Genomic DNA, 57,068 nt, shown 5'->3' with positions numbered 1-57,068 from the left:
TGCGCGGCTCGGTATCGATCGCGCACAGCGAGCCGACGCTGTACCCTTCCGGGGTCTCCAGCGGAGCGCCGATGTAGGCACGGATGAAGGGTGGCGTCTGAACCAGGGGGTTGGCCGCGAAGCGAGGGTCGAGCCGCGCGTCCGGGATAACCAGGGGCGCCCGCTGCTGGATGGTGTGCGCGCAGAAGGCCACGTCCCGTGACGTCTCGCTGGCGTCGAGCCCCTGGATCGACTTGAACCACTGGCGGTCCAGGTCGATCAGGGAAACGGCGGCGATCGGCACCCGCAGGACGCTCTTCACGAGGGCCGTGATCTTGTCGAACGGCGCTTCGCGCCCGGTGTCGACGATCTGATAGCGGTGCAGCGCGGCGAGCCGCGCCTGCTCATCGGTCAGCTTGCAGTCCGGCATTCCTGGTCGCCCCCGCCAAGGGTGATGATGGTGTCGACGAGCTCGGCCTCCCAGGAGTCCATCGCGGCCCGGATCACGCGGCGGACCTCCGCCTCGGGCAGGCCGGACCGTATCAGGTTCGCGGCCAGCTCAATCATGTGGCGATGATGTCGCTCGAACTGCTCGGCGAGCAGGGCTGGCACCTCCGCCCGCGCCGGTGCGCTGGCGACCGTCTCTACGATCTGTTCCGCTTTCGAGGCGACCATCCGGGGGCTCCCGTTCGAACCGACGAGAGCCTGCCCGCACAGCCTTTAATCAACGGTAAAAAAGCTCACGAATACCGGACTCGCGGAGCGCAACGGTCAATCCAGGTCGAGCCGGTCGCGCGTGCGCTCGATTGTGGCGTTGTGGTCGGTGGTCTTGAGGTACGCGCTCGACGGCTTGCGCCCCTCCTTCTGCAGCACGAACGCGAACCGCTTGGCGATCGCTTCCGCCGCGCGGCCCACGGGGTCGCTGTCGTGGTCGCCGGAGAGCTCGTGGTACGCCTCGTAGAAGGCGTGGTCGTGGATGTGGCTCTCGGTGTCGGCGCTGTCGTGCAGGTACTCGTGGAGCAGCGTCAGCGCCAGCTGGTAGGCGCCGGCGTACCCGCGCTTCATCTGCTGGGCGACGTAAGTCCGGTCGAAGGCGATGAAGCTGCTGCCGTCGGTCCAGGCGAGCGCCGTCTCGGAAACGCCAAGAACCAGCTTGCGCATGCCGCTGTGCGCGACCAGCGGGCTGCGGCTCACGGCACTCGCGATGTAGTGGTTGCTGTAGGTCAGCGTCTCCAGCATCAGCTTCTCGGTCGGCTTGAGCTCGCGCGCCTTCAGAAGGACGTGATTGTCGCTGATGACATCGGAGAGCGAGTCCCGCGAGACCACGGGGATTTGCGCGTACCCCCTGGAGAAATAACCATGCCCCCAGGCCCGATCCATGGCCGCGCCGAGGCGCTCGAGCAGTTCCCTCCCGTTGGCGGCGTCGAAGCGTTCCAGGGTCTCCTGCGAGATCGCAAGGCATAGCCCGCGTTGCTGGGCCGTCTCGGCCAGCTGGTCGCCGCGCGGGGCGATCACGACCTGGCTGCCGAAGCGCCCGGGCGAGCCGCTGTTGAACTGGTTGAGAACCGAGATCTTGTGTTGTCGGCCGGCGACGTCCGTGATCAGCTTGAGCTCGGGAAGGGTTTTCCGGTCGAACTCGCCGGCAACCGCCTGGTCGGCGAGGTTCTGACGCTCCGCGTCGGTCAGGCGGGCCTTGGTGGCGTTCTGCTGGTTGGCGTGGGCCTGCAGATGCTTGGCGATCCGCCGGAACACCGGGCAGGAACGCTGCACGTCGTTGCGGGCGAAGTTCACGTCCAGGCGCTTGCGCGAGACCACGACGCCGCCGACGCCGTAGGTGTGCGCGGGCATCCGCGTGACCAGGACGCCGAGGTTGTAGACGTCGAGGGTGGCCCGGCTTGAGGCGATCCGGATATAGGCGTCCTCGTCGACGATGTCCCAGCTCGCGGTGGCGGGGTCGGTCGAGAGGATCTTGCCGTTGACGATCACCGGGATCGACACCCAGGCCGCCATGTCCTTGAACTCCCTGAGCGTGCGGTCGAGGTCGCTCGGCAGCAGCGGCTCGTAGAGCTCGACCTCGATCTGGCAGCCCGCAACCGCGTGCTTGGCGTCGACCACGTGGAGGTCGTAGTCGAGCCCGCGGTTCTTGACGTCCACCTCCATGCGGAAGACGTTGCTGGCCCACTTGTTCCGGCCAAAGCTCATCAGCTGGCCGCGGCCCATCCGGTATCGGCCCCACACGGCATCACCCTCTTCATGCGGGGTGCCGAACGTCTCGAAGTGCGCGGTGATCTCGGCCTCGTTCTGGAATCCCCGGCCGTCGTCGCGGATCGAGAAGCGGTCGGCGTCGATCTCGATCTCGCACCTGGTGGCGCCCGCATCGCCCGAGTTCATCACGGCCTCGAGCAGGGCCTTGGAGATCGATCCGGCCTGCTTGCGGATGACGTCCATCAGGAGGTTCGGGTGCATGCCGAAGGTGCGGGTTTCCTGCCGGGGCTGGGTCATTCGGTGATTCCATGAAATGGGCGTCGGGCGGTCGCCCGGGCGCGGCGCGCGGTGACCGCGCCTCGGGGGGGGCCTTCACGAGAGTGTTCCAACGCGGGCGCGCCCAGGATCAGTGCTCGGGCGCGGCGTCCTGGTTGAGTTCGGCCAGATCGCGGCTGGTCAGGAAGCGCCGACACTGAACGCTCGGGGCGTGCGGGTACCCGGTGACGCGGATCGCCCGTCTGAGGGCGGCCTCCTGCGCGTGGGTGATCTCCTTGAAAACGAGCTCGCTGCCGTCGATCCGGGGGCTGCCGGCGTGCTTCAGGATCGATCCCTGGTTGCGGATCGCCTGCTTGAGCGTGTCATAGGCGGGACCGCGCTCGATCTTGAGGGTGAAGGTGGTGCGCACGCGGGTTTCGTACGCCTCGTTCAGCAGCCAGTGCTGCGACTCCTCCGGGTAGCCCAGGGCGGTCATCAGGGTTCGGAAGCGATTGAGCAACGAGCGCGCGTCCTCCTTGCCGAGGAGCCCGTAGAGCATGGCCTCGGTCATGAAGGGCGCATGCGCGTCTTCGGCGTCGGCATCACTGATGTGAAGGTTCTCGGGCCAGAACGGCATCGGCTTGTCCTGGCAGGTGAAGAAGGCGATATCCATCGCGGCGGCGACGGCGGCCTTGTGGTCGAGCGATCTGGCGGCCATGCGGTTTCCTTTCGTGCCGGGCGCGACGCAGGCGTTGGTCGTGACGGGAAAATGGGACCGGAACCAGAACCCGGTCCGGCTGGGGTATTGCGTAAGGAGATCAAAAAAGCCGTATTTCCAGTCACATCCACGGAATTTTCTTCAAACCCGCTCAGTCGAAGGAAGGACCAAGGCAAATCTTGCAGCAAGTGTGTTCAGGAGGGTTTCGGCACGCTTGGGATATTTGCATCGCGGGAGCTGGTGTCGTATCTTTGAACGCTAAGTCCAGGTCTATAGGGAGCTTGCCGTGAACAAATATGGGCAGGAGTATTCCGGTCCGGTGACCCAGGGGCACACCAAGGCCGATACAGCTGCGGTGATCCTCGATCCGGTGGCCTATTCCTCGAAGCTGTGTGAGGCACTTCAACTGCTCGCGCAGGAGTTCCACGAGGGACGGACCCCTATCGCGGATGAGGCTGCCGAGCGCGAGAAGGTCAACGCCTTGCTCGATGACCTGGCGCGCGACCCGCGCGAGAATTAGCCGGTTGAGTGGAGTGGATGGTGGGGGCGGGCCGGCGACAAGGGTCGGGATCGAAGCGGCGACAGCGCTACCGCGATCTCGTTGAAGGGATCCGCCGGCGTTCAAATGTCGCGGCTCATGAGTTTTGCTGGAGCTCAGACCGAGATGTCTTCTGGGCTGAGCTTCGATTCCTCGTTGGTGAGTTGCTGGATGGGCGCACCGTTGCCCGCACGCTTCACAGGCAGCGCGAAACCTACGGTCCCTGGCGCGCCGCGTACGACCTCAAGACGCGGCTCACCCGGGATAAACCACCAGACCCCGACAGCCTGCAGGTCGTGAACATCCCCGGCCTTCCAGCAGGCCTGGAGGTTAGGCGGGACTGGGAGTGGCCGTTCGCTGCCTATCTCCTGGTCGTGCGACGGGAAAAGATCGTGCACGGGATGATGGTGGCGAAGATGACGGAAGATATCCGTCAGAGTGTGCTCGATGCGGTGCGTGAGCGCGTCCTCCAGCCGAAAGGCGCGGAGACGGATCGAGATTCCGAGCTCGATCAATCGCCGTCATAGCGAGGGCATGACGGTGAGTGGAGGCGATCCGATCGCGCGTCGGCGATACCTGGGACTCTTCTCAGTCGTGACCGTTGCAGGGATGGCCGGAGTCGTTTTGGCCGCGAGCTGGCCAGGCGGATGGGTGCACGGAGGAAGGGGTGGTGCTCTGGGGGTGATCATCGCACTCGGGGCGATCTGGATGAAACCGAAGTTCCATCTCGCCCTGCTTGAAGATCTGCGGGAGCATGAGGAGGAAATGCTCGGTTCGGCGAGTAATGGCGCACCCCAGAAGCTTGGCGAACCAATGGACGCAACGCGGCTGACTCGCTGGATACGCGCGCTCGAGTCCTCGATCCATGTAGGCGCGGAATCAGAACAGCAGGCGATCGCATGGCTGGCGGGCGCCACCAGCGTTGGAACGGCGTTCTGGGGTTTTGGGGATGTTCTGGCGCTATGGCTGCGAGAGGCTCTGATCCATTGGGAGCTTGTCGCCGCGCCGGTCGGTGCGTGTTAGACGCTCCCTGAGGCAAGTGGGGGGGGGGGTGTGACCATTCGCCGGTTCTGTGACTAACGACCGGCGCCGCGCGACAGATCGAACACCTGGCCATCCCGAAGGACGGGCAAGTCAATGTGGTCGCCCGCCGCCAGGGCCTCTTCGGAGAGGTGCGTGAGCGCTAGCGACCGGGCCGGGAGCTGGTCGCGTCGTACCACCAGCGTCTTGTAATCCAGGTGACCGGGGCAGGCCTGTGCATAGCCGTGGCACTCGACGATCATCAGGTCGGCGCCATCGGCGAGCCGCGGCAGCGTGTCGGTCCACTCGGTATCGCCCGAGTAGGCAAGGACGACGCCTTCGGCCTCGGCGCGCAGCCCGTAGGCCTCGATACCGTGCACGACAGGCTCGGCGCGCAAGGTGAACCCTGCTGAATGATGCGGATCGCCCGACTGCCAGCTGCTGTATCGGAGCGGGAAGTTCCAGTCCTGCCGCAGGTTGGAGTAAAGCAGCTCAACCAGGCGCGGCAGCGTGTGCGGCAGGTCGCTCGGACCGATCAGGTCGAGCTGACGGGTCCGGCCTGCCACGTATTGCTGGTGCAGCAGGAAGTAGGGCAGGCCACCTATGTGGTCGCCGTGCAGGTGCGTGATCGCGATCGCGTCGATCGCCTCGGGATCGCAGCCATAGGCCGCCATCGCCGCGAGGGTGTTGGCCCCGCAATCCAGCAGGATCTCCCCGCCGCGGCTCTTGAGGTGAAAGCTGGTCTGATTGCGGCCGCCGCTACCGAAGGCGTCACCACATCCAAGAACGGTCAGCTGCATCCCTTCACTCTCCCTGGTCGGGCGATGTCCTGCGCGGCGGCCAACCGGCCGGTTGCCGGCGGTCCCATAGCTTGAACGTGGGGGCGGCTCCGCGAACGGGATGGGTGATTTGCCCCCGCACGCGTGCGGCCCGTCACACGTGCTTGGCCGGACCCGACCCTGAACAGGGGAGTCTATACGCTCCGGCGTTGACGGAAGGTTGCCAGCCCGGAAGGCCGGTCACGCCGATCGCGAGGCGTCGAGCACGCCGGGGCCAGGATGATGGGCGAGCATGCGCTCGGCCCACTTGCGGCCGGCAGGAACCGAGCCGACAAGAGCCCAGATCGCACGTCGCCCGGCGTGGACCTCCGCGCGGTAGCGTGGCTGAGGGAAGGCCCGGTTTACCGGAACCTCGCCTTGGGGGCGTCGGGAGACGATGGCGATTGCATTCCCGCCGGTGCCGGCGGGCACGAGAACCCAGTGCCCGGGCGAGTGGCGCTGCCAGGTGTATTGGTGTGGAGCGGTCATCGGCTCCTCCAGCTCATACGATCAGGCACCGAGGCCCGGGTCACTGATCAGCGCGGCCCAGCCATCCTCGTCGAGGACCCGCACGCCGGCTGCCCGGGCCTTCGTCAGTTTCGATCCGGCATCGGCGCCCGCCACGAGGTAGTCGGTCTCGGCGGAAACCGAACCGGAGACTTTCATCCCCAGGGTCTCCGCCTGGCTCTTGGCCTCCGCGCGCGAGATCGACAGGGACCCCGTGAAAACGACCGTTTTGCCCGCAAGCGCTCCGCCGGAGGCCGGCGCCTTGGCGTCGGCGACCGTGAGCTCCCGCTGCAGGGCGTCCAGGGTGTCGCGGTTCTGCGGCTCGGCGAAGAAGTCGAGGATGTCCTGGGCCATCGCCGGGCCGACCCCGTCAATCGAGAGCAGGTCCTCGCGGGCGGCTTTCTGGTCGGACTCGAGCGCGGTGCGCATCGCTGTCAGGTTGCCGTAGTGCTGGGCCAGAAGTTTGGCTGTGCTGGCGCCGACCTGCGGGATTCCGAGGGCGTTGACGAACCGCTCCAGCGGCACCGTGCGCCGGGCCTCTATGGCCTCGATCAGCTTCTCGGCGGAGCGCTCGCCCCAGCCCTGCCAGCTGGCGATCGCGGGCTCCTCGTCCCACAGCCGAAAGATGTCGGCGGGTGTTCGCACCAGGCCGCGGTCGATCAGTTCGACAAGGTTCTTCTGACCCAGGCCGTCGATATCCAGGCACTCGCGCGACACGAAATGCTTCAGGCGCTCCTTCATCTGCGCGGGGCAGATCAGGCCGCCGGTGCAGCGGGTCACGGCCATATCCGCTTCGCGGACCGCCGAACTGCCGCACTCGGGGCAGGTGTCGGGCATCGCCCATGGCGCGGACTCGGCTGGGCGCTTCTCTCTTACCACCTCGACCACCTGCGGGATCACGTCACCGGCGCGCTGGATGACGACGGTGTCGCCCTCGCGGATGTCCTTGCGCGCGATCTCGTCGGCGTTGTGCAGGGTCGCCCGGGACACCACGACCCCGCCCACGGTGACCGGCTCCAGGTGCGCGACGGGCGTGAGGGCGCCGGTGCGGCCGACCTGGATGGCGATCCTCTCCAGCCGCGTGGTCGCGCGCTCGGCGGGGAATTTGTGCGCGGCCGCCCAGCGCGGCGCGCGGGAGACGAAGCCCAGGCGCTTCTGCAGCGCGAGATCGTTGACCTTGTAGACGATGCCGTCGATGTCGAAGTCGAGGTCGGCGCGCTGCTCCTGGATCTCCGCGTAGTAGGCCAGGAGGTCCTGGACGCCGTAGCACAGGCGCGACGGGTGGGTCGGGATGAAGCCCCAGCGGGTCAAGTTCGCGCGGGCCGTTTGGATCGTGTTCCCGATCGCCTCGCTGCAGTCACCCCAGCCGTAGGCGAAGAAGGCGAGCGGGCGCGCGGCGGTGACGCCGGGCTCCAGCTGGCGCAGCGAGCCGGCGGCGGCGTTACGCGGGTTGGCGAAGGTTTTGCGGCCCGCGGCCTCCTGGGCTGCGTTCAGCTTCCGGAAGGCGCTGCGGGCCATGTAGACCTCGCCGCGCACCTCAAGGGCCTGCGGCCAGCCCGTGCCGCTGAGCTTTTGCGGTACGTCCGCGACGTGGCGGATGTTCGCCGTGACGTCCTCGCCGACCGTGCCATCCCCGCGGGTTGCGGCCTGGACGAGATAGCCGTCCTCGTAGCGCAGCGAGCAGCTCAGGCCGTCGATCTTGGGCTCGGCGAAGAACTCGATCGCAGCCGCCTCGTCGAGCGCGAGGAAGCGCCGGATGCGCCGCAGGAGCTCCTCGACCTCAGCGTCCTCGAAGCAGTTCTCAAGGGAGAGCATCGGCTGGGCATGGGTTACCTGCTGGAAACCGTCCGCCGGCGTGAAGCCGACGCGCCGCTCGGGGCTGTCCGCGCGCACCAGATGCGGGTAGGCCTGTTCCAGTTCGAGGTTGCGCCGGCGCAGGGCATCGTAGGCGGCATCCGAGATCTCGGGCGCGTCCAGCTGGTGGTACAGGAGGTCATGGTGCGCGATCTCGGCCGCCAGACGGGCGAGCTCGCGGCGGGCGTCGGACTCGTCAGGTGCGACGGGGGTCGGGGTATCGGACACAGCTTACTCCTCGGGCATCGCGACCAAAGCGCGCTCTCGCCCAGGAAATGGGGTCAGGCAGCACGGCCGGCCGGACGGCCTGGCGTGACGGGATGATGTTGACGTCGGAGGCGGCCGTGCGGCCGGAGTAGGCCGTCGGCCGGCTCAGGCCGCGCGGTCTTCTTCCCGGCGTGCTCGGGTACGCAAGGGGATCCAGCAGACCGCCGTCGTGCCCTGGTCTCGGACACTTTCGAGCCGGATGTCGCCGTCGTGCAGACGGGCGATTTCGCGGGCGATCGCAAGACCGAGGCCGACGCCCTCGGGATGGGCCTCGTGCCGTGCGCCCACCTGGACGAACGGCTCGACAGCCTCGCGGCATTCCTCTTCTGACATGCCGCGGCCACGGTCCGTGACCGAGACCTCCAGAGCGTCGTTGCCGGTCGGTTGAGCGGTGAGCGTGATGACCTCGCCATAGGGCGAGAACTTGATCGCGTTGGAGAGCAGATTGACGACCACGCGCGTGAGCCGGCGCGGGTCGCAGTGGACCTGCGGCAGGCCCAGGTCTGCGTTGATCGAAATCGACACGTCCTGGCGCTGCGCGCGCTCGGAGACGAGGCGCACGGCCGGTTGCAGGATTTGCTCCTTGAGGTCGACCGTCCGGAGGTTGAGCGCGATCCGGCCGCTCTGGCCGCGCTCCAGATCGAGAACGTCGGATATGATACCCAGCAGGTGCTCGCCGGAGCGTCGGATGTCGCGCGCGTAGCGGCTGTAGGGCGGTTGGATCTCGCCGTATAAGCCCTGCTCCATGACCTGGGCGAAGCCGATCACCGCGTTGAGCGGCGTGCGGAGCTCGTGGCTCATCTGCGCCAGGAAGGCGGACTTCGCCTGTGCCGCCTCCTGGGCGTTGACCAGCGCCTGGCCCAGCCGGGCCTGGGTTGAGCGCATGCTCAGCCCCGCCCCCAGCATGTGCGCGGCCGCGGAGAGCGCGTCGATTAGGTGAGCCGACCAGCCCGCAAACGAACGCTCGTCCGCGTCGCGAACGATGTCGAAGCCGATGAAGCCGGCGAGCTGCTCGTCGGACAAGACCGGATGGACGCACAGCGCCTCGATGTCCTGAGGTTCCAGGATTTCGCGCTCGCCCGCACCCATCTGCTCGGGGCCCGAGATCACGTGCGGCAGACCCCGCTCGAAACGGTCGACCCAGGTGTCGAAGCCGGCTTCGATAAGGTCGATACCCTGCAGGTCGGGGCTGTCTATCTGCGGCTCGATGCCCTCGTCGCACCACTCGAAGCGCTGGTTCGCGATGCGCCGATGGCCGTCGGCGGCGGGCGTGACCTCGAAGAAGTAGCAGCGGTCGACGCCGGCCGCGGGCCCGACCGTGCCCAGCATCCGCTGGCACTCGCGCTCCCAGGACCGGCCCGTCAGGAGGCGCTCGGCCGAGGAGACCACCGCCCGGAGGACGTCGTCGCGCTGCTTCAGGGCCTCCGCGCCCTCGCTGGCGATCCGCGGCAGCGCCATCAGCGCGAGGCAGACTTCGCCCTCCCAGTTGATCCGCCAGATCGTCATGTCGACGGTGCGCGGGACACCGCGGGGATAGACGGTCCAGATCTCGGTGATCTGTTCGTGCTTGCGCAGGCGCTCGGACATCACCCGAAGCCGGTCGCGCGTGACCCTGCGGATGTCGGAGAGGTCGCGCGCGCGGAAGGTCTCGAGGTCGGGAGCACCCCAGAACCGCAGCCCCGGATCGTTCGCCCACCGGAACGCGTTGTGCTGGACCGAATAGATCCAGAGCGGTAGCGGGATCTGATCGGCGAGGAAGGTCTCCGGCGTGGTGCACGGAGGGTTTGATGTCATCTTGGCAGTCCCTGTGACGGCGGCCCGTCTCTAAACAGGCTAGCGCTTTGACCGAATTTCGTAAACAAAATTGGTTTGGTCCGGGTTTACTGGCCGCGATTGGCGCAGGTTCGCTCGACCTGGGCGATCGCCCTGCGCTCGGCGGGATCCATCGAGAGCCCCCAGCCTTGCTTGATGGCGACCCAGGTGCGCACGTAGGCGCAGCGGTAGGCCCGGTTCTCCGGGAGCCAGCGCGCCGGGTCGTCGGCGCCCTTCGAACGGTTCGCGCCGAGCTCGACCGCCATCAGATGCTCCGGGGCGCTCATGTCGTTGGCGTAGCGCTCGCGCTGCGCGGCGGACCAGCGGTAGCCGCCCGAGCGGTGCGCCTCGGCGAGCGGCACGACATGGTCGACGTCGAGATCGCGGGCGCGCTTGAAGACGCGGCCGGTGTAGGGATCGTGCCATTCGCCGGTGACGACGCGGCATCCATCGGCGGTCAGGCTGACCGGAACCCGGCTCTCGGCGATCAGGACTTCGTGGCGGACGTTCTGGCAGTCGCCGTCGTCGTCGGTCCAGTGACGGTAGAGATCGCGATCGTACTCCTGATAGCCGCCCGGCGCCGGTGCGCCGCTGGTGGTCGCGCCGCCGCTCACGCCCTCGAGCTGGCGGAGCATCGCCTGTTTGCTCTGGAAGGCGTGGCCGGAGAGAGGCCCGCGATGGCAATGGTAGCCGCCGTTCTGGCGGTCGTGATGACAGCCGTGCGCGTCGAGTCCACCCGGATGGGCGCTGGCGGACGGGCTCGACATCAGCAGGAGGGTCGCTGCCAACAGGGCGAGCGCGCCGAAGGTTCGGGTCATAACGCCTTCCAGTTGGGTCGGAGCGCGCCGGCGCTCAAGGTTGCGCGATCATCTCCGGGGTCGTCTCGCCCCGGCGGGTTTTGGGTGGCTCGGGGCTCGGTGCCTGCGGGGGACGGACATCGCGGTGCGCGGCGACCGCCGCCCGCAGCTTCCGGGCCTTCTGGTACAGCTCGGGTGTAAGCTTGCCGAGGATCGGGCTGTTGCCCTTAAAGGCGACATAGGCTGGCGTCCATTCGACCATGGTCTCCTTGGCGAACTGGAACTTGCCGGCCTTGCCAATCCCGCAGTCGGCGATCTCCTGGTCGCCCTCGATGGTCAGATCGCCCGGTCGCTGCATCCAGAGCTTCTGCGTGGTGCCCGGACAGAACCGCACGAAGCACCGCTTGCTGCCGTCCGGGCGCTTGCGGATCTGAACGCCGGTGATGATGCAGGGGCGTGCCTTCGGGCCAGGCCGGTCCGGTGCGTCGTGATAGGGGGCGTAGAGATAGGCGATGTCGCCCGCGCGCGGCAGGTCGGGCAGCAGGGCCGGCACCTTTGGCAGGCCGCCGGCCTCGCGCACCCGGCGGACGTTGTTCGCACGCCCGTAGGCGACCCTGGCCGCCTGCATGTCCGCCGCACTCAGGCGGCCGAGCACCGGTGTCCCAGCCCGGCCGAAGATCGCATGCTGGCGGTTGTAGGGCATCTCCACCTGGTCGGTGAGGTCGAACTTGCGCGCCCGGGTCAGGCCGGCGGCTTGCATGCCCTCGGGCGACGCGATCGTGAGCTCGCCCGGGAACAGGCGGTCCAGGTTGCTGGCCCGGCCGCGGGCCACCGTGATCTTGAGGGCGTCCGTGCCATCGATCCGCGCGACCTTGGTGCAGGCCAGCACGAGCACGGGCTGGGCCCGCCGGCCAGGCTGGTCGGCCGTCTCGCGCTCCGGCGGATAGGCGAGAATCACGTCGCCGGGCTGCGGCAGGTCCTGGTTTTGCGGCGGCATGGCGCCCGGGCTCCTCAACGGTGTGCGTCGCTGAGGGATTTGGAAGCGTGGGCCAGTTGGCGTCGTGACGGGCGCGCATCGGGGCGATCAGGCGGCTTTCGACGTCGGCGTACCGGCGACGTCAGCCGCCTCGCCGCCATCCGGGTATCCGCCGGTGTCGCGTGGATCGAGGGGCTCGGCCTCAGTCGCCGGATCAGGATCCGTGGCGGGGTAGAGATCGAATTCGGTCGTCGCCGGCGTGTAGAGGCTGTGCGCGGGCTGGACCGGCTCCTGTCGGCTGTCGGGCACCGGGTTTCGGGCGATCATGCGATGGCCCGTGAAGGCGCCGAAGGCGACGGCGATCGTGGTCAGCATGAGCGGAAGGCCGGCCGAGCCGGCCAGCTCGAGCACCACCGCCGCAACCAGCGGCCCCGCGATCGCGCCAGCGCTGTAGGCTGCGAGCAGGCCGCTCATGGCCGCGACGTAGCGGGGCCGGGAGACGTGATCCAGTGTCTGCGCCGCGGCGATCGGGTAGACGGTGTTGATGCCGGCGCCGATCGCGCCGCCCGCCAGGAGCACCAGCGCGAGACTGCCCGAGGGCGCCACCAGCCAGGCAAGCGCCGCGGTCGAGATCGTGACCGTGGCAAGCACGCCTAGGAGGACGATGCGGCGATCGTGCGTGTCGGACAGGCGGCCCACCGGGAACTGCGCCAGGGCGGCCCCGAGCACGGCGGATGCCATGAAGGCGGAGATCTGCAGCGTGGAAAGCCCGATCTCGGCGGCATAGACCGGGCCGAGTCCGCTGAAGCTGCCGATCAGCAGGCCCGAGACGGCCGCGCCGACCATGCCGGTCGGCGAGACACGGTAGAGCAGGCGCACGCTCAGCATTTCCAGATCGTCGATCCGGGGCGCCGGGGTCCGCGTGAGCGCGATCGGGACGATCGAGAGCGCCACAGCGAGTGCTGCGACCATGTAGGTTGCCGACGCCGCGGAGCCTTCGAGATTGACCAGGAACTGGCCGGCGATCACTGCCACGGCGCCGACCACCATGTAGATGCCGAACAGCTGGCCGCGGTTCTGCTGGGTGGCGCGCTCGGAGAGCCAGCTCTCCATCGTGGCGACGATCCCGGCGAAACAGAACCCCTGGATCAGGCGCATGGCGATCCAGACCGCCGGCTCGACGCCGGCGAGGTGGTAGATCATTGCCGTGCCGGCGAACAGGGCGCTGAGGGCCGAGAAAACACGGATATGACCCACCCGTTGGATCAATGTGCGCCCGCGCAGCGCGCCCAGCATCTGTCCGGCGAAGAACGCCGACATCGCAAGACCGATCATGCTGCTAGACAGGCCGGCCGCGCGCATCTCCAGCGGCACGGCGATGCCGAGCAGGGCGGTGCCGACCATCATCAGGCTGTTACCGCTCAGGAGCGTGGAGATCGGGGCGATCTGGCGAAGCATCCGTGGGACCTTGGCAGGCGGGGGCGAATCACGATGCCGGCCGCGTGGGGCCGCGACCGGCATCCTGCAGCCCAGAGGTTTCGTTTTAATTCCCGCTGAGCGAGAACCTCAGGTCGAGTCGCTCGGCCATCGAGGCGCGGTCGAGCATGCCCATGAAGATCATCTCGACCAGGGGCAGGGGCTGCTCGAGCTCGGCCGTCACGCGCAGGGTGCCGCCCTGCTCGATGAAGTCGGCCAGCACGCCGTACTGGTCCGGCTTGCCGCGCCGCTGGATGTCACGGCGCAGGTCCTGTGCCATCCGGGCGCGGGCGGCCGCGGCGTCCGGTGCGCGGGTCATCTCAGCGCGCTTGGCCGCGGCGCGGTCGAGCACGCCCTTGTCGGTGATCTCGAAGGACCACCCGGACAGCGTCATGGCCTGAAGGCGCGGGTCGCGGATCTGCTCGATCTCGCCCGCCGTCTTGAGGTCCGGAACGCCGCCGATGCTGATCTGCGTCTTGAAGGCGAGCAGCTTATCGACGCTGAACGAGAAGTCGCGGATGTCGAACTGCTGCTCGCCCGGGAGGTAGCTCTGCGCGGTCCGGAAGCTGAAACCCATCTGGTCCATGTCCGGAACCTGCCGGCGCAGGTCGGCCAGGCGCGGATGCTCGGTTTTGATCGACGCGCCACGCAGCTCGGCGATCAGGTCGAAACCGCCCGGACGCGCGGACGTCACGTCGAACAGCAGAAGCTCGGCCCCGAAGCTCTGAGCGTCGTCCTCGTGGATCTCCATGCCGGTCACCGTGATCTTGGGCAGCTTGTCCTCGATCAGCGCGTCGACCAGTCGTGCGGGGTCATCGGACTCCTGAAGCGCCCGCAGGGCCCCGAAGTCGATATCCTTGAAGGAGCCCTCGTCGAGCCGGAAGCGCTTGGGCAGGAGGTCTGGCGCAACCGGCGAGGTGACAACGTTGTTCTGCATGAACACAGGCTCGATGACGTCGCCACGATGCGGGACAATGATCTCGAGGTCCCAGACGTTGATGACGTCGGCCTTCAGGTCGCCGAGATCGTGGATGTAGACGGCCGAAGCCAGCAGCTCCGCACCGTTGGTCTCGCTCACGACAAAGCCTGTGAGCTTGGCCTCGCCAAGCGCGGGAAAGGCGTCCGGCGCGCCGGCGCGGATCGCCTCCAGGCTGTTGACGTCGAGGTCGCTGATCTCGGCCTTGGCGAGCATCACGTTGCTGCCGTCGTGGTCGATCGTGAGCTCGGTCGCCTCGAGCGCGGCGATGGTCTCGGGCGCGCCGGCCGAATCCGTCGCCACACCGCCCAGGAACAGCGAGGCCGCCTTCAGCCGGTCGTCGTTCGGCAGCGCGATCTCGAGGTCGCTCAGGGTGACGCCCTGCCGCGCGGCGTCGACCTCCATGGCGCTGTAGCTTATAGTGGCGCCTTCCGGCAGCGAAGCCTGGAAGCGTTCGACCGCGGCCTTGGCCTGGCTTTCGGCGGTCTGCGTGACGGCGTAGTACGCACCGCCCGCGCTCAGAATCGCGGTGCCAACGGCGCCGGTCGCCAGCAGCATCTTCTTCATGTGGTATCCTGTCGACGGAGGAAAGGGAGAGTGCCGCCATGGATGTGGAGGCGGGCGCGCTGACGTGACGGCGCGCGGGTGCCCGGATCGCCGGCCGAAGGGGCAGAGAGAGCTGCGCGCGGGACCCTCGCGGGTTGCCGCCGCTCAGCCGTCGTGAACGGAGTCGACCAAGTCCTCCAGGCGCTCGATGTCGGTGATCACCAGGACGGACTTGTCGCGCTGCAGGATGCCGCGCTTGCTAAGGTCGCTCATCACCCGGGCGACCGTCTCGCGCACCGTGGAGACGCGCGCGGCGAGCTCGGCTTGCTGCGGAATCGGCTCGATCCGGGCGGTGCCGTCCTCACGTTCCCCCAGGCGGGCAAGTCTGAGCAGCTCCGCGTGCACCCGGTTGTGGGCGCCGAGCGTGGAGATATCCAGGATCCGGGTGGAGGAGGCGCGCACGAGGCCCGCGAGACGGGTCATCACCGCCATCGCGAATCGGGGCTCCTCCTCGACCAGTTGGCGGAACGTCCGGGCGTCGAGTGCCGCGGCCAGGACGTTGTCCAGGGCCTGAACCTGCGCCGACCGGGGACCCCCGTCGATCGCCGCGAGCTCGCCGAACGAGCCGCCGGCTTCGATGTCGCAGTAACTGACCTCGCGCCCCTGAGGACCGAAGTTGACCACCCGGACGCGCCCGCTTGCGATGAAGAAGACGTCGCGGTCGACGCTCTCCGGCTCGATGATGACCTGACCGGGGCCGAACCGCCGCCAGCGGCACCGGCCGGCGATCCGCGCGCGCGTCTCGGCGGGCAGATCCTGTAACAGCGTTACGGTCGAGAGCGACTTGTCTTCGGTCTTCGTGGCAACCACGGATGCTTCTCCCGGGTGACGTCCTTTTGTCGTACGGTCGCCGGCGTTGAAGGCCGGTTAACGCCTATGCAAGGAACGTGGGATCGGTCTGGAAATCTGGAGGGGCCCGATCAATCGGCTGCGATACCGAGCGCGCGGGCCCGCGCGAGCGCGGCACGGGTTTCCTGGCGGGCCCCATCCGGATCGGCCGCGCGCAGCGCGGCCACGAGATCGCGGGCGACGTCGCTCAGTTCGCGCCGGCGGTACAGATGCTGGTTGCCGGACGCGAGCAGTTCCGCGATGCGCTCGGCGGGATCCCGCCGGCAATCGGCCGGGGCGACGAAGCCGGGCAGGCGGGCCTGGCCGTCGACCACTAAAATGCGGCCGGCCTCGATCAGCGTCAGGAAGGCGCAGTCGACGCGGGCCTGGGCGCCGGCGATCGCGTCCTCGAGGGCGTCGTGACGCTCCGGGGCTTGGCCTGCGTGCTGGACGATGTACCAGTCGCTCCGGTCGTCCGGGTCGGCTACGACGCGCGCGGTCAACTCCGGAAAGCGGGCGATCAGGCCGTTGGGGTCGTAGGCGTGCGCCGGCCCCATGGCCGGGCTCGCGGGATGACAAACGGCAGCCGGCGCGCGGTGGCTGGTGGCGTCGGGCGTTAGGGTTGGTGTCGCGGACATCGGATATCTCCTGTGTGCCTGAGCGCTCTTTAGGCGGTGACTCAGATCCAGTCGGCGAGGCGCGGGCCGCGCGTGCGCACCCGTGGCGGCCCCGCTGGCGGCCGGGCGCCCACGGCGTCGCCTGGCAGATACAGGCTGTCGGGCCCGACCAGGACGTCGCCGGTCTGGATCAATTCCTTCAGGCTCTCGTTCGCCACCGCCTGGGCATGCTCGATCGCCGGCTGCAGGCAACCGTGGGTGGCGATCCGGAAGCTCCCCTGCTGGACGACGCGGGAGCCATCTGGATAGGCGAGCACGTCGACCCTGAGGGTCTGCTGATACGCCTCGACGACACCGTGGACGTCATCGCCCAGCCGCGGATGCTCCGGGGTCGCGCAGTGCTCGTGGGTCAAGTTCACGACGGTCTCCGGGTGTCAGGCAGCCCACGCGGCCTGAAGGGGCGCCACGCGCTGGGTCAGGGAGAGCAGTTCGCCGGCCGTGTCGCCGGTCCAGCCGTCGCCGAGCGCGTGGGCCAGGTCGTAGCCGGCCGGGAGCTCGCGGTAGAGCGCGCGGTAGCCGGACGCCGACTTCAGGTAAAGGGGCCAGTCCATGATCTCGACCGGACCGGCACCGGCCGCCAGCGCGAGCTGAGCGACCTCGTCGCCCTGCTGCAGGCCGAGCCGGCAGTTGGTCGGAGCGATTACCACGCGGCGGCCCTTGAGCGGCGCCCAATGGTAATCCGCGGCCTTTACCTCGCCGACCTTGTGGGCGATCACGGCGGCGTCGGGGAATAGGCGCCGGCCGGCCTGCAGCGCACGCCGGCTCTGCACGACGATCACCGGCGCGTCTGGCTTGAGGGCGAGCGCCTCTAGGCCGTACAGCGGCTCGCGGTCGAACGGGGCGGCCGCAAACAGGAATCGGACCACAGCGTCGGTGCCGCCGATCTCGAGCAGATCGCGCACCGCGAGCGAACTGGGGTCGACGTGGTAGAGCGCCTGACCCGCCACCGGATCGTAGTCCTCGAGCGGATCGTCCTCGGCGTCGAGCGCGCCCACGACGACGGCCTTCTCGAGCTCGGCCAGCTGGTTGCGGCGGATCGCCTTAACGGTGGCCTTGACCGGGAAGCCAGTAGCCAGCCACAGCGCGAAGCCGTCGAACGGATTGCGCACGACGATCCAGGGCGCGTCGTCCCGATGGGCGCGCTGCGGGGCGTGCGCCATCGCGATGGCGCGGCGGACCGCCCCCTCGCCGGCGCGCGTGAGCACGTCGTTGAAGTCGCCGTCGTCGAGGTCGACGATGCCATCAGAGGGCAGGGCGATCGCGGCCTGATAGCCCTGCATCCGCCAGTAGGAGGCAGCGCGCACGGCCATCGCCAGCCCGTTGCCGCTCGCCTCGATGTCCGCGGCGATGACGATCCGCGTGACGCTCGCAGGAATCTCGACGCGGGTGAAGTTCTGCGCCCCCAGCAGGATCCAGGTGGCGATCCCGGTGGCCTGGTAGGTGGACAGGCCGGTCTCCGGCCCCTCCGCGAGGATCAGGTCGCTGTCGGGCTGCGCCAGCTTGACGGCCGACCCCAGCATGATGCCGTTGGTGCGCTTCTTGTCTTGCAGATCGGCCTTCGCGCCCTGGTAGAGCAGCACCTGCTGGACGGCCTGGGTCTGACCGTCCGGCGCAGTGGACTGGAACACCGCGGCGTCGAGCCCTTCCGGGAAGCGCGTGGGGTCGATCCCCATCTTCTCCATGCCGTTGGCGTTGATGCGCCGGTGCCCGACGCTATCCGGCAGGTCCATCGTGATGCCCCGGGAAGCGAGGTAGGCCGAGGCGGGCGTGCCAGCGGCGGGCCGGCTGGTCCGCCATATGAAGTTGGCGGCGCGCAGGCGCTTCTCCTCTTTTTCCTTGGCCTCCTTGGCCTCCTTCTCGCGATCCCGCGGCGGCAGCGGCGGCAGCGGCTTCGCCTCGTCGATCTTGAGAAAGCCCTTGGCCCATTCGACTGCTTCGGCCGTGGTGGCGTTGTAGTGCCACTCGTACAGCGCCAGCATGTCGCCGCCCTCGTCACTGCCGAAGTTGCGCCAGCGCCCGCGCTTGTGCCCCTGGCGCCAGACGACGAGCCCGCCCTTGGGGAAAAAGCGCAGTTCCCCGCTGGTCTCCTTGACTGGCTTTTCCCGCAGAATCTCGGCAGCAGCGTCCTCACAGGCGGCGCGCAGCCGCTCGGCGATCTCCGAGACCGGGATCCGGTCGGGACGGTGCTTGTGACGTAACGACATGGGGTGGCGATCCGATCAAGATGTCTCTGACGGGAAGGTGGGTGCGCGGACGGCCCGCGGGTTTCCTGTAGACACGGAAACGCGCCGGTCTGACCGCGCCCGCCAGACCGCTTGCACTGCTTTACGCACTTACATCGGTATTACCGCTTTAAGCGCTTTCTTACTCGGGTCAGGCCGCGGTGACGGCGAGAACCGTCAGCGGATCGACCGTCGCCGCCGCGAGGTCGCCGGCGAGGGCCGGGCGGCGATCCGGATGGCACCCGGCGATCAATAGATCGCGCGCCAGCAGGCGCGCCTCGTCGCGCGTCTCGATCAGGACGTCGCGGTAGTCCAGGGCAAGGAGCTCCGGCGGGTGCGACAGCACGCGCGCCTGCAGGCCCGCCAGTCGATCGGCGGCCGCCTGCGCGGCCGCGAACAGACGCCGTGCGACATCTTCCTCGGCCGGCGTGCAGGTCGGAACCGGCCCGGGAAGGCTGCGCGTCAGATCATCGAGCGCGGCCACGACCTCGTACCGAGGCCGCGCCGCCAACCTCTGGGGCGGCGGCGCGGTGGGCAGGGCGAGGGCAGATATGGCAAGGGCCAGATCCGACGCGCGGGCCATGGCTTGATCAGGCCTGCTTGGCATCCGGCCCGGCGTTGGCCTCGTCGTCGGCCGGGTCGTGCGGCGGGTCGATCTCCTCCGGCGCTGTCTCGCACCGCAGGCGCGCGAGGGTGCGCCCAAACTTGCCCGCCAGCATGCGGCGCAAGCGCGGGGTCATCTGCTGGAGAAGCGGATCCGCCTCGCCTTCGAACTGGTAGAGCAAGTCCGGGTCGTGGGCGTGGTCGATCACCTCGATCAGCCACTCACCGGCCGACTTCTCGTCAGTCAACTTGCTGGCGTTCCAGCCGGGGGTCTGCGATAGGTCGGGCGTGCCGCGGGCCGGCCAGGGCCCCGTGGCCGTGGCCTCGGGCTGGGTCTCGGCCGAACCGGGCCGCTCAGTCTGCGCTGACTGCTTGGGCGCTGGCGAAGCGGGCTTGTCGTCCCCCTTTTCGCTGCCCTTCCCGGCGGTCTTGCCCTCGGTCTTGCTGGTGGCTTGCGGCGTCCCCTTCGTCGAGGACCCACTGGAGCCGGCCTTATCCGTCGTGCTGGTACTCGACCGCGACTTGGCGCCGGCCGTCTCGGAGCCGCCGGTTGACGGGTCGGTCTTGGCCGCCGCGGCCGGGAACGGCTCGACGCCCTCGAACTGGTCGGCCGTCTGGCGGCTGGAAGCGCCCTTCTTCGCCAGCAGGGCCTCGTCGACGATCTCCCGGCAGCATTGCACGCTTTCGCGGTCAAGCTCCCGGAAGGTCTTCGCCTCGTTCTGCTCGGCGCAGAGGCGAACCGCCCGCTCGTCGGCGCAGTGGTTCATCAGGTAGTCCTTGAACCAGGTCCGGTAGTCGGATGGCGTATCCACGGCCTTCGCCTTCGTGCCGTCCGGCTTGTAGATGACCAGCCGCTTCTTCTCGCCGCTGCGCCCCCCGCCGGATTGGCTGTTCGCCGGCTGGCGGTTGGGGGCCTTGCCGCCGGTGTCCTTGGCCGCACCGTCTGCGGCGCGCGCCTTCTGGTCCTGCTTGACCGACTGGATGACGTTGTCCGCGTCGCGGAGCATGTAGCCGCCGAACGCGTCACCGAAGGTCATGAAGCACCGCTTGCGGGCGTCGGTCACGCAGCCCTTGCGCGCGATCTCCACGGCCGCGCGCATGTCGGCCTCGTCACCGATTCGCCCGCGCGCCCGGCCGATCCCTTCGGCCTCGCGCACGACCTCTTGGCCATCGGCGTTGCGGATCACCAGCCGGCCCTTGCAGGCGAAGCAGAAGACGACGAACTTCGCGTCCGCGCCTGCGCCCCGCCGGCAGTCGACGTCGTGGTAGATCGTGGTGATCTCGTAGCTGAACGACCACATCTCGCCGAACACGCGGTTAGCGAGATAGTCTACAACGACCGCCGGCACGTAGATCACACGCTGCCCGTCGATCGTCTCGAAGGTCCGCAGCGCGCTCTCCGGCAGCTTGGTGAACAGCAGGCGGCGCTGCATGTCCGTGAAGACCGTGGTGGGCGCGTAGCAGACAACCCGGTCCGGCGCCTTCGAGGCCTTGTCGAGATGGGTGTCGATCTCTGCCGTCATCCGCGCCTGGTCTTCGGGGTCGCCGGTCGCCGGGGCCACCTCGGAAGGGCTCGGCGCGGTGACCCGCGCGCCCGCGATCTCCTCGAGTGAGGGATTGCCCTTCGGGATCTCGTTTGGATTCAGGCTGCCGGAGATCGGGCCCGTGTTCGCGCCATCGACGGCGGCGCTGTCCGCGACGCTGGTCGCGCGCGCGTCGGCGACGATCGCCTCGGGCGACGGCGCCGACGCGTTCTGCACCTCCGGGGCCTGCGAGGCCTGCGAGGTCGCGGTTTTGGTCGAGGTCGCCTGGCGAGGGGTCTGGTTGCGGCTCTTGCGCTGCGCGCGGTTGCGTCGCTTACTCATGGCAGGCTTCACCTCTCACGGTCGGGGGCGGGTGCGCCGCGGCGCGGGAACCCACGCGCGGGCGGTCGTCGATTGCTTGGAAAATGGGTGCGATCGGGGATTCCGGCCCCGGCGGGAGATCCCACCAGGGCCGGATGCGGGCTAGGAGTTCTCGCCCGTGACCTCGTCGAGGCTCTTGCCGGCATGAGCGGCCTTGGGCTTGTTGACCCGCATGCCGCGAAAGCCCTTCTTCTTCTGGACGACCTCCTGCGGGGCCACCTCGTAGGTGGTCACCACGAGATCGCCCAGGTTGGCCGCCTTGTGCTCGCCCAGGCTCTGCTTCAGGCGGGAGGAGAGCTTACCTTTCTCCTTCTTGTGGTAGCCTTCCATCATCGAGTGATGGCGGTAGTCGTGGACCAGTTGCTGCGCTTCTTCGTCGTCGCGCCAGTCGAGAACCGGTAGATCGGGATTGATCTTGGTATAGAGACGGTTCACGACGTCGGTGTCCCGGTCCCAGTTGATCTCCGGCATCTCGTCGGCCTCGACGCACTCCCAGAAGGCCCGGGTGCTCTCCAGGATCTCCGCGATCAGCTCGTCGTCGCGCTCGACCGTGAACGTCTGGTCCTGACAGCCGCCGATCAGGGCGACCAGGACGGCGTACTCGTGGCCGGTGACCGCGAGCTGGGCCTGCAGCTTCAACTGCAGGTGCGCCGGGATCACCCAGCTGCCGATGGCGTTCTTCCACTTCCAGGCCTGGTCGCCCGCGACCGTGCTGATCTCGTAGGGCACGTAAACGTCCCCGCCGGTCTGATCGACCTCCCAAGCCGGCCGCGCGCCCAGTTGCGGCAGATCCGGATGGAGGTAGTAGCCTTCGGGCTTGCGGATGATCCAGCCCTCACGGTCCGCCATCTCCTGGGCGATGATCGGCTTGAAGGCCTGGCTCCACTGGGCCCGCGCGCCGGCGCCGTTCTGATCTCGGGTCAGCAGGCCCTTCTTGTAGGCGTATAGCAGCAGCGGGGAGGCGTAGGGCGAGACCGGCTCGCCCCCCTCGTCCCGATGATCGGGGTCGGTGTCCTCCTCGTTGTCCTCTTGAACGCGCTCGAACAGCGCGGGCACCTCGAAGGCGTCCAGGCTGGCGGCGCGGGCGGCCAGCCAGCGCTCGCGGTCGCCGTAGGGCACCAGAAGCGGCGCGTGCCGTGCGCCGGCGAGCTCGACGGTCGTCGATGGCGCGTCGAAAGGCATCTGATCATCTCCTTTATACCGTAATCAAACCGGTAGAATCCGGTTTTCGCGGGGCCGCGGGCGGGACGCGGCGGGTCGGTCCACCACCCGCCGCGTCCGGACGCGGGCCTCCAAGAACGGAACCTGACTCGTCTCCAGAGGGAAGATGGGGTCAGGGCTCGGCCCAGGGCCTCACCCTCTTATGCTTTAGGCGCGGGCGGTCAGGCGGCGCGTGTGCGGGTCGCGGGGGCAGGTAGCGCGGCGGGGTTCCACCCGCCGTTGTCCCAGATCCACTGGCCGCGCCGGGCGATGCCATCCATCACCGCGGCCCGGCCGCGCGGGATCGAGACCAGCCCGTTGCGCAGATAGAAGGCGGCGGCCGCGAACGGGCGCATGTCGGCGTGGTGCTCGAGGAGATCGTCGAGCTCGAAGCTCATCCAGAGATCGACGGCTTCCGCGTCGATCTCGAGCGCCAGCGATTCGTCGTGCTCCATGGCCCAGACCCGGCCGTAGGGGCGCGGCGCATGCGTCTCTGGCAGGGCGAATTCGGCGCAGTGGTCCCGCAGGCCTTCATAGGCGTTCATCCCTGGCGCCGGGATCTCGTACTCGCGTGGGCGCTCTGCGTCGCGACGACCGGGTTCAAGCGGCCGCACATCGACCTCGCAGCCCCGCTGGCAGACCGCACGGAAAATCCGCCAGGCGTGGAACGGCGGGTGCATGGCGTTGAGCGCCCAGTAGAAGTCGATCGCGGTCAGCATGGCGGTGTCGATCAGACGGAACTGAGGGGTCACCATGCGCTGGGCGTAATGCCGGTCCCAGACCCCGTCGACCAGCCAGCGCGAGGAAAGGTAGGCGTCACCGTATCCGCCGGCATCCAGGTCGGTGCGCAGGGTCTCGGCGCGCCGCTGCTCCCGCTGATCGAGGGTCAGGCACATCGCCAGAAGCTCGGCGCAGGTATCGGGGCTGTAGGTGCCGGGACCGATCCGGACGATCTCCCGACCGTCCTGCCGACGGCGACGGATCCCTGCGCGCAGGTCCCAGCGGTACTGGCTGTTCGCGAGCCAGTTGCGCAGCTCGTTCAGGCCCCGCATGTAGGCGTTTCGCTTGTGGGTGAGCATCTGCTCCAAACTCCGGTCGCGGGCCCCGCTCGCGGTGCAGAGCGCGCAGCCGTGACGTGCCCCGCAGGCCGCCTTCGGCCCGCGGTCGCCGACCACCACCGGGCATTCCCCGGCGGACTCCCGGTAGATATGGACGGTTTCCTCGAAGTCGGGCCGCCAGGCCTGGAACGGCGGGTCGGCGCTGTCAGAGGCCAGTGCCAACCATTCCCAGACATCGTCGGCACTCCAGCCAGCGATCGGGGCCTGCGTGCGCGTGCCATAGCCGCTGTCGACGGCACTGCCGTCATGAACCCCGAGGCTGGTCATGCTGCCCGCGCGGTGCGCGCTCTCGCTCACGCGGCTTCCGACCAGGACGAGCGGTGCCAGGGCGCCAGCCTTTCCCCTGACGCGCCGCTGGACCCGTTCCGAGGCATGGCGCACGGCCCGGGTGCCCGGCTGGAGCTTGAGTGCCACCGAGCAGGCCCGGTGGCTGGTGTTGGTCCAGGTCGGCAGCGCGCGTCCCGAGATCAGCTGCACCAGGTAGGAGTCCGCTACTGACGGTTGGCTAAGCTCGACCTCCAGGTCGATTCCCCGGTGGCGCGCATGAGCCTCGAGGAGCCGGTGGTTCTCCAGCAGCGCGGCGTGTACGGCCGGGTTCTCGATCCCTGTGTTGCCGCTGACGACGATCAGGGGGTAGGGGGCGGTGCCTTCGTCCCGGACGCGCGTCCATGCCTGCAGGGCGAGCCCGAGTACGACCGATGAGTCCTTACCCCCGGAGAACGCGGCTGCGACCAGTTCGCCGCGCGCAAGGGCGCGCGCGATCTCGTCGATAGCCTGCTCGGCCTTGGCCGTGATGTCGGGGGCGGCTGGCGCGGCGGTCGTCATGCTCCACTCCGCTCGTTGTGCCTTCTGGCACGGGAAGTGGGCACGCTTGCGCGAAGTGGGCACAGGACGAGAGCGGCGGGCTAAATAAACCGGTATTATCACCGAAACGAAGATCCATGACCAATCTTCTGGCACGATCTCGATCAAGATGTTGGTACGGAGTGGTGCTGAGTAGGCCGGGTGACGGGCGCCTGTGCCCACCGATTAGCTGAGATGGTTAGGTGTCAACCAAGCGCATCCTACCGGCGGCTTTCATCAAGCGCCGCAAGGCCAACTCGCCGACAAAAAGAGAGCGAGCACACAGGCCTTACGCAGATCGGTGCTGGTGCCCGCTCTGCTACCTGAGGTCATCAACTTAAGCCAGGCTACAGCCACATGCTGATGCGGGTAGCTAACACGCACATACCGATCGGCCGAAGGCACTGATGCGGCAGATGCGCGCTTCGTCGACGACATCTTCGTGGCGCGTTGATGGCCTCCTGTCCTGTAACGAGCGCGCGGATCTTCGGGCCGAGGCCTGGATAAAGAGCAAGGACAAAGCGGTGCCGCTGGCGTGGGGAGCAGGGCTTCCTGCAGAGCGACTCTCTGACGATCCTGAAATCGTTCCGTGCTAGAACTCTCGCCGGAAGACCCTGCCAATCTGCCCTGCCGCGTCGGTCACGCCGGGGCTGGACCGCTAGCGGGCGGGGATATCACTCGTCCTTGCGCGCGATTTTCTGCGTCGTCGGATCGTATCTATACAGGTGTAGCGTGCCGCTCTGTATCAGGCGGGCCGCTTCTCCTACGTGCTCAGGGAGCACATAGAACCATTCGCGCGGATGCACCCGCTTGCCGAAGCGGTCGGTAACCGTCAATTGCGACGGTCGGGCGGGCTCGAAGAAGCGGTGGAGTAGGTCTTCCACCTTTTGGCGGCTGAGATTGCGCAGCTCGTAGGTCGCTACGATCTCAACGTCTGCCAGCAGGAAGGTCGCGTCGTTGCGCGCGTCGGCCACCCGCCGGGACACGTTCTGGGAGGTGACGCCGATCTTGTGCAGGATGTTCCGGACTTCGGCGATCTCCGGGCGGTCCGACTTGCTGCGGGCGACGTAGATGGTCCCGCCAACCTCGAGCGCGTCCGCGCGCCAGGTCGGGTCCAGCGGACCCATCCGCGCACGGTCGACCTTGCGGGCCGTCCGGTCGGCCGCAAGCGCCTTGCGCAGCGAGGACATCAGCGGATCGCTCTCCATCCCGTTGGAGAAGATCAGGCGAAGCCGGTAGTCGGGCTTGCCGCCGCGCCGGGACAGTTCGGTCTTCTCCGCGACGTACGCGAGCAGCCCGCGGTGCACCAGGTAGTCGCCTTCGTTGATCGGGAGCTCCTGGCGGTCCTCGATCGGGCTCATCGTGCGCTCGCCCGATTCCAGCTTCGCCTGCATGTCGCGGAATCCCTGTTCGAAGGTGGCGAAGTCGGTGCAGGGGTAGAGTTCCGCGCGGTGGTCGGGCTGCTCGCGCGCGGCCGCCGGCGTGACGTGCCGCAGTTCGGTCGCGGCTTCGCAGAGGTCCTCGTCGTCTTCCTCCCAGACGTCTTCCAGGCTCGCAGGAACCTCCTCTTCGGGCGGGTCGTCGCGCCATGAGCGCGCGGGCGTCGCTTCCCGGCCGAAGACGGTCCTGGCGCCCAAAAGGCCGTTGCGGTCGGCCGCGCGCATGGCTTCGGAAGGCTGGCCGCCGAGCGACTTCCAGATGGCGCCCAGCTTCATCTCCTCCACGTCGCGCGCGTTCTCGTCGGGCAGGCGCCCGTGGATTTCGTAGAAAGCGTTCACGCGCGCCACCGCCGACGCGTTGCGGTCGGCCGGCGCGGAGGCGCGTCCGGCGCCCGTCCGGATCTCGAGGAGGCCGTGGGGGTCCTCGTCCTGGAAGACCTCGTCGAGGGAGCGGTAGCGGGGCATCGGGCGCTCACTCCTGGGAATCGGCGTTCGCGCGGGCGCGCTCGGCCTTCTTGGTCCGGATGTAGGCGAGGGCTTCGGCCAGGCGCTTTTCCAGCGGGTCCTCCGCGTGCGGATTGGGCTCGCGGCCTTCCTGCTCCCGGAACCGCTTGATGCGCGGCCACAGGACCAGCGCCTCCCGCTCGCTCATCTGGATGCGTTGCGCGACCATGGCGTTCTGGATGGTCTTGAGCAGCGGCGTATCGAGGGCGCGCGAGGCGACGTCGAAGCCTTCGCGGAAGGGGTTGATGGAATCGATCAGGTCGATGTCGAGCTCGCGCACGTTGATGAAGCGCCTGACCATGTTCATCAGGGACATGTTGACGCCGGGGTCGTCGCCGTCTCCGGCCGCCGCGTCGCCGCCGTCGGCCGCGCCCCCGTCGCCCTCGGCGTCGCGCTTGGCGGCGCGGATCAAGTTCATGCGCGCGGCGAGGTCCTGGCGGATCGCCTCGGTCTCGTCCTCCGTCAGGTTTTCGTAGCTGTTCTCCACGATCTCGGTCAGGACCATCTGCGTCGCCACCTCCGGCGCGACGTCGTCGCCGACCACGCGCCGGTCCATCGCCTGGCAGGCCTTGGCGACGAGGTCCTGCATGTCGTTCTCGACGATCGCCCGGCTGCGCTCGGTCGGCGGTTCCAGGAGTCCCTGCACCCCGATGTTCACCCGGCCCTCACCGTCGGTGTGGACCGGCTCGCGGACGTCGCCGTCCTCGCGGCGGTAGAACTTGAAGTTCGGGGCGAGCACCTGCTCCATTAGCAACGCACCCGAGACCGCCTTCAGCATGTCGTTGACGGCATCCGCGACCACGGTGGTCTCGACGCCGGGTTCGGCGACCAGATTAGTGAACTGGGCATGGGGCTTGCCGGGCGCGTCCCGGGTCGCGCGGCCGATGATCTGGACGATTTCGGTCAGGCTGTTGCGGTAGCCGATCGTGAGCGCGTGCTCGCACCAAATCCAGTCGAAGCCCTCCTTGGCCATCCCGAGCGCGACGATGATGTCGACCTTGTCCCGGTCCGCGGCGTCATCGCGCCTACCGTCCGGACCCCGAATCTCGGTCTGCAGAGCTGTCTTGACGCCGGCGCGGTCGGAGCCGTCGTCGACGAGGTCGGCGATCTTGACGATCCGGTCGCTGCCGTGCAGTCGCACCAGGTCGAAGCCGGTCTCCTGTTCCTGGCCCACGTGCTCGCCCAGCGCGTTCATGATCAGGCCAACCTCGTTGTGCTTGTCGTCGAACGCCTCGGCCGAGCCGCGGTGCGGGATGTGGACGATGGTCTTCTTGTTCGGGTCGAGCACGTCCTTGATCGCGGAGATGTAGCGGCCCCGGTAAAAGGCGTAGGAGACGCCGAGCGACTTGAGGTGCTCGTAGCCTTCCAGCTGCTCGAAGTAAGAGTAGGTGATCGAACGGAACTTGGCTTCGTCCTTCGGGCGCAGGACCGGCACGCTGTCGCCGCGGAAGTACGATCCCGTCATCGCCATGACGTGCGCCTGCTCGCGGTTCAGCAGCCGGCGCAGGATCTCGCCCAGCCGGTTGTCGTCGCTGGCCGCGACGTGGTGGAACTCGTCGACCGCGACCAGGCAGTCGTCGAACGCTTCCACGCCGCGGCTCCTGACGAGCGCGTCGAAGGCGAAGCGGAAGGTCGCGTGGGTGCAGACGATCACCAGGGAGTCGGACTCCATGAAGGCTTCGAAGGTCCGTATCTTGTGGGCCTTGGACCGGTTTTCCGCGCCCGAGACGCAGAGGTTCCAGCGATCCTCGACCTCCCAGTCGCGGTGAAAGCCGTTGCTCGTCAGGTCCGTCGATGCGAACGAGCTGCCGATCGACGTCTCCGGCACGGCCACGATCACCTTGCGCACGCCCTGGTTCTCCAGCTTGTCCAGGGCGACGAACATCAGCGCCCGGGACTTGCCCGAGGCCGGCGGAGCCTTGAGCAGGATGAACTGGGCCGCGCGCGCCTCGAAGACCCGCGCCTGCATCGGGCGCATGCCGAGCGCGTCCGCGCCGGAGCCACCGGACGAGCCGTACGTCATGCGGATCAAGTCGACCATCAGGCGGCTCCTTTAGAGGCTCGGGCGTCCGGGGTCCACGACCGAGCGGCGTAGAGCTTGAACAGCTTTTCCAGCCGCTCCGTGTCGTTCTTGAACGGCCGGCCGACGTACATCGTCTCGAGCAGTTCGTCGTTCCGACGATGCGCCTCGCGAAGATCGTCCGGCATTTTTTCCGGATCGTACAGGTCCGCGATCGTCTTCGGGTGGTGCGCGGCGCGCGTCCGGAGGATCCGACGCGCCGACTCGTTGAGCTCGTCGAGCTGCGAGGCCGTCATGCGCGGGACGGGAAACGTGTGCCAGCCGAGCGTGTTGGAGTACCGGTAGCGGCGCTCGAGCTTGCCGCAGATGGCCTCGATCCAGACCAGATGAAGGCGCGACGCGACGAGCGCGAAGGTCCACGGGGGCGCGTTCGGGATCACGAAGCACAGGTTCGAAGGGACGACCTCCGCGGGCGCGAAGTCCGCCGGCAGGACGGGGCGGCGCTCGGAGGACGCGCTCGCGACGATCAGCTGGTTAGACGCGGAGGGCGGTGCGGGGTGCCAGAAGCGATGCGGGACGCCCGCGCGGTTCTGCGTCTCCACGTTGGTGCTGTCCAGTCGGTGCCTGCGGGTCCGCTCGACGCGTTCGGCGATCGGCGGAATCGCGCGCGCGATGTCGAGATCCTCGTCCTCGATCCAGATGCAGAAGCGTTCCTTGCCCTCGATCAGTTCCGTGGTGCCGACGAACGGCCGCAGGAACCTCTCCGCCTCCGGGTGGCGCTCGAGGATCCGATCCTTCTCCGCGGCCGACAGCAGGAGGTTGCCGCCGTCGTTCGGCATGCCGCCGTAGAGCATCTGTGGCAGGCCGAACAGGGATCGGCTTTGCTGGCCGCCGTAGACCAGCGGCCCCTGGATCAGGTAGGCGTTGATCGGGCCGCCGCTCTTGACCACGCCGTCGTCGTACAGCCGGACGGGCCCGTCGCTCGTTCTGCGGCATCCGACGATCACGCAGTCCACGGCGGCGTTGGCGGCGGCGTTGTTCCGCCATTTGAAGGGGCGGTGGGCGAAGTTGATCTGCAGGTCGTTCAGGATATGAGGCCAGAGGGCGGGTGCTTGGCGACCCTGGGTGATCGAGCTCGTGGCCACGATCCCGAACCGCCGGGACTCTCCCGACCGGACGAACTTGGCCGCCAGATGAAACCAGGCGGCGACCAAATCGAGGCATTTGTAGCCCTGGATCCCGTCGGCCTCGAACACGCGGTTGCGGTCGCGCTTCTGCTCAGGGGTCTGAGACTTCGCGCCGGCGAACGGCGGATTGGAAGCCACCACGATCTCGCCAGACCCCCCGCACACCTCTTCCCAGTCCGCATGCAGGGCGTTCGCGTGAATGATCCGGCCCCCGTCGTGGAGCGGAAGGCTCTCCGTCGCGGCGCCGAACAGCTCCTCCATCTCCACGTTGGCCTGGTATTCGGCGATGAACAGCGCGAGCTTCGCGGTTTCCGCGGCGAAGTCGGCGATCTCGATGCCGCAGAAGTGGTCCAGGTTGATCGCCGACCACATTTGGATTTGCCGTTCTCCGGTCAGATCCTCGAGGCGCTTCAGGACCTTGGTCTCGCGCGCCCGAAGCTCGCGGTACGCGATGACGAGGAAGTTGCCGGAGCCGCATGCCGGGTCGAACACGCGCAGCCGCGCCATGCGGTCGAGGACGCGCCGCAGCGCCTTTGGCTTGTTCCAGTTCGCCTGGATCTCGGCGTCGAGTTCGTCCAGGAACAGCGGGCCGAGCACCTTCAGGATGTTGGGAACGCTCGTGTAGTGCATTCCCAGCTCGCCGCGCATCGAGGCGTCGGCGACCGACTGGATCATCGAACCGAAGATGTCCGGATTGATTTTCCGCCAGTGCAGGCCCGCGGCTTCCTGGAAGCATCCCCAGGCGACCCGGTCGAACACGGGAGCGTCGGACGCGCCGGCGAACAGGCCCCCGTTCACGTAGGCGAGCTCGCGGGTCCAGTCCTGGAGGTCTCCGCGCTCTCCGGCCGGACGGTTCATGGCCGCGAAGGCCTGTCCGATCGCGACATGGGCCTCGTCGCCCCGCGTCCCGGCGTGGTTGGTCACGAGCCGGGTGAACTGGTCCTTCGGGAAGATGCCGACGTCCTCGGCGAAAAGGCAGAAGATCAGCCGGGTCATGAAGCGGTTCAGGTCGTGACGGCGCGGACCCGACGTCCATTCGGGATTCCTGCGGGCGAGCGCGTCGTAGAGCCGGGCGAGCTTGCCCGTCGCCTTAACGTCGACCTCATTCTCTTCCGCGGCCTTGAACCGGGTCATGCCGGCGGCCGGCAGGAAAAACCCGAAATGCCGGTGCATCTCGGCGTAGGCGCAGCGCAAGGTCTCGCCTGAGGCCGGATGCTCGGCGATTAGTTCCTCGCCGTCGGTCGCGAGCAGGATCGCCGGCGCGTGGCAAGCCGTCTGCTTGTCCGAGCGCAGTCGGGCGAGCGCGTCCTCGACGTCGCCAGGGTCGGCCGGCGCGTAGTGGAACTTCCGGTTCATCAGCACGCCGCCCGGTAGTCCGGATTTGTTCAGGGATCGCCGCCCCGGACGCAGCTTCGAAATCGTGGCCGGCGCGTTGCCGGTCGCGGCGGCGAAGGCGTAGGGGAGTTCGTTCGGATCGAAAGGCTTTGCGGCGATGGCCTCGAGCGCGTCCGCTATTTCGGTAGGTGTCATCTGGATCTCGTCAGTAAAATTCGTCGAGCGTGTCGGCGTCGCGCGCGTGGGTGGGCGGGAGACAGTCTACGCACGGGATGCGACCAGGATGCTTTCGTGTCAATTGCACCCTGGGTAACATGCGTGGGCCGTCGGCAGGCGTCGGTCGCAATAAAGATGTTCATCGCACCACAAAGCGCGCTTACGTGGAACCTGGGTCCACTATCTTATCTTGATACTTGATGCCGACGGCGGCTGGTCGTTTACGTCACGAGCGCTGAGGCGCGAGCGGCAAATACGGGTTTTTTTCAACTCTTTGCAGACAATGCGTATCCCTTAGGGCGCCCCGCACTTTGCCGACTTGAAAGCGTCGGGGACGGTCGCGTAACCGACCGGAGCCTGGCCGGTTACACACGTCGGCGCGTATTGCTCGACGCATTGCCCACCGACGAACGTCACCAGGGTCTGATCGCCTATCTCGACTTAGCCTTCCGGGAGAACCTCCACGTCAATCGGATCGAGTCCCTCAGCGGAGCGTCGCTGGGCGTGACCACGAGCGTGTCGCTGGCGGTCTGAACGATCGGACAGGCCCTGGCGCAGGCCCGTGAGATGAAGACCAAGCATGCCGTCAAGCAGATCGACCGCCTGGTGAGCAATTCCGCCACCGATGTCTGGGAGATGTTCGCCGACCGGGTGCCCGAGGTGGTCGGCGTCGCCCACTCGAGGCGAAAGACAGTGACTTCGCGGCGATTGGGCTGCGCGCGTCGGTTTGCTAGGCTCGGTCGTAATCCAAGCTGGCAGGTTGCCATGCCGTGCCACGCCGTACACACGAATCCGGCAAACACGCGCCGAACAAGGAGGCCACGCTGGGCACCAACGTCACCCAACCGTCTGCGGACCCTGCGGGCAAGCGCCAGGCGTTGAAAGCCGCGCTGGCTGGCGGTCCGCTGGTCGTCGCGCCCGGCGTGTTCGATCTGATCTCGGCACGGCTCGCCGATGCTCAGGACCCCGCCGCGCTTTACATGACCGGCTACGGCACTGTCGCGTCGCACTTGGGCGTCCCGGACGCGGGGCTCGCCACCTACACCGACATGGTCGGCCGAGTCCGCCAGCTCGCCCAGCACACGCGCGCCCCGCTGATCGCCGATGGGGATACTGGCTACGGGGGTTTGTTGAACGTCCAGCACACGGTGCGCGGCTACGAGCAGGCCGGCGCCGCTGCGATCCAGCTCGAGGACCAGGAGTTCCCCAAGAAGTGCGGTCACACGCCCGGCCGGCGTGTCGTGGCCGCAGAGGAGATGGTAAAGAAAATCCGCGTTGCCGTGGACAGCCGGGACGATCCGGACTTTCTCATCATCGCGCGAACGGACGCGCGCACGACCCACGGGCTCGAGGAAGCGCTGCGCCGGATCGCCCTCTACGGCGAGGCGGGGGCGGATATGCTATTCCTGGAGGCCCCCGAGAGCGAGCGCGAGATGGAACGTATCGGCGGGGAAGCCGACAAGCCGCTCGTCGCCAACATGGTCGAGGGCGGCCGAACGCCCGTCCTGTCCGCTGAACGGTTGCGGGCGTTCGGTTACCGGATGGCGATCTACCCGGCGACCGGGTTCCTTGCGGCGGCGGCCATGCTGGAACGGGTCTACGCCGACCTCGTGGCGACCGGCTCGAGCGCCGGCCTCGACCATCAACTCTACAGTTTCGACGCCTTCAGCCGCCTCATGGGCTTCGAGGAGGTGTGGGCGTTCGACCGCCGCCACGCCGACGAACCGGACAATGTGGCGGCTGCCGGGTCCGAGCGGACCAAAGATCAAGAAGACTGACATCTCAAGGGGAGGACAACGCATGAAAATGACCCGTCGAGGCGGCCTGAGCGCCGCCGTGATCGCGCTGGCCGGGATCGTAGCGGCTTCACCGGCCGCCGCTCAGGAGAAGATCAAGCTCACCTTCTCCACCTACTGGCCGACCAGCTACGAGTACCTTTACAAGCCGATCGAGGCGTTCGCCGAGAAGGTCGAGAAGCGCACCGACGGACGGGTGGAGATCGAGATCTTCCACTCCGCCCAGCTGTTCGGCGGCAAGGAGGAGTTCGGGGCGGTCGAGCGCGGCGACGTGGACATGTCGGCCCCGCTCGACATATATCACACCGGCAAGGTACCGGCACTGGGCGTGTCCAGCCTGCCGTTCATGTGGGCCTCGCCGGCCGCGCTCCAGGAGACCCTGGACGCGGGCCTGTGGGATCAGGGCATCAACCAGGCACTCGCCGAGCACAACATGAAGGTGCTCAACGTCGCCGTCGGCGGCCCGTACCAGATCTACGCCAAGGACTTCCCGGTCCGCCAACCCGCCGACCTCTCGGGCAAAAAGATCGCCGTCTCCGGCACCACCGCGAGCAAGGCTATGCAGCTCTTGGATGCCTCGCCGACGACCATGAGCTCGGGCGAACTGTACCTCGCGCTGCAGCGCGGCACGATCGACGGGACCACCCGGCCCCTGCTCACGGGCCTCGGGCGCAAGCTCTACGAAGTGCTGGATCACCTAACGATTACGAACATGGCCTATTTCACGACTTTCCTCGTGATCAACCAGGACAAGTGGGAGAGCCTGCCGGCCGACGTTCAGCAGGTCATCCAGAAGGCCGCCGACGAGCGTAGCGCCGACCAGCTCGATCGGTTGCAGACATTCCTGGACGAGGCCGTGACACAGTTCGAGGACAAGGGCGTAGACGTCCACCAGCCGAGCGCCGAACAGCTTCGGGCGTTCAAGGACGAGATGGCCCCCGTCTACGACTGGTGGACCGGCGAGGTCGACGGCGCCGAAAAGTTGATCGAGTTCGCGCGCGAGAACCAGTAAGCCCGCCGACCCCGCGCCCAGCAACCGGCGGACCGCTCGCCCGCTTAACCCGGGGGGGCGTAGCGGTCCGCCGCCCGGCGGGTCGCGGACGTACCCGTCCGCGTATCCGCGATTCTTTCGCGCTCTTCGCGCCCCCGTGATCGCCGGATTGCCATGTATTTGTCCCGTATCGCCGATCGCCTGAGCCGAACCTTCGAGGTGATCTCGGAGACCGCGCTCGTGGCGCTGCTTCTGCTGGTCGGGCACGAGGTGTTCCTGCGCTACGTCCTCAACGCGCCTACGCAGTACTCCGTCGAGTTCAGCGAGTACCTCCTGGTCCTCCTGAGCTTTTTCTCCATCGCCTACGTGCTCCAGCGCGACCGGCACGTGCGGGTGACCTTCGTCCGCGAGCTCCTGCCGCCGAGGGGGCGGGCGCTGGCCGACATGCTCGCCTACCTCCTTCTCATCGGCTATTCCGGGGTGCTGATCTATTACGGCGGCGAAATGAGCCTGACGGCTTTTATGGGTGACGACCGCTCGTCCTCCCTCGTCAGCTTCCCGCTTTTCATCCCCTACGCCCTGATCCCGCTCGGCGCGCTCGCGCTGGCCCTGCAGGCGGCGGTGAAGGCGGGCGACGCCGCCCAGCGCGTGCGGGCCGGCGACCCCTCAATGTCGGGCGAGGAGTAGCCCCGCCATGGATCCGGTCACCATCACGGTCATCGTCCTCGCCGCCCTTTTTCTGCTGTTCCTGATCGGCATGCCGGTGTTCGGCGCGCTGGCGATGGCCAGCGTGACCGGCATCCTGCTGCTGCAGGGCGTCGATGGCCTGGGCGCCATCCCGGGCGTCATCTACGACCGGATGAGCGGCTTCACCCTGGTGGCGGTGCCGCTGTTCATACTGATGGGCGAGATCATCTTCGTGAGCGGGCTGGGCGCGGAGATCTACACGGCGACCAGCCGGTGGCTTCACGGGCTGCGCGGCTCGCTCGGCATGGCGAGTGTCGCGGCCTGCGCTGTTTTCGGGGCGCTTTGCGGGGTCTCCGTCGCCGGCGCGGCGACGATCGGAAAGTTCGCCATCCCGGAGATGCTCAAACGCGGCTATGACCGTCGCCTCGCGACCGGCTGCGTCGCCTCGGCCGGCGGGCTGGCGCTTTTGATCCCGCCGTCGGTCGGCCTGATCCTGTACGGCCTGGTCGCCAACCAGTCGGTCGGGCTCCTGTTCATCGCCGGGATCGTCCCCGGCGTGATCCTGGCGCTGATGATGATGGCGTGGATCTTCGTCGTCGGCCGCTTCCGGCCCGAGGCGGTGGGCGTCGACGACCGCACGGTGACCTGGGCGCAACGCTGGGACTCCCTCTGGCGCATCTGGCCCGTGATCGTTCTCATCGCGGCCGTGCTCGGGACCATCTACACCGGTGTCGCGACCCCGACGGAGGCGGCGGCGATCGGCTCCCTGGGGGCGTTCCTTGTCGCCCTGCTGCGCGGCAAGCTCGACCTGGCGACTACGCGGCGGATCCTGCGGGAGACGATGGTCAACACAGGCATGATCCTGGCGATCCTGGCGAGCGCGCTGGTGTTCGGCTACCTGCTCACACGCCTGCGCGTGCCGCAGGAGCTGGTGATGCTCGTGACCGAGAGCGGTCTGTCCGAGGCGGTGATCCTGGTCGGGATCTTCGCGCTGCTGATCGTCATGGGAATGTTCATGGACGTGGTGTCGGTGATCTTGATCGCCACCCCCATCCTGCTGCCGTCGGTCGAGGCCATGGGCTACGATCCGCTCTGGTTCGGGATCGTCATGGCGATCGCCTGCGAGATGGCCGTGATCACCCCGCCCGTCGGGCTGAACCTTTTCGTCATCAAGGGCATATCCCCCGAGAGCGTCAGTCTGGGAGACGTCACGCGCGGGGCCGCCCCGTTCGTCGTGGTCCTGATCCTGGGCCTGGCGCTGTTCGTGGCGTTCCCCGAGCTCGTGCTCTGGCTGCCCTTCCAGGCGCTGTGAGACGCGGGGTCCGAACCCGGCTGCCACGCTCTGTGATCTGAAGGCTGGCCTCGCGGCGCGGATCGGCGTGCCGCGCGCCGTCCGCGCCACCCGCGCGCGCCGGTTCGACGGTCGTCTCTCATGACCCCCATCAGCGTCCAGCCCGGGCCCGGCATGCCCGCGCAGACGATGAATCCGCGCCCATCCGGCCGGACAAGATTTGGCCCGATCGGGCAAATTCTTGCCCGGCTTAACCGCCCGCGCGCGGGGTCTGTTGTTCACACTCGAAGACACTCGTAGGGAATTACGCCGTCAGCACGGCTTTGGCGAGCGCTCGGAGCGCCGTATACTACGACTGCAGGTTTCGTCCGACAGGGTCGCGCACAGCGCGGTGGGCACCTATGGAGGGCGCGCGACCTCATCACCGGGCGAACGCGCGAGGACCGCTCACGACCTGAGCACACTTGCCGGGCCGCTACTGTCGCCGCAGTTGACTGAGCGGCTCATCGCGAACGGCTGACGCCATGGCACGCACAGGCGACGAGATCGCCTTCTATCCGGTCGTCAAGCTGTTCACGGCGGACGCCGAGGCCGTCTGGCTGCTGACTGAGCTCGATCCGGCGGACCACGACCTCGCTTTCGGCATCTGCGACCTCGGGATCGGCGAGCCGCGGCCCGATTATGTCCGGATCTGCGATCTCGAGTTTTTCTTCGGGCCGGACACCTGGCCGGTGGTGGTCGATGTCGACTTTACCGCCGACCGGCCGCTCAGCGCGTACCTCAATGACGCACGCCGGCGCGGGCGAATCGTTGCCTGACGGTCTGATGTCCGGGGTGTCTCAATAGGCCGTGGTCGCGTGAGTCGTCTCTCCGTCCAACCGAAAATGACTCACTGAGGTCCTTCGCGCCTTTTGAGTCGCGCCGTCGCCTCACCTTTTAGACCCGTACGAGACAGATCGATGGAGATCACCTGAAACGCTGATCGGCTACGCCCGCACATCCACCCTCGACCAGCAGGCCAGCATCGAGGCGCAGGTCCGAGACCTCCAGGCGACCGGCTGCGAGAAGGTCTTCCAGGAGCAGGTCTCGTCCGTCGATGTTGCCGCCAGGGATCAACTCGCGCTCGAGCTGGACTACTGCCGCGATGGCGACACGTTGGTCGTGACGAAGCTCGATCGGCTGGCCCGGTCCACCGCCCACCTGCTGGCCATCTTCTGGCCCGAGCGCAGCACGTGCTGCCCCCGGCCCGTGACGACATAGCCATGACGGGCATAGAACCTCTCTGCGTTTTGCGAGGCGTCCATCGCATTCAGACTCACGCGCTGATGCGGATAGCCGTCGCGTAAATCCCCGCCCGGAATCGGGCGGGGCCACCGTGGGTCTAGCTGACGCAGACTGCTAGGCGGCGGCCGGGGCGAGGCGCCGCGCCGTGCGGCGCAGGTCCTTGTAGAGCGCGCCGAAGACCAGGACCGGGGCGAGAAGGTAGAGGCCGCGCTTGCAGACCACCAGGCCGATCAGAACTACGGGCGCGCCGAGCATGCCGGCGGCGACCGACGCCATCGCCACGATCAGGTGGGCCGGGGCGACCAGCGTTCCCAGGACCGGACCGAACAACTTGACCGCGTGACGATACACCAGGAAGAGGTTCACGGCGATCGGTGCCATCAGCGCGAGCACCGCCCAGCCTGCCCAGGTCAGGGCGCCGAAGTCGCGCACCAGTTCCTTGGAGAGGTGCATGCTCACCGCGATCGGATCGGCGATGTGCAGCAGGCCGAGCATCGCGCCCAGCGCGGCCGGGGCCAGCAACTGGGCGTTCCGGCGCTGAGTCTCCTGCCTGCGGACGGCCGCCGCCTTGATGTAGTGGCGCGGCCGCAGCGCGTTATGGATCTGCCGCACCTGCTCGTCCAGAAGCGGCACGACCTTCCATCCCACAAGCGCGAGCAGCCCCGCGAGGAGGGTGAAGGTGATCCAGGTACTTGGCGAGTCGACCGCGATGTCGCGGGCCCGCATGACGATCTCGAAGTCGCTGATCATGGTGTTCGCCGGTTGACCCGGCCCTTTCCTGATCAGCGTGCGCGATTCCGCGCCTCTTGCCCTTCCCAAGGCATTATCTTGAGCCTGACACTATAGCGGAGCCGGTTACCCGCAAGTAAAAACACCCGCCAATCGCGTGACCGCCGTCACTCGAGGGCGCCAAAAGCGGGTGCGCGACCCCTTTCTAAGATCCGCTTGAGAGCTCCGTGACGGACGCCGCCAGCTGGTCGAACATCGCTGTCAGCGTCGCCTCTTTCACCGTGCCACGGACCGCCTCGTCCTGCAGGTCGGCCAGCATCTCAAGCAGCCGTGCCTTGCGCAGCCGGCGCGGATCACCGGGCGCCTCGATCGGCAGGGAGAGGATCTGACGCGCGAGATCGAGGCCGCGGTCATCGGGGGTGGTCGCCCTATCCGGCGCTGCTTTCGCCGCAGGGTCCGCGGTTGCGCCGGGCCCGAGTTGCGCCCGGAGCAGCGTGGCATCCAGGATCGGCTGATGCGCCCTCAGCGCGCGGGCGATGCGCCGGATGTCGGCGGCCACGGGCGCGGGGAGCGTGCGGGCGCGCTTTTCTCGATATCGCATGATCCGGTACTCGCGAGCGTTGATGAGGGGTCTTATAGGGTGGCGAAGATGAAGACGGCGTGAACGGATCAGGTACGGGGGCCGTCGTGTGGGGCAAGGAGGCAGGTCACCACAAACGTCAGCGCCGGGCGCAGGCGGGGCGGGAACGCCGCGTGAGCGCGCGCTTCAAGCAGCTTGCCCGCGATCAGCGCGGGCGGCAGCGGCGTCAGCCCGCCGGACCTGCCCGATCCGAGGACGGTCAGGAGCGTGCTCGTGAGTGCGGGACAGTCGGTTTCCGGGTGATCGCGGGCGATCCGGTCGTAGTCGACGAATTGCCGCGCTCCGGACTGGATCGAGGCGAGCCGAAGGCGGGCCGCGCCCGCGGGGCTGCCGTCGGGGGCGTCCTCCGGGCTCCCGCCGATCCAGGCGAGCAGATCCTCGGCGATCAGCGGGTCCGGCATATCCAGCACGGCGAGCGCCAGCAGGCTGGCGTGCACGCCGATAAGGTCGTCACGGATCAGGTGCGCTGGATAGGGCTCATTCACGAAACGGGACCTCACGGGAAAAGGGGCGGCACGCCGGCGGAATGCCGGCGTGCCGGGAGCGCTCAGGCGGCGAGGAGAGCGTGCGCGGCGCGCGGCTCGGCGAGCAGCAGCTCGGGGTTGCCGGGGGCCAGCGCGTCGGTCGGCTTCTCCGGCGCCAGTCCTGCGGCGATGCGGATCTGATGCGCGATCGCGCGGGCCAGCAGGGGCGGCACGCTGTTGCCGAGCTCGCGGAAGCCCTGGAACTTGGTCGCGTGCAAACGGACATGATCGGGATAGCTGTGCAGGCGCATCCCCTCACGTACCGTGATCACCCGCGGCAGCCGGTGGTGGATCGGGCGCGGCGCGGTATGCCCCGACACCCGGCGGCCGTCGTAAGTGCCCCCGACCGAGCCCGCACGCAGGGTCGGGCTGTAGCGGTCCGGGTGCAGACGCGGCAGGTTGTGCCCCTCGCCAGCGGATTTGCCCGGCGGGGTCCGCTCGTAGATGCCGCGCGTCTTGTCGCTGTGGCGCGTGCGCATCGAGCAGGTGAGCAGTTGCGGGTCCCAGAGGCGCGGGTAGGAGAGATCGTCGACGTCGTTCGCTAACCCCTTCAGGCCGAGGGCGTAGCTTGAGATGTAACCGGGGTCGAAGCCGTCGAGCCGGACCTCGTCGCTGGTGAGGAGCGCCTCGAACAGGTCGGCGTCGGGCAGGTCATCCAGCGCTTCGGCGACAGTCGGAGTGCGCCTGAGAAAGAGATCGCTGCCGTTGGGGTCGACGGCGTGGGTCGGCTCCGGATAGGCGGGGGCGTTCTCGCCCCGGCGGTAGAGCATGATGATGATGCGTTCGCGCGTCTGCGGTACGCCGAAGTCGATGGCACGCAGGGTGCGGATCGGTGTCACGACGTTGAAGCCGATCTGATGCGCCCGCTCGAGCAGCCCGTCGAGGACCGGACGGTTGCGCGCCTCCAGCAGGCCCGGGACGTTCTCCATCACCGCGTAGCGGGGCTGGAGCTCGCCGACCAGGCGAAGGAAGTGGTCGACCAGGTCATTGCGGATGTCCGAGGGATCCTTGCGGCCCATGTTGGACAGGCCCTGGCACGGCGGTCCGCCGAAGACGGCCGTGAGCTTGGTCAGCATCTCCGGGTTCCGGCCGAGACCGATCAGGTCGATGTCGGTCGCACGCAGCGCGCCCCGGCGCAGGTCGTCGCCGGTTGCCTGGCCCAGGTCGGTGACCACGCCGGCGCCGTAGGGCATGTTGTAGTGATGCACGCCGACGTGCTGGGGCTCGATATCGGCGGCGAGCGCGCAGTCGAAGCCGCCCTGCTCGGCGCCGTAGCTGAGGCCGCCGCCGCCGCAGAAGAGGTCGGCGAAGACGCCGCGCCGGGGGGAGGTCACGGTCATGAGTACTGATCCCTGTGGTTTTTACGAGAAGGGCAGCCGACGCGAAAGGGGCGCCGGCTGGAAGGCGCGGCGCCCTCGGATCGCGGCAATGGCGGTTTGCGGCTGGCGATCAGGCGGTTGCCAGACTGGGGCCGTAGTCGTTCGCCTCGCGCTGACCCGGCCAGAACAGAATTGCGATCCCGAACAGGATGTTGGCGATCGGGACGAAGAAGAGCAGGTACCACCAGGCGCTGACGCCGATGTCGTGCAGGCGCTGGGCGGTGATGCACACGCTGGGGTAGAGCATCAGGAGGCCGGCCAGATAGGTGCTCTCGTGGGTCTGGGTGACAGTGTAGAGCAGCATCGCCAGACCGATCTGGACAACCAGGAGCAGCAGACTCGCGCCGAAATAGGAGAGGCGGCCGCGCCGGCCCTCGATCGTGAACATCCGGTTCATGTCATATCTCCAGGAGACAGGGTTGGGCCGGCGGCCGCCGGTGGTCCCCGGGAGATGGGAGTGGCTAATCGAGGTTGGCGCGCCCCGAAGTCTGGAGCGTATTGAAGCGCACGTAGTCGGACAGATCGTCGTCGTCGCTCCGGCTGACCGCGCGGCCGTCGAGGATGCCTGTTTGGTCCGGCTGGACCTGGTGCAGTCGGGCCAGCTCGCCCGCGTCCGGCTCGCCGCGGTAATGCAGGCCGTCGGCCGCGTGCTCGTAGAGCTCGATCCGTCCTTCCGGGCTGCGGCAGAGCAGCAGCATGTTGAGGGGCGCCCCCTCCTCGACGAGATAGTACAGCGCCAGGACGGTGGCCGTCTGGCGCCCCTGCGGGCCCTCGATCTCCATGTCCCGCCAGATGTGGTCGTCGTTGAGCCGGGGCTCGAAGGTCCACTCGGGCTCCTGCAGAACCTCGTGCGGGCGCACTGCGCCGTCGCGCTTGCCCTGGTGCAGGAACTGCGACAGCGGGCGCAGTCCGGGATCAAAGTCTGGCTCGCTCTCCGGCAGGTAGCCGAGGTCGGTGAAGTACTCCGCGAGCTTGCTGAGCTCGACGTCGCCGGTGTCGGGCTCGCCCGCACCGAGATCGGCAAGCGCCCACAGTCGCTCGTCGCTGCCGAGCCACAGCGCGGTGAACAGCCACACCCCGGGTCCGAAGGGATTGCGGAGCAGCGCCACGGGCGAGTGGTTGCCGTAGTAGTCCTCCTCGCCGTTGGCGCGTAGGCGGTTGATCTGGTCCGGCGTGAAGATCCGGTTCAGCATCCTGATGGTCCTCGTTGGCGGGTCTGGAAGGCCCAGGGTGTGCTCAGGAGAAAATGGGTTCAAGGACGCGGTGATGCCGGCGGCCTTTCGGCGCGTGCCAGCAAATGCGCCGATAAGGACGCCGGCCTGCTAGCGCACCGCGCGGGCGGCAATATCTCCAGAATGTGTGGGCTTCTGCCCATCCCCGTTTCTCGGCCCCGGAGCCCGTCGATGCCGAAACAGCTGCACTTCCAGCGCAGGACGACCCTAGCCAGCCTGGCCCATCTGCGTGAGAGCATGTCGAGTGTCGTCGTGGTGCCGACAGGCGGCGGCAAGACAGGCATCCTGGCTTCGGTCTCGGAGACCTTCATCGACTTCCGGAAGGCGACGGGCGCGCGGCGCGAGCAACCCAAGGTGCTCCTCCTGACCCACTCGCGCACGCTGTTCCAGCAGATGCTGCACGGCAAGGACGGGAGGCCGGCCGAGCTCTCGAAGTGGACGGACCGTAAGCTCGGCCAAGTCGCCCCGGAGCCAATGGGCGGGATACAGCAGAACGCAGACATCGTCGTCGCCATGGTTCAGACGGCGGCGAAGCATGCCGACAAGCTCGACGGCTACGATCTGATCGCGATCGATGAAGGGCATCACGCCTACGAGCGGAAAGCCAATGGTCAGACCAGCCACTATCGCCAGGTGATCGACGCGGTGCGGAAGAAGGTTCCCGACGCGTGCGTGCTTGCCGCAACCGCGACGCCTTTCCGTGAGACCGGTGAAATGGATCGCGAGCTGGTCGAGGCGCCGGCTGCTGTCGTGACCTACCAGGAAGTGCTCGACACGGGGCGCATCGTTCGGCCCCGGACGGTCATGGTCGACCTCAAGGGCGGTAACGGCAAGCGTACCAGCGAGATCGTCGCGACGAACCGAAAGGCCAATAACCGCACCGAGCTTCCGGGCGACATCGGCACCAAGGTCAAGTCGAGCTGGAACGAGGCGACCTACGATCAGATGGTGGATCAGTGGCTGAAGCAGGCCGGCTCCAAGAAGACGATCTTCTTCTTCGACCAGATCAAGGAGGTCGAGCAGCTCGCGAAGGCGTTCGAGCGCGCGAACGCGCGCTACGAGTTCGCTCAACCGCTGCGTCTCGGTCAGGTCCATCGGCGCAACAAGCGCGCCGATCAGGAACTCGCGGAGTTCCAGGATCCGAACGGCAGCCTGCGCGTCGTCGCCGCCGTCGACATGGTGACCGAGGGTCTCGACGTGACCGAAGTGGAGGCGGTGGCATGCTGCCGGGGCAAGCCAACCCGCGCGACCTATGCCCAGATTGGCGGACGCGGTATGCGCGCCTGCGATCGCACGGCCAAGCGGGAGATGCTGTTCCTGGACTTCGGCGCCGGCGCCTATGACCTCGGCCGTCTTGAGGATCAGATCGACACTCAGAGCGAGTCCCGGGCGCTCGAGGGTGCCGGACGGGATGACTTCGAGGCACGCATGGTGCTGCCCGAGGTCTGGAGCACGCCGGACAAGGCGGCCGGCTACAGCGTCTTCGCATCCACCACCCACACCTTCGCGGCCGTAGCGGATCCGGCCGGCGGCCTCCGTCTGTTCGCGGCGCAGCGTCAGATGGGTTCCGGAACAAAACAGGCGGCCCGCCGGTTCGAGCGCCTCAAAGCGCCGGACAGCGGTCTTGCCTGGCTGCCGAGCGAGGTGGCGGCGCTAACGCGTGCGGAGATCGACGACAATTTCGGCTGGCACGCGGTGCGTCGGCCCGGATTGGCCGGCGGTCGGGATGAGATCGCGCGTACCGACTTCGATCAGGGGCGCGGCGCTCTCGACCTCTATGTCAAGGGCGACCTCGGTCAGTCTCCGCGGCAGTCGCCCTGGGACGGCATGCCGGCCGGGCTCGAGAGTCGCCAGGGCCGTGAGCAGTTCCTGCGCGAGGCGATCCAGGAGGCCAAGCGCACCGGCAGTCACGGCCGTATCAGCGCGCTCAGCCGGCATATCGATTCGCTCGCAGGGACCCCGGAGGAGTGCGCGCGCGAGCGGGCGCATCTGACGAGCGTGGCGCTACGGACCTTGGGCGAGGCGGCGCGCGAAAATCAGGAGCTGCGTCAGCGATGCATCGGCGGCGCCAGCCATTTGAGCGATCTCGCGGCGTCAACCGATCCGGCCAGACTGCGCCGCGGCCTCAACGACGCGGCCGCGAAGGCAAGTGCGATCATCCGCAGCGGGTGCGAGCAGCTGGAGCGCCAGAGCACGGTCTCGCTCGACAACGTGGCACGGAGCCTGCAAGCATTGGCGAAGCCGACCCAGGTCGTGCGGGAGAAGGAGTTGCAACGCTGAGCGCGACGATTTGAACGCGAAACGGCGCGACGCCCGGCCCCATGATGACGCGGATACGTCCGATGCATCCGACGAACCCGATGCCGACGGCGCGGACAACCAGCCGGCGCCGCCAGCACAGTATCCGGGGGTCGAGCAGGCATCGCCGCCTGCGAAGCCACGGAGCCGCGGCGCCGGCCGGTAGGCGCGTCAGGCGACCTGACCGAGGGCGGGCGTCAGCGCCTCCAGCTTGAGCGGCTCGGCATCGCGGACAGAGAAGCTGCGCTGACCGTCGCGCTCGCTGACGCCCAGCGTCAGAATGTAGGCCTCGCCCTGCTTGAGGGTTTGGCGCAGGCGACGGAAGTCGTCCGGGAAGACCACGGCCTCGTACATGCCGGTCGGATCCGACATCATGACGATGCCCATCTGTTCCTGCTTGCGGGTCATCCGGCTTTCGACCTTGAGCGCGAGCACCCCGACTTTGGCGGTGCGCCAGGTGAACCGGGGAGACAGGACTTCGGCGATCGACTTCGCCTGCGTCCTCGCGATGGCGCCCCGTACGGAGTCGATCGGGTGGCCGCTGACGTAGACACCAAGCGCGGCGAACTCCTTCTCCAGGAGCTCCAGGCGGGGCATCTCCGGCAGGTCCTTGACGGTCGAGCGGGTCTGCGCCGGAAGGGCATCGCCGAACAGCGAGGCTTGCGGGCTTTCAGCCTCCTTCGCCTCGGTCTGGGCGCACTTGATGACCGTCTCGAGGGCGTGGAGCATCGCCTTGCGGCTCAGCTTCAGGTCATCGCAGGCGCCGGCCAGGATCAGGTTCTCGTAGCACTTCTTGTTGCACCAGGCGATCGTACGCCGGACGAACTCCTCGAAGGAGGTGAAGCGGCCCTTGGCGTCGCGCTCCGCGATCACCCCGCGCATCGCCGCGACGCCGACGCCGCCGATCGCCGCGAGCGCCCAGCGGATCGCATCCGCGGTGCCGTCCTGGCGCCGGCGCACCGAGAAGGTCGCCTGCGAGGTATTCACGTTGGGCGGCAGCACCTTCAGCCCCTCGCGCTGGCACTCCCGGTTGAACTCGGCGAGCTTCTCCCGCTTGTCGAGGTCGAGGTTCATGCTGGCGGCGTAGAACTCGTAGGGATAGTGCCGCTTCAGATAGGCGGTCCGGAAAGCGATCACCGCGTAAGCCGCCGCGTGGGACTTGTTGAAGCCGTATGCGGCGAACTTGTTGACCCGGTCCCAGATCATCTGGGCGTGCTCGGGCGAGAGTTGCGTCTCCGGCAACTCGGTGATCTTGGCGATCTTGGGCATCTCTCTCGTCCTTCGCGGCTGGTTGGCCCGGTGGGCCGGCGTCCATCAAGATCGCCGGGCTACCGGGCCAGGCACGCGTTACAACTGGCTTACCTGGCAGGGATGTGGTGCCGGCCGGGCCGGGCTGGTTCTACGCGGATCTGGTATCCGCCGTCTGAAGGTCCGAGAAGTCACGGATGACCTCCCAGGTCCCGTCCAGCAGGGCGTGAACGAGGCCGGGCCGGTGCAGCGCCAGGCTGATCTCCTCCGGGCTCAGGTCGCGTGCCGGCAGAAGGCGTTTCTCGCTGACCGCGAGGGCCGCCGCGGCATTGGCGCGGGACGCGGCCGCGACGATCGCGCGGGTGCGGACGATCCGGTCGCCGTGGCGGTATGAGATTTCCGCACCATGAGCCGTCGGGTTCCGGACAGGCTTGCCGGGATTCTTCATCGCATTGTGTGTCCTGTTGAGGGGCGCGTGGCCGGTCCGGTGTGCCCAGACCGGCCACGCGCACTCGATCTGGCCCAGGCTTAGATCGCGAGCTCGACGTCGGCTTCGGCTGCCTCGTCGACGGTGTAGCTGTTGCCATCGGCGGCGGGGTACTTGGTCGCCCGGTGCAGGCGGACCGTTCGGCCGTCCTCGAGCTCGACATCGGCCCAGCCCTTCTGGGCGCCTTCGGTGAAGACGGCGAACTGGGCGTCCATCTCGGCGGCGATCTTCTTGCCCATGGCACGGCGCAGGAGGTCGGCCTGGCCGAGCGAGTAGCCCGCCAGGATCCGCGCGAGCTCCATGACCTGCTCCTGGTAGACCATGATGCCGAAGGTCTCGCGCAGCAGGTCGGCGAGCAGCGGATGCATGTAGTCCGGGTCCTGCTCGCCGTGCTTCACCGCCGCATAGACGGGGATGTTCTCCATCGGCCCCGGTCGATACAGCGAGACAAGCGCGACCAGGTCGTCGATCGTCGACGGCTTGATGCCCCGCATCGCAGCGCGCATCCCGTCGCTTTCCAGCTGGAAGACGCCGAAGCTCTCGGCCCCCTGCAGCATGGCGTAGGTCGGGGCGTCGTCGACGCCGATCCGGTCGAAGTCAGGCTTGGCGTGCGCCTCCGCGACCATTTCCCGGGCGCCCTCGATGACGTCGAGCGTCTTCAGGCCCAGGAAGTCGAACTTCACCAGTCCCGCGCTCTCGACCGCCTTCATGTCGCAGTTGGTCGCGAGCTTACCTTCCTTATCGCGCATCACCGGGACGATCTCGGCGACCGGCCGATCGGCGATGACCACGCCCGCGGCGTGGGTGGAGGCGTGGCGGTACAGGCCCTCGAGTTGGACGGCGATCTCGAACATCCGGCGGACGTCGTGATCTGCCTGGGCCAGTGCTTCCTTTACCTCGTCGAGTTCCAGCGCCTCTGGCAGGGTGGTTGGATTGGCCGGGTTGTTCGGGATCAGTTTGGAGTAACGGTCGACGACCGGGTAGGGGAGCTGCAGCACCCGGCCGACGTCGCGCACCGCGGCGCGCGCCTGTAGCTTGCCGAACGTGCCGATCTGGATGACCCGCTCGTCGCCGTAGCGCTCGCGGACATAGTCGATCACCTCGTCGCGGCGCTCCTGGCAGAAGTCGACGTCGAAGTCCGGCATCGAGACGCGGTCGGGGTTGAGGAACCGCTCGAACAGCAGACCGTAGCGCAACGGATCGAGGTCGGTGATGCTCATCGCGTAGGCCACGAGCGAGCCCGCGCCCGAGCCGCGTCCGGGCCCGACCGAGATCCCGCGGTCCTTCGCCCATTGGATGAAGTCCGCAACGATCAGGAAGTAGCCGGGAAAGCCCATCCGCTCGATCACGTCGAGCTCAAAGTCGAGGCGCTTGCGGTAGTCCGCCTTGCGCTCCTCCGGGGTCTCCAGGATCACGAAGCGCTTATGCAGCCCGGCGTGGGCCTGATCGCGCAGCTCCTGAGCTTCCGTCTTGCCCTCGGCAAGGTCCGGGTAGGCCGGCAGAATCGGCTTGGCGGTCTCGAACGCGACAGCGCAGCGCCGCGCGATCTCGACCGTATTGTCGACCGCGTCGGGCAGGTCGGCGAACAGCTCGACCATCTCCTCGGGGCTCTTGAGATAGCGCTCCGGACTGACCCGCCGCCGGGTCTCGGTGGCGACGTAGGCGCCTTCCGAGATGCACAGCAGCACGTCGTGCGCGGCGTGCATGTCACGGGTCAGGAAGTAGGCGTCGTTGGTCGCCACGAGCGGCATTTCCAGCGTGTCGGCGAGCTGGATCAGCTCGGCCTCGACGGGTCCCGGCACGCCCGGCTCATCGCGCTGCAGCTCGCAGTAGGCGCGGTCGCCGAAAATCCGTGCGAACGCCTGCAGCCGCTGGCGGGCGCGCTCCGGCGCGCCAGCGGCCAGCGCCTTGTCGACCGGACCTTCCGGGCCGCCGGTGAGCGCGATCAAGCCGGCCGACAGCTCTTTCAGCTGCTTCAGGTCGACGGCCGGGTTGTGGCCGTCGTCGGTGGCGATATAGCCGTGGGAGACCAGCTGGATCAGGTTGGCGTAACCCTCGCCGTCCTTGGCGAGGAGAACGATTTTCGACAGCTCGTCTCCGGATTCCAGACCTGGGTGGCGCAGCAGCAGTTGCGCTCCGACGATCGGCTGCACGCCGGCGCCGGACACACTCTTCGTGAAGTCCATCGCGCCGGAGAGCGTGCAGCTGTCCGTCATCGCCACCGCGGGCATGCCGAGCTCGGCGCATCTTTTGCCGAGGTCCTTCATCTTGATCGCGCCCTCGGCCAGGGAATGCGCCGTGTGGACGCGCAGGTGCACGAAGGTGGCGTCAGCCATGTCTCATCTCCCTCAGACGGGTCTATCGGCCGGGCGCGGCCGGCGGTCTTCTCTGCGAACACGCAGGAGACCGCCGGCGGCGCGCGGGCGCCCCGTCGTCTGTTTCACTTCTTGGGATTTGGGGTTGTGCGCACACGGCTGGCCGCCGTTAGGCGGGCAGCCGCGCGCTCAGCCGTTACCTTGGGCGGCGGCCGCGCTGGCCGGCGCCTGCGCGCGGTAGGGCGTGCCGGTCTTCATTTCCACCACCGCGAGGTGACAGCTGGCCGCCGCCCATGGCAGGCCGGCGAGGACGACCAGCGGTCCGAACGGGATGGCCGCCGACATCGCGTGAGCGACGATCAGAATCAGCAGGAAGATGTTCTGGAGGGACCGGCCGTGGCGCGCCAGGGTGGCCTGGCTGGTGCTGTCCAGGGCTGCTGTGGGTTCGTCGTTCCCGGAGAGTGCGGTGCGCGAAAGGCGCAGCCGATCGAGCGCCGTCAGGCTGCCGGCGATCGATGCTGAAAAACCCACTGCCCGGGCGATGTCGATCAGAGGTCGCGGCGCGAACAGATCGGGATCGTGGGGCTGGGTCAGGATCATCGATCCGAAGCCCGTCCAGATCGTGGGAAGAAGCAGGGCCCACAGGGACATGGGAAGGAGGGCGCGCGGGGCCGGCAGCCGGGCAGGAAGCAGCGCGAACAGCCGGCCTTCAGCCACCTGCTCGCTCAGGCCCGCCGACCACCAGGGCAAGAGCACGGCAGCCGCGTAGATGACAACGCTTTCGGCGACCACCTGGCCGGCCGGTCCGAGGCCGGCCAGCGCTTGATAGAGCGCGACGCCGGCGGCGTACAGCAAGCCGGCGACGACGAGCATGCCCGGCGCGCTCGCAGCGGCAATGCGCGCGCCGCCGGTGAGCCAGCGGCGTAGGCCGCCCGGTTGCGGCGGCAGGTATCGCGGGTGCATGGCGGTGATGCGAAGTGCCCTGGTGATGCGACGCGCTCCTACAAGCCAAATCCGCCCGGTGTCAAAAGCTAGGCGGCGAGGGCGGGCGCCTCCGTGATCGCCGGCATGACCGTGGCGAGGCCGGTACGGGCGAGCTCGCCGGAGCGGACGTTGTCGAAACTGGCGCCCGCGGTGCTCGCCGCGCTGAGGTGTGCGCCGCGCAGGTCGCAGTTGTGCAGGCGCGCCCCGTCGAGCTGGGCGCCCATCAGGCTCGCGGCCGCAAGGCTGGTTCCGGAGAGATCCGCGCCACGCAGATCGCAACTCGCGAGGTCCGCTGCGGACAGGTCGCGGCCGGCAAGCCGGACGCCGCGCAGGTCCTGACCCGACAGGCGGGCCTGCTGACCTTCGCGTCCCTCGCTGTCGACCCAGAGTTGGTGCAGCTCGATCAGCTCGTTCAGCGTGGTAACGCTGGACAGCGGCCGCGGGCGCGCGCTCAGCGCATGGGCGGCGAGGCTGGTGTAGCTCTGGCTGTCGGCCTTCGCCGCGGAGAAGTCGACGCCCTCGAGGCGCGCGCCCGCGAAGCTGGTCTCGCGCAGGACCGCCCGGCCGAAGCGGGCGCCGCGCAGGTCGGCCTGCTCGAAGCGCGCGCCCAGCAGGCTGGCACCCGTGAAGTCGGCCTTGCGAAGACGGCAGCTGGCGAAGTCGGTGTTCTTGAGCTTGGCGTTCTGGAAGCTGCTGCCGACCGTCATCCGCTCGCTGTCGATCAGCATGATGACCGGTGCGTCAGCGCCATCCTGCCCGGCCTTGGCGGTCGTCTCGAAGGCCGCACCGCGCAGGTCGGCGCCGGTCAGGCGGGCGGCGGTCATGTCGGCACCGTCGAACGTGCTGCCGAACAGACTGGCACGCGCGAAGTCCACGCCCTGAAGGTCGCAGCCGGCGAAGGAACAGCCGATCAGCTCGGCACCCGCGAACGACAGCCGGGAGAGGTCGAGGCCGGAGAGGTCGCAGTTGCGCAGAACCGCGCGCCGACCCTGGCGACGCCCGGACAGGTAGTTCGCGTGCGCCCGTGCGATGCGGGCGACCGCGGCCTGGGTGAGCCGCGCATCCTCGATCAGGTAGAGCGGGCGCAGGGAGGAGCGGGATGTCGCGGCGTGAGCGGTCATGTCGAGGTGTCCTTCATGGGTCGGGTCGCGCGGTGCGCTTTCTCTTGAAGTCTTACCTCGAGTCTGGGCATGGACCGTATTTGTCGCGGTGACAACGGTCACCGGGGGCGAAAATCGTTTCGAATTCGGACTTATCACCAAAACAAAGGTTCGACCGAGGAACCGAGACAACCGCCACACAACATGTTGTGCTTTAGGGTGCGGCGGCTTTACGTTGTGGTTCGTTGAAACCTTCAAGCGTGTTGCGTCTCGTGGTCGATGAGGGTCGTTGGGGACGTGGCTTGCTGACAACGGTTTACGCGCGAGAAGCGCGAGTTTATCTGTCAGCAGGTCCTGTTAATGGGCCGGAACTGAAAAAGCGCTCCCATATCGCAGGTGAGCCAACCTACGGTCTGGGGACGAGTCACGTGCCGCGAAATTCACAATACGAAGAGGCTTTGCGTCGGTACGATGAGTTGCGCAGAGTGTCGTACGAGCTGACGCTGGAAGTTTACAGCGCGACCTACCCAGGGTTGGTTTTGACTCCAATCACCAGCGCGGCAGCAGGGTCCGTCGATAGGCTTCCTGCTGGAGAGCGCCACCCTGAAACCCGAGAGTGGTCATGGTTCCATTTGCGCTTCGGCCGCCCGGGTGTCAGGACAAACCCGGCGCGGTTTGAGATCGCGCTATGGAACCGCGCGGAGATGACATCACTCCACGCTCTCGCAGTGGGGAGGGTCAGCCACAACCGGCATGAGGTGCGCCTTGATCATATCGAGAGCTTTCCGCCGGACGCTCGGCACCCGTTTCGCGGGGACGTGATCCCTATTGTGGTCAGAAACCTCGTGGACTGGGGTTATCTGCTGGGCGCCAGTTACGCGGTCGCGTTGGATGCCATCGAACCGACTGTCCCGTGCTACGAGGAGCAAGGCTTCTCTGTTGTAAGCCATTCCTCGAACCTATATACTCTTAGGCGACCTCTGGAAGGAGATGAGCCGTGAACACCGCAACCGCAGAAAAGCGCCAGGCCGAGCTATCCAGCTCCGCGCGGCGTGGAATCGGACTTCCGCAATCCCAGGAAGAGTTGGCGTTGCGCATCAAGCGCGCCCGGGCGGATCGGCTCGTCAACGGGCCTAAGAACATCGGCCAGAACGCTGGGAAATACACGAAAGAGATCGCAGGCTGCGGGAAATAAGCGTGGCCAAAGGATTTTTTGAAAGGCCGGGATGCAACCCGGCCTTTCTGATTCTGTAGACGTTGTTAATGGGTAATCACGCGTCGCCCGCTGCCGATTCTTACGACTTGTCGCAACGCGGCCTCACCCATCCCCAGTAGAGGGCGCGCCTCCCGCCGGGCCTTCTCGGCCCGCAGGCGCTGATAGCGAAGCCGACGCGGCAGCGGCTCCGGATCCCCGGGGTACTTCACCCCGCCGACCTGCGTGCGCCGCAGTTCGACGCCCGTGGCGTGGCCCAGCATCTCCGAGATGGCCCGCTGGCCGTGCTGGCGGACGAACACGCCCGTCGGCTCGCCGTCCTCGTTCTCCACTTCTTCCTTGCGGTTCCACCGGCAGGCCGTCTCGCCGACGTAGCGAAACAGGTGCTTGCCACTCATCCGGTGGTACACACCGATCAGCACCCGCTCCACGGTGGAGGCGAACGCCTCCGCAGTGTTGGTGTGGTAGCCGCCCAGCGCGAACTGATCCTGCGAGTGATCGAGCGCGACGTGGCCGGCATAGCCCCGCGCCAGCACGGCGATCGCGGGGCTCTTGTCGCTGACGATCGTCGCACCGGGATCGATCGCGCGCTCGAAGAACGCCTTCATGTTCGCCGCGCTCTCCGAGCGGATCGGTTGGCTGCGCACGAAGCCGCGCTGGTCGACGGCGACCACGATCAGCGGCTTCTGTGTGCCGCGGCCGCGCTTGTGCTTCACCCGTTTGTTCCGGCGCGGCGCGCCGCCGACGTACTTGGTGTCCACCTGGACCAGCCCCTTGAGCCGATCGCCGCACCACTCGGCCACGGCGAACAGCTCGCGTAGCACCTGCATTATCCGCCAGGCGGTCTTCTGCGGCACGCCCACCCAGCGGCCGAGCACCACCGAGGACACGCCCTTGCTCGACGACAGCATCAGCCACATCGCCTTGATCCACCACCAGAGCGGCAGCTTGGTGCCGTGCAGCGGCGTCTTCGTGGTGACGGTGAACTGCCGGTGGCAGCCCTTGCACTCGTAAAGGCCGGCGCGCGCGGCCGCGCTGCGGATCGACCAGCTCTCCAGGGAGCCGCAGTGCGGGCAGTATCGGCCCTCGCGCCAGCGGGCATCCTCCAGAAAGGTCCAGCAGGCGTCTTCGTCCGGAAGCGCCTGTTGCAGCAGATCCGCGCTATGCTGGTACGCCCGCCCCTTGCCGGCCTTCGGCCAGACGGACGTCGTCTCCTCGGTCATCGTGGCACCCCGGATTGTCTGACAAAGGACCACTACATATGAGGCAAGCCTCGTTGATTGGAACTTGACGTCGTCAGACGATTTTGGCGGCGTGCCGGATCGGTGCTATCTCACTGAATTTGCGACGACAACCGGGCTCAAGCCACTTGAGCGCCTTTGTTTGGGTGATAAGTCCGTTCGAATTTGAGTCAGGTGGGATCTATCGGGGGTTGCGGTCAGCCGCCTGGCCGTGTGAGCCCGCCCAGGGCATCACGCGTATCGAACCCCCGTGTCACGAACTTCTGGGCGAAGATGTTCGGGTACTCCGCCTGCAGGTCGAGCTTGAGCGCGTCCCCGTGCACGACGACGGTCGCGAGTCCCAGGAGGGTCGTCTGGATGTAGGCCATCGCGACCGCCCGGCGGTCGATGTCGACGCCGACCGCGAGGCACTGGCGGTGAGGAGAGAGCCCGCGGGCGACCATTTCGTTGCGCACCGCGATCAGCATGCCGCCGGCGCCGACCGCAGGCTCCGCCACGGTGAAGAAGCCTTTCTCGGCGATCACGGACTCGATGTCGGTCAGGTTGGCCTGGACCAGGAACTGGGAGACCTCGAAGGGGGTGTAGAACTGACCGGCCTCGCCGACGCCGAGATCGAGCGCGCCGAACAGCTCGCCGAAGGCATCGCGCGGGCGCGCCTCCAGGCTGCTAGCCAGGTGGGAGAACATCTGCGCATAGGCCTGCATGACCGCCGCACCAGCGCGCTGGCGCACACCCGCGTAAGCGCGGTCCATCGGCGTCGGGTCCCGACCCGCGAGCTTGAGGGAGACGCTGTGCAGGCTTGCCAGGCTTGCCTCGAGGAAGTCGCAGTAGTGGTCGCGGATGTTCCTGTGGCCCGGGAGGGCCGACAGGGTCCGGCAGAAGTCCTTGAGGTGAGGGCAGTGGAGGCGGGAGTGAAGCGGCTTGGCCATGCGGCCCCCGTTGCGGCTGTGCCAATTGACAACGGGGAGATGGGCGCGCTTGGCGAAGCTGGACCGACCGGACGCGCAGGCTCGGCGGCCGCCGAGCCCGGATCAGCTGGATGGCGCGCGGTTCAGTGGTAGCATCAGGACGGCGTGTGTGCCGCCCCAGTCCCGGGACCGGAGGCTGAGCCAGCCGCCCATGCGCCGCGCCAGGGCGTGGGCGACACTCAGGCCGAGGCCGGCGTGGTCGGGGTGTGTGGTGAAGAAGGGATCGATCGACCGGACGGCGACGTCCCGTGGCATGCCCGGCCCGCGGTCCTCGATCGAGATTTCCGCGTGCGGGCCCGAGGTGGGTGCGAGGTGCGGCACATCCTCGTGCTGGATCATCCGCTGGGTCAGTCGCACCGTGACCGAGCTGCCCGCCGGCGCCTCCTGGACCGCGTTGCGCAGCAGCTCCTCGACGACACGCGCCAGCAGCTCGGAGTCGACGGCCGCGTCACCGACCTCAGGGAGGACACGCGCCGGATGGTCAAGGCCGTCGATGCCCGGCACGATCCGATCGAGCGCCTCGGCCACCGCGCCCGCCAGGGGCCGTGGTTCGCGACGTGCCGGCTCCTGGCGGCTGAACTCGAGGAGCCCGTTGACGACGGCACTGGCGCGTACGGCGCAGGCGCGGATCTCGAGCAGAGATTCCCGTAATTCCGCGTCCTGATACACCTCATCGAGGTGGTGCTCGCTCAGCAGCAGGATCGGCTGCAGGGCGTTGTTCATCTGATGAGCGACGCCGCCCGCGAGCCGGGAGATCGCCTCCAGATGCGCCGGGGCGTGCGTTTGCCCGCGGCGGTCGGCCGCGTGGGCAGGTACGGCGTAGCCGCGAAACCGCATACCTGTCGCGTCGTTGGCCGCGCACGGCCGGAGAGTGACCGCACAGGGAGAGTCGAGCCCCAGGAACCCGACCGAGACCCGGACCGCGCCTGTGCCGTCGCCCGCGCTCAGCCCGTCGAGCAGTTTCTGCCGGCCCGGACAGTCGGACGGGCCGGCGCAGACCGGCTGGCCGACCAGCGAAGCTGGATCGAGCGCATGGATCGCGGCTTCCGGGCCCAGTGTCAGCAGTCGCCCGTTCCGGTCGGTCTCGAACGATAACCCGCCGAGTGCCTCGACCAGCATCTCGACTTCCCTGTCTGTCATGCCCGTCCGATAAGTGAGTCTGCCACCCTTACCGTGGACTACGTGCCTCAAAGATGCAACCGCATTCTCGTCGCCGCGCGCAGGTTGCAATCGGGTTAAGGCGCGATCCAGCGTTCGGCCACCATATCCCTCAGCACTTGCGCCGGCGGCCGGCGCAGCGATGAAGGCAGAAGGGACCAGGGGTCATGGACGAGGTCGGAAACTCTCAGTACTACCCGGATCTGGGTGACGACGGACGGCCGGAGCCGGTGGAGCGCCTCGTCTGGGCGGGCCGGCCTGCGGTGCGCTCGACGCTCTGGGCGTGGCTGGGCGCGATCGCGGTCGCGTGGCTCGCGTGCAAGGGCCTGGCCTGGATCGAGCGGGACGTGGCGATCCTGGCCTACCGCGGTGGCGTCGGCGGCTTCGAGTTTGGCTGGCCGGCCTGGGTCCCGCTCGCGGTGGTGGGTGGCGTGCTGCTGCTACCGGCCTGGCGCACGCTGGAGATCCTGTGCACGCGTTACGAGGTGACCACCCAACGCATCTTCGTCCACCGCGGGGTGCTCAACCGCTATCACGACCAGATCGAGATGCACCGGGTGCGTGACCTCGATAGCCGCAAGCCGATCTGGCTCCGGGTCCTGGGTGGACTCGGCCACCTCGACGTTCATTCGGTGGACCGGACGACGCCCGTGCTGAAACTGGCGGCGCAGCCGAACTGCATCGACCTGCAGGCCCTGCTGCACGAGCTCAACAAGTCCGAGCAGCGACGCTTCGGCTATCGCGAGTTCGAGGGCACGGGCGTGCTGTAAGGCCGCGCGCCCTGACGTGCGCGGCCTCAGGCCGCCGAGACGTCCGGATCGTGGGTTCGCAGTTCGGCGATGAGCTTATCGGTGTAATGCGCGCCGACGTTGGCGCGCTCGCAGATCGACTTGAGGTCGTAGTCGTTGCGGTGGGTGATGGCCTCGGCGACCTCGCTGCGCGGGACCGTGGCAAGCAGGGACAGGGCCGCGATGACGAAGTGGATCACCCGCTTCTCGGCCACGCGCAAGATCAGCTCCGGCGTGAGCTCCCGGTTCTGACGCAGGTTGGCCGCGATCCTGGGGGCCTGCTCGGCCGGGACCGTCGCGATCATCCGGGCCAGCGCGAGTGTCCGGGCCTCCACCGCGACAGGGGAGGTGAAGTCGACCATGCGGTAGGTTCGCGCCAGCTTCTCCTGCGCGCGCTCGGAGATGCGCGACAGCAGCTGGCCGACGACGCCGGTCGGGAGGTCGCCGCGCAGGGCCAGCGTCTCCATCAGCGATTTGTCGGCCGAGTAGGTGTTGAGCACCTGCGCCAGGCAGCCCGCGGTGAGTTCGGCACCCTGGTTCTCCGCCAGCGTCTTGACGGCCGAGGTCGGGCCGATGTCCACCAGCGTGTCGGCGAGCACCGCCGGGACCTCGTCCCGGGAGGCCAACCCCACGCGCGCCTCTTGCTCGATAGTCAGCGCGATCTCGGCGAGCTCCGGCTCGCTGAAGACGTCGGTCACCCGCAGGAAGGGCGCGGCGATGCCGGCGATGTCATGGGCGATCCGGCGCGCAACATCCTTGGGCAGGAAACGGGAGCGCTTGACGCCTTCCATGAGCGCCAGACGCACCGCCTGGAGCGCGTCGTTCGCGAGCACGCGCGCAACATGCTCGGCCGCGATCCGGTCCCGGGCGAGCTGGGCGGTCTCCAACTGGGTCACCACCCGCCGGGCGATCTCGGTGCGCTCCGTTCCGCTGCGCGCGCTCAAGTCCCGCTCGACCTCCTGCTGGATCTGCTGGGCAAACATCCTGGTCGCTCCCGTCCACGGTCTGATCTGGGTCGAAAGTGGGTTCACTGCCAGCGGCTGGTCGCGTTTTTTTCGGTGGCAGCAACCGTAGTGCGGTCCACCACTACGCTACGCTTTTTGCCATGGAGTTAACGGAAGCGCGGAATTACCGTTGCGCTTCCGCGGCCCGGCGGGACTTTTCCGGGGACTTGAGCCAGCCCTTGGCCCAGAGGCCCCTGCGCTGTACGGCGGCCTTCATCTGGGTCAGGACGTACTTCCTGGAATACCGGCTGTAGGCCCGGGCGTAGCCGTCGGCCACCATCTGCCGGTTCACGTCAACGCCGTCTGCGTACAGGGTGATCACCGTGCGTCCGTAGGGGTCGGTGTCGCGCGGCTTGTAGGTCAGGGCCTTGCCCTCGGTCAGGGTCTTGAGGTGCTGGGTTGCCCGGCGCCCGCCTGGGTCCTTGGCTTCCGGGGCGTCCAGCCCGTGCAGGCGCGCATTGATGCTGCCGTCGATGCGCACACTGTCGCCGTCGATCACCGCCAGCGCCCCGGCCGAGCGGGCGCGCCCGAGCAGGCGGCCGAAGAAGCCGATCCGCAGGCCGCTCAGGAACTCGGCGTGCTGCTGCGGGCGCTGTTCCTGGATGTGTCCGCCGGGATCGTGGCGGTAGGCGGGATCGAGGGCCTTGGCCTGATCGGACACGAGCGGGCGGGCGTCCTCCGCGGCCGTGCGGGCATCGATCACACCGGAGCAGATGGCCGCCATGGCGACGGCGCGGCGGCCCAGTTCGAGACGGTCGGCGAGGCGCAGGCCACGCAGCGTGTCGTAATCCTTGTCGCCTTCCAGCCGCCG

At 67.8% G+C, this 57,068-nt stretch carries 49 protein-coding genes and 1 pseudogene (2 of these 50 running past the window's edge); 12 read left to right on the top strand and 38 right to left on the bottom strand.

The window, feature by feature from the left end:
- The 4 genes from CKO28_RS05190 to CKO28_RS05175 form a co-directional block, all read right to left on the bottom strand.
- Positions 1–409, bottom strand: the 5' portion of a protein-coding gene (locus CKO28_RS05190; protein WP_200339472.1) for a GGDEF domain-containing protein. Its footprint begins 656 nt before the window's first position; the window shows 409 of its 1,065 coding nt (coding positions 1–409); its start codon is at positions 407–409; its stop codon lies beyond the left edge, outside the window.
- A complete protein-coding gene (locus CKO28_RS05185; protein WP_200339470.1) occupies positions 391–654 on the bottom strand; it encodes a hypothetical protein in 264 nt (87 codons plus the stop codon). Before CKO28_RS05185 ends, CKO28_RS05190 begins: the two co-directional genes overlap by 19 nt.
- A gap of 96 nt (positions 655–750) precedes the next feature.
- Positions 751–2,481, bottom strand: coding sequence for an ATP-binding protein (locus tag CKO28_RS05180; RefSeq protein WP_200339468.1), 1,731 nt, complete (start codon positions 2,479–2,481; stop codon positions 751–753).
- Positions 2,482–2,590: 109 nt separating this feature from the next.
- A complete protein-coding gene (locus CKO28_RS05175) occupies positions 2,591–3,157 on the bottom strand; it encodes a hypothetical protein (RefSeq protein ID WP_200339467.1) in 567 nt (188 codons plus the stop codon).
- Between the two features lie 286 nt (positions 3,158–3,443).
- On the opposite strand from CKO28_RS05175, the gene CKO28_RS05170 reads away from it, so the two are divergent.
- The 3 genes from CKO28_RS05170 (at position 3,444) to CKO28_RS05160 (ending at position 4,718) form a co-directional block, all read left to right on the top strand.
- Positions 3,444–3,677 (top strand): hypothetical protein, encoded by a 234-nt coding sequence (locus tag CKO28_RS05170; RefSeq protein WP_200339466.1) that lies wholly within the window; start codon positions 3,444–3,446, stop codon positions 3,675–3,677.
- Between the two features lie 8 nt (positions 3,678–3,685).
- Positions 3,686–4,222: a hypothetical protein gene (locus CKO28_RS05165; RefSeq protein ID WP_200339465.1), complete on the top strand. Its 537-nt coding sequence runs from the start codon at positions 3,686–3,688 to the stop codon at positions 4,220–4,222.
- Between the two features lie 181 nt (positions 4,223–4,403).
- Positions 4,404–4,718 (top strand): hypothetical protein, encoded by a 315-nt coding sequence (locus CKO28_RS05160; RefSeq protein WP_207168744.1) that lies wholly within the window; start codon positions 4,404–4,406, stop codon positions 4,716–4,718.
- Positions 4,719–4,771: 53 nt separating this feature from the next.
- Here the strand turns inward: CKO28_RS05160 and CKO28_RS05155 are convergent, their stop codons facing one another.
- The 18 genes from CKO28_RS05155 to CKO28_RS05070 all read right to left on the bottom strand — a co-directional run bounded on the left by CKO28_RS05155 (position 4,772) and on the right by CKO28_RS05070 (position 30,879).
- Entirely contained in the window at positions 4,772–5,515 is a 744-nt protein-coding gene (locus CKO28_RS05155) for an MBL fold metallo-hydrolase (protein ID WP_200339463.1), read from the bottom strand.
- Between the two features lie 528 nt (positions 5,516–6,043).
- Positions 6,044–8,122 (bottom strand): NAD-dependent DNA ligase LigA, encoded by a 2,079-nt coding sequence (ligA, locus tag CKO28_RS05150; protein WP_200339462.1) that lies wholly within the window; start codon positions 8,120–8,122, stop codon positions 6,044–6,046.
- A 144-nt stretch (positions 8,123–8,266) separates the two neighbouring features.
- Positions 8,267–9,955, bottom strand: coding sequence for a sensor histidine kinase (locus CKO28_RS05145; protein ID WP_200339461.1), 1,689 nt, complete (start codon positions 9,953–9,955; stop codon positions 8,267–8,269).
- Positions 9,956–10,041: 86 nt separating this feature from the next.
- A complete protein-coding gene (locus tag CKO28_RS05140; protein ID WP_200339460.1) occupies positions 10,042–10,791 on the bottom strand; it encodes an HNH endonuclease in 750 nt (249 codons plus the stop codon).
- Between the two features lie 34 nt (positions 10,792–10,825).
- On the bottom strand, positions 10,826–11,767 hold the full coding sequence (locus tag CKO28_RS05135) for a hypothetical protein (RefSeq protein WP_200339459.1): 942 nt from the start codon (positions 11,765–11,767) through the stop codon (positions 10,826–10,828).
- Positions 11,768–11,854: 87 nt separating this feature from the next.
- On the bottom strand, positions 11,855–13,204 hold the full coding sequence (locus CKO28_RS05130) for an MFS transporter (protein WP_200339458.1): 1,350 nt from the start codon (positions 13,202–13,204) through the stop codon (positions 11,855–11,857).
- A gap of 85 nt (positions 13,205–13,289) precedes the next feature.
- Positions 13,290–14,765: an aq_1923 C-terminal domain gene (locus CKO28_RS05125; protein WP_200339457.1), complete on the bottom strand. Its 1,476-nt coding sequence runs from the start codon at positions 14,763–14,765 to the stop codon at positions 13,290–13,292.
- 144 nt (positions 14,766–14,909) lie between these two features.
- Positions 14,910–15,614: a cyclic nucleotide-binding domain-containing protein gene (locus tag CKO28_RS05120; protein WP_200339456.1), complete on the bottom strand. Its 705-nt coding sequence runs from the start codon at positions 15,612–15,614 to the stop codon at positions 14,910–14,912.
- A gap of 110 nt (positions 15,615–15,724) precedes the next feature.
- Positions 15,725–16,270, bottom strand: coding sequence for a hypothetical protein (locus CKO28_RS05115; RefSeq protein WP_200339455.1), 546 nt, complete (start codon positions 16,268–16,270; stop codon positions 15,725–15,727).
- A gap of 41 nt (positions 16,271–16,311) precedes the next feature.
- Positions 16,312–16,668 (bottom strand): hypothetical protein, encoded by a 357-nt coding sequence (locus CKO28_RS05110; RefSeq protein WP_200339454.1) that lies wholly within the window; start codon positions 16,666–16,668, stop codon positions 16,312–16,314.
- A gap of 15 nt (positions 16,669–16,683) precedes the next feature.
- Entirely contained in the window at positions 16,684–18,513 is a 1,830-nt protein-coding gene (locus CKO28_RS05105; RefSeq protein WP_200339453.1) for a toprim domain-containing protein, read from the bottom strand.
- 169 nt (positions 18,514–18,682) lie between these two features.
- Entirely contained in the window at positions 18,683–19,114 is a 432-nt protein-coding gene (locus CKO28_RS05100) for a hypothetical protein (RefSeq protein WP_200339452.1), read from the bottom strand.
- Positions 19,115–19,121: 7 nt separating this feature from the next.
- Positions 19,122–20,999: a Rad52/Rad22 family DNA repair protein gene (locus CKO28_RS05095; RefSeq protein WP_200339451.1), complete on the bottom strand. Its 1,878-nt coding sequence runs from the start codon at positions 20,997–20,999 to the stop codon at positions 19,122–19,124.
- Positions 21,000–21,140: 141 nt separating this feature from the next.
- Positions 21,141–22,220 (bottom strand): hypothetical protein, encoded by a 1,080-nt coding sequence (locus CKO28_RS05090; RefSeq protein ID WP_200339450.1) that lies wholly within the window; start codon positions 22,218–22,220, stop codon positions 21,141–21,143.
- A gap of 200 nt (positions 22,221–22,420) precedes the next feature.
- The gene (locus CKO28_RS05085) at positions 22,421–24,181 is read right to left on the bottom strand and encodes a phosphoadenosine phosphosulfate reductase domain-containing protein (RefSeq protein WP_200339449.1); all 1,761 of its coding nucleotides are present in this window, start codon (positions 24,179–24,181) and stop codon (positions 22,421–22,423) included.
- Positions 24,182–24,873: 692 nt separating this feature from the next.
- Positions 24,874–26,103, bottom strand: a complete 1,230-nt coding sequence (locus CKO28_RS05080; RefSeq protein ID WP_200339448.1) for a GIY-YIG nuclease family protein — start codon at positions 26,101–26,103, stop codon at positions 24,874–24,876.
- Positions 26,104–26,110: 7 nt separating this feature from the next.
- Positions 26,111–28,183 (bottom strand): DEAD/DEAH box helicase, encoded by a 2,073-nt coding sequence (locus CKO28_RS05075; protein WP_200339447.1) that lies wholly within the window; start codon positions 28,181–28,183, stop codon positions 26,111–26,113.
- Positions 28,183–30,879: a DNA methyltransferase gene (locus CKO28_RS05070; RefSeq protein WP_200339446.1), complete on the bottom strand. Its 2,697-nt coding sequence runs from the start codon at positions 30,877–30,879 to the stop codon at positions 28,183–28,185. The genes CKO28_RS05075 and CKO28_RS05070 overlap by 1 nt, the downstream gene beginning before the upstream one ends.
- Before the next feature lie 791 nt (positions 30,880–31,670).
- On the opposite strand from CKO28_RS05070, the gene CKO28_RS05065 reads away from it, so the two are divergent.
- The 6 genes from CKO28_RS05065 to CKO28_RS05040 all read left to right on the top strand — a co-directional run bounded on the left by CKO28_RS05065 (position 31,671) and on the right by CKO28_RS05040 (position 36,925).
- Positions 31,671–32,678 (top strand): isocitrate lyase/PEP mutase family protein, encoded by a 1,008-nt coding sequence (locus CKO28_RS05065; protein WP_338050051.1) that lies wholly within the window; start codon positions 31,671–31,673, stop codon positions 32,676–32,678.
- 22 nt (positions 32,679–32,700) lie between these two features.
- Entirely contained in the window at positions 32,701–33,708 is a 1,008-nt protein-coding gene (locus CKO28_RS05060; protein ID WP_200339445.1) for a TRAP transporter substrate-binding protein, read from the top strand.
- Between the two features lie 159 nt (positions 33,709–33,867).
- Positions 33,868–34,374 (top strand): TRAP transporter small permease, encoded by a 507-nt coding sequence (locus CKO28_RS05055; RefSeq protein ID WP_200339444.1) that lies wholly within the window; start codon positions 33,868–33,870, stop codon positions 34,372–34,374.
- A gap of 7 nt (positions 34,375–34,381) precedes the next feature.
- Positions 34,382–35,686 carry a TRAP transporter large permease gene (locus CKO28_RS05050; protein WP_200339443.1) on the top strand — a complete coding sequence of 435 codons (1,305 nt, stop codon included), beginning with the start codon at positions 34,382–34,384 and terminating at the stop codon, positions 35,684–35,686.
- Between the two features lie 503 nt (positions 35,687–36,189).
- On the top strand, positions 36,190–36,483 hold the full coding sequence (locus tag CKO28_RS05045) for a DUF2958 domain-containing protein (protein WP_200339442.1): 294 nt from the start codon (positions 36,190–36,192) through the stop codon (positions 36,481–36,483).
- Between the two features lie 160 nt (positions 36,484–36,643).
- Positions 36,644–36,925 carry a recombinase family protein gene (locus CKO28_RS05040; protein ID WP_200339482.1) on the top strand — a complete coding sequence of 94 codons (282 nt, stop codon included), beginning with the start codon at positions 36,644–36,646 and terminating at the stop codon, positions 36,923–36,925.
- 138 nt (positions 36,926–37,063) lie between these two features.
- Here the strand turns inward: CKO28_RS05040 and CKO28_RS05035 are convergent, their stop codons facing one another.
- The 6 genes from CKO28_RS05035 to CKO28_RS05010 all read right to left on the bottom strand — a co-directional run bounded on the left by CKO28_RS05035 (position 37,064) and on the right by CKO28_RS05010 (position 41,414).
- Positions 37,064–37,699 (bottom strand): hypothetical protein, encoded by a 636-nt coding sequence (locus CKO28_RS05035; protein WP_200339441.1) that lies wholly within the window; start codon positions 37,697–37,699, stop codon positions 37,064–37,066.
- A gap of 184 nt (positions 37,700–37,883) precedes the next feature.
- Positions 37,884–38,237, bottom strand: a complete 354-nt coding sequence (locus CKO28_RS05030; protein ID WP_200339440.1) for a hypothetical protein — start codon at positions 38,235–38,237, stop codon at positions 37,884–37,886.
- Positions 38,238–38,347: 110 nt separating this feature from the next.
- Positions 38,348–38,803: a hypothetical protein gene (locus CKO28_RS05025; protein ID WP_200339439.1), complete on the bottom strand. Its 456-nt coding sequence runs from the start codon at positions 38,801–38,803 to the stop codon at positions 38,348–38,350.
- 62 nt (positions 38,804–38,865) lie between these two features.
- The gene (locus tag CKO28_RS05020; protein ID WP_200339438.1) at positions 38,866–40,182 is read right to left on the bottom strand and encodes a DNA cytosine methyltransferase; all 1,317 of its coding nucleotides are present in this window, start codon (positions 40,180–40,182) and stop codon (positions 38,866–38,868) included.
- A gap of 109 nt (positions 40,183–40,291) precedes the next feature.
- Complete coding sequence (locus CKO28_RS05015) at positions 40,292–40,618, bottom strand: DUF805 domain-containing protein (RefSeq protein ID WP_200339437.1); 327 nt, start codon at positions 40,616–40,618, stop codon at positions 40,292–40,294.
- Positions 40,619–40,682: 64 nt separating this feature from the next.
- Positions 40,683–41,414, bottom strand: coding sequence for a DUF2958 domain-containing protein (locus tag CKO28_RS05010; protein ID WP_200339436.1), 732 nt, complete (start codon positions 41,412–41,414; stop codon positions 40,683–40,685).
- 210 nt (positions 41,415–41,624) lie between these two features.
- On the opposite strand from CKO28_RS05010, the gene CKO28_RS05005 reads away from it, so the two are divergent.
- Positions 41,625–43,733, top strand: coding sequence for a DEAD/DEAH box helicase (locus tag CKO28_RS05005; protein WP_200339435.1), 2,109 nt, complete (start codon positions 41,625–41,627; stop codon positions 43,731–43,733).
- 189 nt (positions 43,734–43,922) lie between these two features.
- Here the strand turns inward: CKO28_RS05005 and CKO28_RS05000 are convergent, their stop codons facing one another.
- The 5 genes and pseudogenes from CKO28_RS05000 to CKO28_RS04980 form a co-directional block, all read right to left on the bottom strand.
- Positions 43,923–45,020, bottom strand: a complete 1,098-nt coding sequence (locus CKO28_RS05000) for a helix-hairpin-helix domain-containing protein (RefSeq protein ID WP_200339434.1) — start codon at positions 45,018–45,020, stop codon at positions 43,923–43,925.
- Positions 45,021–45,150: 130 nt separating this feature from the next.
- The gene (locus CKO28_RS04995; RefSeq protein WP_200339433.1) at positions 45,151–45,447 is read right to left on the bottom strand and encodes a hypothetical protein; all 297 of its coding nucleotides are present in this window, start codon (positions 45,445–45,447) and stop codon (positions 45,151–45,153) included.
- A 215-nt stretch (positions 45,448–45,662) separates the two neighbouring features.
- Positions 45,663–47,822: pseudogene (gene dnaE / locus CKO28_RS04990) on the bottom strand (DNA polymerase III subunit alpha); the annotation flags it as partial.
- A 168-nt stretch (positions 47,823–47,990) separates the two neighbouring features.
- On the bottom strand, positions 47,991–48,674 hold the full coding sequence (locus CKO28_RS04985; RefSeq protein ID WP_200339431.1) for a P-loop NTPase family protein: 684 nt from the start codon (positions 48,672–48,674) through the stop codon (positions 47,991–47,993).
- A 158-nt stretch (positions 48,675–48,832) separates the two neighbouring features.
- The gene (locus tag CKO28_RS04980; RefSeq protein WP_200339430.1) at positions 48,833–49,906 is read right to left on the bottom strand and encodes a pentapeptide repeat-containing protein; all 1,074 of its coding nucleotides are present in this window, start codon (positions 49,904–49,906) and stop codon (positions 48,833–48,835) included.
- Positions 49,907–50,882: 976 nt separating this feature from the next.
- Here CKO28_RS04980 and CKO28_RS04975 point away from each other — a divergent pair.
- Entirely contained in the window at positions 50,883–51,080 is a 198-nt protein-coding gene (locus CKO28_RS04975) for a hypothetical protein (protein ID WP_200339429.1), read from the top strand.
- Between the two features lie 65 nt (positions 51,081–51,145).
- Here CKO28_RS04975 and CKO28_RS04970 read toward each other — a convergent pair whose 3' ends face one another.
- The 3 genes from CKO28_RS04970 to CKO28_RS04960 form a co-directional block, all read right to left on the bottom strand.
- Entirely contained in the window at positions 51,146–52,321 is a 1,176-nt protein-coding gene (locus CKO28_RS04970; protein WP_200339428.1) for an IS1595 family transposase, read from the bottom strand.
- Positions 52,322–52,536: 215 nt separating this feature from the next.
- Complete coding sequence (locus CKO28_RS04965; protein ID WP_200339427.1) at positions 52,537–53,268, bottom strand: N-6 DNA methylase; 732 nt, start codon at positions 53,266–53,268, stop codon at positions 52,537–52,539.
- A gap of 102 nt (positions 53,269–53,370) precedes the next feature.
- On the bottom strand, positions 53,371–54,447 hold the full coding sequence (locus CKO28_RS04960) for a sensor histidine kinase (RefSeq protein ID WP_200339426.1): 1,077 nt from the start codon (positions 54,445–54,447) through the stop codon (positions 53,371–53,373).
- A 185-nt stretch (positions 54,448–54,632) separates the two neighbouring features.
- On the opposite strand from CKO28_RS04960, the gene CKO28_RS04955 reads away from it, so the two are divergent.
- On the top strand, positions 54,633–55,235 hold the full coding sequence (locus CKO28_RS04955) for a PH domain-containing protein (RefSeq protein ID WP_200339425.1): 603 nt from the start codon (positions 54,633–54,635) through the stop codon (positions 55,233–55,235).
- A 26-nt stretch (positions 55,236–55,261) separates the two neighbouring features.
- Here the strand turns inward: CKO28_RS04955 and CKO28_RS04950 are convergent, their stop codons facing one another.
- Together CKO28_RS04950 and CKO28_RS04945 are read right to left on the bottom strand one after the other, a co-directional pair.
- Positions 55,262–56,236, bottom strand: a complete 975-nt coding sequence (locus CKO28_RS04950; RefSeq protein WP_200339424.1) for a DUF2336 domain-containing protein — start codon at positions 56,234–56,236, stop codon at positions 55,262–55,264.
- A 145-nt stretch (positions 56,237–56,381) separates the two neighbouring features.
- Positions 56,382–57,068, bottom strand: partial view of a thermonuclease family protein gene (locus CKO28_RS04945; protein ID WP_200339423.1) — the 3' portion only. It continues 189 nt past the right edge of the window; the window shows 687 of its 876 coding nt (coding positions 190–876); its start codon lies beyond the right edge, outside the window — the gene reads right to left on this strand; it ends in the stop codon at positions 56,382–56,384.

The sequence above is a fragment of the Rhodovibrio sodomensis genome, from assembly GCF_016583645.1.
Taxonomy (GTDB): domain Bacteria; phylum Pseudomonadota; class Alphaproteobacteria; order Kiloniellales; family Rhodovibrionaceae; genus Rhodovibrio; species Rhodovibrio sodomensis.
The sequence above is the reverse complement of the archived record's forward strand: the minus strand, read 5'-3'. Positions and strand labels throughout refer to the sequence as shown.

What these genes read in the sequence shown, in the direction of transcription:
- CKO28_RS05185 (WP_200339470.1), bottom strand. Translation starts at nt 654, where the DNA reads ATGGTCGCCTCGAAAGCGGAACAGATCGTAGAGACGGTCGCCAGCGCA.
- CKO28_RS05180 (WP_200339468.1), bottom strand. Translation starts at nt 2,481, where the DNA reads ATGACCCAGCCCCGGCAGGAAACCCGCACCTTCGGCATGCACCCGAAC.
- CKO28_RS05175 (WP_200339467.1), bottom strand. Translation starts at nt 3,157, where the DNA reads ATGGCCGCCAGATCGCTCGACCACAAGGCCGCCGTCGCCGCCGCGATG.
- CKO28_RS05160 (WP_207168744.1), top strand. Translation starts at nt 4,404, where the DNA reads ATGAAACCGAAGTTCCATCTCGCCCTGCTTGAAGATCTGCGGGAGCAT.
- CKO28_RS05155 (WP_200339463.1), bottom strand. Translation starts at nt 5,515, where the DNA reads ATGCAGCTGACCGTTCTTGGATGTGGTGACGCCTTCGGTAGCGGCGGC.
- CKO28_RS05145 (WP_200339461.1), bottom strand. Translation starts at nt 9,955, where the DNA reads ATGACATCAAACCCTCCGTGCACCACGCCGGAGACCTTCCTCGCCGAT.
- CKO28_RS05140 (WP_200339460.1), bottom strand. Translation starts at nt 10,791, where the DNA reads ATGACCCGAACCTTCGGCGCGCTCGCCCTGTTGGCAGCGACCCTCCTG.
- CKO28_RS05135 (WP_200339459.1), bottom strand. Translation starts at nt 11,767, where the DNA reads ATGCCGCCGCAAAACCAGGACCTGCCGCAGCCCGGCGACGTGATTCTC.
- CKO28_RS05130 (WP_200339458.1), bottom strand. Translation starts at nt 13,204, where the DNA reads ATGCTTCGCCAGATCGCCCCGATCTCCACGCTCCTGAGCGGTAACAGC.
- CKO28_RS05125 (WP_200339457.1), bottom strand. Translation starts at nt 14,765, where the DNA reads ATGAAGAAGATGCTGCTGGCGACCGGCGCCGTTGGCACCGCGATTCTG.
- CKO28_RS05115 (WP_200339455.1), bottom strand. Translation starts at nt 16,270, where the DNA reads ATGTCCGCGACACCAACCCTAACGCCCGACGCCACCAGCCACCGCGCG.
- CKO28_RS05105 (WP_200339453.1), bottom strand. Translation starts at nt 18,513, where the DNA reads ATGTCGTTACGTCACAAGCACCGTCCCGACCGGATCCCGGTCTCGGAG.
- CKO28_RS05100 (WP_200339452.1), bottom strand. Translation starts at nt 19,114, where the DNA reads ATGGCCCGCGCGTCGGATCTGGCCCTTGCCATATCTGCCCTCGCCCTG.
- CKO28_RS05095 (WP_200339451.1), bottom strand. Translation starts at nt 20,999, where the DNA reads ATGAGTAAGCGACGCAACCGCGCGCAGCGCAAGAGCCGCAACCAGACC.
- CKO28_RS05090 (WP_200339450.1), bottom strand. Translation starts at nt 22,220, where the DNA reads ATGCCTTTCGACGCGCCATCGACGACCGTCGAGCTCGCCGGCGCACGG.
- CKO28_RS05085 (WP_200339449.1), bottom strand. Translation starts at nt 24,181, where the DNA reads ATGACGACCGCCGCGCCAGCCGCCCCCGACATCACGGCCAAGGCCGAG.
- CKO28_RS05080 (WP_200339448.1), bottom strand. Translation starts at nt 26,103, where the DNA reads ATGCCCCGCTACCGCTCCCTCGACGAGGTCTTCCAGGACGAGGACCCC.
- CKO28_RS05075 (WP_200339447.1), bottom strand. Translation starts at nt 28,183, where the DNA reads ATGGTCGACTTGATCCGCATGACGTACGGCTCGTCCGGTGGCTCCGGC.
- CKO28_RS05070 (WP_200339446.1), bottom strand. Translation starts at nt 30,879, where the DNA reads ATGACACCTACCGAAATAGCGGACGCGCTCGAGGCCATCGCCGCAAAG.
- CKO28_RS05060 (WP_200339445.1), top strand. Translation starts at nt 32,701, where the DNA reads ATGAAAATGACCCGTCGAGGCGGCCTGAGCGCCGCCGTGATCGCGCTG.
- CKO28_RS05050 (WP_200339443.1), top strand. Translation starts at nt 34,382, where the DNA reads ATGGATCCGGTCACCATCACGGTCATCGTCCTCGCCGCCCTTTTTCTG.
- CKO28_RS05045 (WP_200339442.1), top strand. Translation starts at nt 36,190, where the DNA reads ATGGCACGCACAGGCGACGAGATCGCCTTCTATCCGGTCGTCAAGCTG.
- CKO28_RS05035 (WP_200339441.1), bottom strand. Translation starts at nt 37,699, where the DNA reads ATGATCAGCGACTTCGAGATCGTCATGCGGGCCCGCGACATCGCGGTC.
- CKO28_RS05020 (WP_200339438.1), bottom strand. Translation starts at nt 40,182, where the DNA reads ATGACCGTGACCTCCCCCCGGCGCGGCGTCTTCGCCGACCTCTTCTGC.
- CKO28_RS05015 (WP_200339437.1), bottom strand. Translation starts at nt 40,618, where the DNA reads ATGAACCGGATGTTCACGATCGAGGGCCGGCGCGGCCGCCTCTCCTAT.
- CKO28_RS05010 (WP_200339436.1), bottom strand. Translation starts at nt 41,414, where the DNA reads ATGCTGAACCGGATCTTCACGCCGGACCAGATCAACCGCCTACGCGCC.
- CKO28_RS05005 (WP_200339435.1), top strand. Translation starts at nt 41,625, where the DNA reads ATGCCGAAACAGCTGCACTTCCAGCGCAGGACGACCCTAGCCAGCCTG.
- CKO28_RS05000 (WP_200339434.1), bottom strand. Translation starts at nt 45,020, where the DNA reads ATGCCCAAGATCGCCAAGATCACCGAGTTGCCGGAGACGCAACTCTCG.
- CKO28_RS04995 (WP_200339433.1), bottom strand. Translation starts at nt 45,447, where the DNA reads ATGAAGAATCCCGGCAAGCCTGTCCGGAACCCGACGGCTCATGGTGCG.
- CKO28_RS04985 (WP_200339431.1), bottom strand. Translation starts at nt 48,674, where the DNA reads ATGCTCGTCGTCGCCGGCTTGCTGTACGCCGCCGGCGTCGCGCTCTAT.
- CKO28_RS04980 (WP_200339430.1), bottom strand. Translation starts at nt 49,906, where the DNA reads ATGACCGCTCACGCCGCGACATCCCGCTCCTCCCTGCGCCCGCTCTAC.
- CKO28_RS04970 (WP_200339428.1), bottom strand. Translation starts at nt 52,321, where the DNA reads ATGACCGAGGAGACGACGTCCGTCTGGCCGAAGGCCGGCAAGGGGCGG.
- CKO28_RS04965 (WP_200339427.1), bottom strand. Translation starts at nt 53,268, where the DNA reads ATGGCCAAGCCGCTTCACTCCCGCCTCCACTGCCCTCACCTCAAGGAC.
- CKO28_RS04960 (WP_200339426.1), bottom strand. Translation starts at nt 54,447, where the DNA reads ATGACAGACAGGGAAGTCGAGATGCTGGTCGAGGCACTCGGCGGGTTA.
- CKO28_RS04955 (WP_200339425.1), top strand. Translation starts at nt 54,633, where the DNA reads ATGGACGAGGTCGGAAACTCTCAGTACTACCCGGATCTGGGTGACGAC.
- CKO28_RS04950 (WP_200339424.1), bottom strand. Translation starts at nt 56,236, where the DNA reads ATGTTTGCCCAGCAGATCCAGCAGGAGGTCGAGCGGGACTTGAGCGCG.